Here is a 55,345-nt window from a genome sequence, read left to right as displayed (position 1 = left end):
ATGGCGCACGACGAAACCGCGCACCCCCATCGCCTCCAGGTTCTTCAGCGTGTCGCGCGCCGTCTCGCCCTTGCGGGTGGACGAGGTCGACGCGTCGAAGTTGAGCACGTCCGCGCCCAGCCGCTGCGCCGCCAGCTGGAACGAGCTGCGGGTGCGCGTCGAAGGCTCGAAGAACAGCGTGCACACCGCCGTGCCCGCCAGCACCGCGCGCTTGCCGACGCGGCCGACCGCCGCGTCGCGGATCTGCCCGGCGCGGTCGAGCAGCTGCAGCATGGTGGCGGGCGGCATGCCCTCGAGGGTCAGCAGGTGTCGCAGGCGGCCGTTCGGATCGATCTGGGGCGTCATGGCGTCGGTGGCGGGTGCTGGGAATGGAATGGGATGTCGGCTCACACGGGCGTGGCATCGCCGGGCGACTCCAGCCAGCGCTCGATGATCACCGCCGCGGCGGCGGCGTCGAGCGCGGCGGCGTCGCGGCGGCGGCGGTTGCCGGCGGCCCGGTCGCGGGCGAAGCGGTGCGCCGCCTCGACCGAGCTGGAACGTTCGTCGACCATCACCACCGGCAGCCGGTAGCGGGTCTTGAGCTGGCTGGCGAAGGCGCGGGCGCGGCGGCGCGCCGGCTGGTCGGCGCCATCCAGGGTCATCGGATCGCCGACGACGAGGCCGCGCGGGCGCCATTCGGCATGCAGACGGTCGACCGCGGCCCAGTCGGGGCCTTGCTCGCGCACGTCGACCACCGCCACCGCGCGGGCCCCGCCCAGCGCGCTGCCGACGGCCACGCCGATGCGGCGCGAACCGACGTCGAAGCCGAGCACGATCGCGTCGGCCGCGAGCAGGGTCCCGTTTGCGGGCGCCTCAGGCATGCCCGCTGTAGTCGGCCAGGCGGAACAGGTCGACGCCGATGCGCCCGGCCGCGGTCTGCCACCGGCGCTCCAGCGGCAGGTCGAACAGCAGGTCGGCGTCCATCGGCGCGGTCAGCCAGGTGTTCTCGCCCAGCTCGTATTCCAGCTGGCCGGCGCCCCAGCCGGCGCAGCCGAGCGCCACCAGCGCGCGCGGCGGGCCCTCGCCGGCGGCCATCGCCTCGAGGATGTCGCGCGAGGTGGTCAGGTACAGGCCGTCGGCCACCTGCAAGGTGGAATCCCAGCCGCGGTCGCCGTCGTGCAGGACGAAGCCGCGTTCCTGGTGCACCGGCCCGCCGTGCAGCACCGGCCGCGCGCAGAGTGCCTCGTCGTCGCTGCCGATGCCCATCTGCGACAGCACCTCGCCGAGCGTGTACTCGGAGGCGCGGTTGACCACCACGCCCATCGCGCCCTGCTCGTCGTGCTGGCAGATCAGCGCCACGCTGCGCGCGAAGTTCGGGTCGGCCAGCGCCGGCAGCGCGATCAGCAGCTGGTTGGCCAGGTTGTCGTTCGCTGCGGACATGCGCGCATTCTAGCGCCCATGCGGAGGGTGCGGCCGGCTCCCGCATAATCGGGCGGCCCTCCACCACGCCCTCGCCCCATGTCCGGCTACTGCGACGTCGCCCCCGGCCACCCGCTGCACGGGCCCTACCACGACCACGAATACGGCTTCCCGCAGCGCGACGAGCGCGTCCTGTTCGAGCGCCTGCTGCTGGAGATCAACCAGGCCGGGCTGAGCTGGGAAACCATGCTGAAGAAGCGCGAAGGCTTCCGCCGCGCCTACGAGGGTTTCGACGTGGACCGGGTCGCCGCCTATGCCGAGGCCGACCGCCAGCGCCTGCTGGCCGATCCGGGGATCATCCGCAACCGCCTGAAGATCGAGGCGGCGATCCACAACGCCCAGGTCATCCAACGCCTGCGCGACAGCCACGGCGGCTTCGCCGCCTGGCTGGACGCCCACCACCCGCTCGACAAGGCCGGCTGGGTGAAGCTGTTCCGCCACACCTTCCGCTTCACCGGCGGCGAGATCACCGGCGAGTTCCTGATGAGCCTGGGCTACCTGCCCGGCGCGCACCGCCCCGACTGCCCGGTGCAGGCGCGGATCGCGCCGCTGTCGCCGCCATGGATGGCCGCGGCCGGCTGAGGCGCCGGCCCCAAGGGCTCACACGCCCATGTAGCGGTGCGGGCGGTGGTTGAACATCAGCACCAGGCTCAGCAGCACCGCGCCCAGCGCCGAATACATCACCTTCGACGGCGGCAGCACGAAGAAGGCCGCGGCCATCAGCAGGGTGTCGAAGGCCAGCTGCACCTTGCCGGCGCTGATCCCGTGGTCGCGCTGCAGGTACACCGCGAGGATGCCGACGCCGCCGAGGCTGGCGCGGTGGCGGATGAAGAACAGCACGCCCAGCCCGCACAGCAGCCCGCCGACCACCGCCGAGTACAGGGTCGACATGTAGGCATAGCCGGCCCAGCGCGGCAGCAGATCGGTGAGCAGGCCGCAGGCGCCCACGGCGACGAAGGTCTTGAGGGTGAACTCCCAGCCCATCCGCCGTACCGCGATCCAGTAGAACGGCAGGTTCACCAGCACGAACACCAGGCCGAAGTTCCAGCCCAGCGCGTAGTGCAGCAGGAACGAGACCCCGGCCATGCCGCCGATCATCAGCCCGCCCTGGGCGAACACGGCCAGGCCCAGCGAGGCCACCAGGGTCGCCAGCAGCATGCCCTGCACGTCCTCGGCCACCGAATGGTGGAAGGCGCGATCGTCCGCCTGGGTCCCGGCCGAGTCGGGCGGCGGGGTCAGGGGACCGGAAGTGACGACGGTGCCGTCCGCGGGCAGGGGTTCCTGCCCGGGCCGGAAGTCCGGATCGGTGGCGTTCACGTGGGGGTGCCGCGAGTGGGGGGCGCGATTCTAGCCTGAGCCGCCGCCAGGCACCGTCGTCCGGAAACGACGAGGCCGCCCGGAGGCGGCCTCGCTGCAGCGGGAAGGACCCGCCGGCCGCGTCTCAGCGCGCCTCGGCGATCTCCACCCCGTCCAGGCCCTGGGCCAGGGTGCGGGCGTCGCCGCCCTGGGACAGCTTGATGCGCAGGCGCACCTCGTTCTGCGAGTCGGCGTAGCGCAGCGCGTCCTCGTAGGAGATCTCACCGGCCTGGTACAGCTCGAACAGGCTCTGGTCGAAGGTCTTCATGCCCAGGTTGGTCGATTCCTTCATGACCTCCTTGAGCTTGTGGATCTCGCCCTCGCGGATGTAGTCCTGCACCAGCGGGGTGCCCAGCAGGATTTCCATCGCCACGCGGCGGCCCTTGCCGTCCGGGGTCGGCACCAGCTGCTGGGCGACCACGCCCTTGAGGTTCAGCGACAGGTCCATCAGCAGCTGGCCGCGCCGGTCCTCGGGGAAGAAGTTGATGATGCGGTCCATCGCCTGGTTGGCGTTGTTCGCGTGCAGGGTGCACAGCACCAGGTGGCCGGTCTCGGCGAAGGCGATGGCGTGGTCCATGCCCTCGCGGGTACGCACCTCGCCGATCATGATCACGTCCGGGGCCTGGCGCAGGGTGTTCTTCAGCGCCGCGTCCCAGCTCTCGGTGTCGATGCCGACCTCGCGCTGGGTGACGATGCAGCCCTCGTGCTTGTGCACGAACTCGATCGGGTCCTCGATGGTGATGATGTGGCCGGTCGAGTTCTGGTTGCGGTAGCCGATCATCGCCGCCAGCGAGGTCGACTTGCCGGTGCCGGTGGCGCCGACGAAGATGATGATGCCGCGCTTGGTCATCGCCAGCGTCTTGATGATCGGCGGCAGGTTCAGCTCCTCCACCGTCGGGATCTTGGTCTCGATCCGGCGCAGCACCATGCCCACCTGGTTGCGCTGGTAGAAGCACGACACGCGGAAGCGGCCCACGCCGGCCACGCCGATGGCGAAGTTGCACTCGTGGGTCTTCTCGAATTCCTCGCGCTGCTGGGGCGTCATCACGTTGAGCACCAGGTCGCGGCTCTGCTGCGGGGTGAGCGGCGTCTGCGTGATCGGCGTGATCTTGCCGTGGACCTTCATCGCCGGCGGCATGCCCGCGGTGATGAACAGGTCCGACGCCTTCTGGTGCGCCATCAGCTTGAGGAACGAGGTGAAGTCGATGGTGCTCATGGTGGGCTCCTGCGGAGCCGGTGATTCGGGATTGGGGATTGGGGATTCGCAGATGCGCCGCACGGCGCCGTGTCCTCAAACCTTCCTCGCGATCTCCGGCCTAGGCAAATCCAAATCCCGAATCCCGAATATCGAATCCCGGCTCTTACTCGAAAAGGCGCTTGTCCTTGGCGTATTCCTTCGCCTGCTGGCGGGTGACCAGGCCGCGCTTGACCAGGTCCTGCAGGTGCTGGTCGAGGGTCATCATGCCGTACTGCTGGCCGGTCTGGATCGCGGAGTACATCTGCGCGACCTTGTCCTCGCGGATCAGGTTGCGGATGGCCGGGGTGCCGACCATGATTTCCCAGGCCGCGGTTCGGCCGCCGCCGACCTTCTTCAGCAGCGCCTGCGAGATCACCGCGCGCAGCGATTCGGACAGCATCGAGCGGACCATCGGCTTCTCGCCGGCGGGGAACACGTCGATGATTCGGTCGATGGTCTTGGCCGCCGAGCTGGTGTGCAGGGTGCCGAACACCAGGTGGCCGGTTTCCGCGGCGGTCAGCGCCAGGCGGATGGTTTCCAGGTCGCGCATTTCGCCGACCAGGATGTAGTCCGGGTCCTCGCGCAGCGCCGAGCGCAGGGCCTCGTTGAAGCCGTGGGTGTCGCGGTGCACCTCGCGCTGGTTGATCAGGCACTTCTGCGAGGTGTGCACGAACTCGATCGGGTCCTCGACGGTGAGGATGTGCCCGTACTCGTTCTTGTTGATGTGGTCGATCATCGCCGCCAGCGTGGTCGACTTGCCCGAGCCGGTCGGGCCGGTGACCAGGATCAGGCCCTGCGGCTGGTTGATCAGCTCGCGGAAGATCGGCGGGCAGCCCAGGTCTTCCAGGGTCAGCACGTCCGAGGGAATGGTACGGAACACCGCGCCGGCGCCGCGGTTCTGGTTGAACGCATTGACGCGGAAACGGGCCAGCGACGGGATCTCGAACGAGAAGTCGACCTCGAGGAACTCCTCGTAGTCGCGCCGCTGCTTGTCCGACATGATGTCGTAGACCAGCGCATGGACCTGCTTGTGGTCCAGCGCGGGGATGTTGATGCGGCGCACGTCGCCATCCACGCGGATCATCGGCGGCAGGCCGGCGGACAGGTGCAAGTCGGAAGCCTTGTTCTTGACCGAGAAGGCCAGCAGTTCGGCGATATCCATCCAAGATCCCCCAGGTGGCCCGCGTTCTTTGCGCAGGCTGGAACGTTACATCCCCTGCGGGGCAGTATAGCGCTCCCGCCGCTGCCGCCAATGCCCGGAAAACCGATGTCCGCCGACCGTCTCAGAATCGTGCTGCAGCGCATCCAGAACGCGGCCGATGCCTGTGGCCGGCCAGTGCCGGCGCTGCTGGCGGTGTCCAAGACCCAGCCGGCGGAAGCCGTGGCCGCCCTGGCCGCGGCCGGCCAGCGCGCCTTCGGCGAGAACTACGTGCAGGAGGCCGCGGCCAAGCGTGCCGCCCTGGCCGACCGGTATCCGGACCTGGCCTGGCACCTGATCGGGCACCTGCAGTCGAACAAGGCCGCCCAGGCGGCGCAGACGTTCGACTGGGTGCACAGCGTCGACCGGCCCAGCGTGATCGCCGCCCTCGCCCGCCATCGCGACCCGGCGCGCGGCCCGCTGAACGTGTTGCTGCAGGTGAACGTCGAGGCCGAACCGGGCAAGTCCGGCTGCGCCCCGGAAGACCTGCCGCCGTTGGCCGCCCTCGTGGTGGCCGAGCCGACCCTGGCCCTGCGCGGGCTGATGTCGATCCCGGTACCGCACGAGGACCCGGAACTGCGCCGCCCCGCGTTCCACCGCATGCGCGCCCTGTTCGAGCAGCTGGCCGCGGAGCATCCGGGCGTAGATACCCTGTCGATGGGGATGAGCGACGACTTCGCCATCGCCATCGAGGAAGGCGCCACCCTGGTCCGGATCGGCACTGCCCTGTTCGGCCCGCGGCCGCCGAAGCCGTAGCGCACTCCCTGGAGGACATCATGGATTCACACGACCCCGCGGCCGACGCCATCGCCTTCATCGGCGGCGGCAACATGGCCCGCAGCCTGATCGGCGGGCTGCTCTGCCGCGGCGCCGACCCGCGCCGGATCCGCGTCGCCGAACCGGTCGCCGCGCTGCGCGAGGCTCTGGCCGCCGACTTCGGCGTGCAGGTGTTCGAGCACGGCGCGGACGCGGTGCAGGGCGCCGGCCTGTGGCTGCTGGCGGTCAAGCCGCAGATGATGCGCGTGGCCTGCGAACCGCTCGCCGCCGCGGCGCAGTCGCTGAGGCCGCTGGTGGTCTCGATCGCCGCCGGCATCCCGGTGGCGCGGCTGCAGGAATGGCTGGGCGGCGGCCTGCCGGTGGTGCGCTGCATGCCCAACACGCCGGCCCTGCTCGGTGCCGGCGTCACCGGCCTGTTCGCCGGCGAAGGCGTCGACGAGGCGCAACGCGCCCGCGCCGGGGAACTCCTTTCCAGCGCCGGCGCCACGGTGTGGGTCGACGCCGAACCGCTGGTCGACGCGGTCACCGCGGTCTCCGGCAGCGGGCCGGCCTATGTGTTCCTGCTGGCCGAGGCGATGGAAGCGGCGGCGGTGGCCGAGGGCCTGCCGGCCGAGGACGCGCGCACCCTGGTCGTGCACACCCTGCTTGGCGCCGGCCGCATGCTGGCCGAAGCCGGCGACCCGCCGGCCGAGCTGCGCCGCAAGGTCACCTCGCCCGGCGGCACCACCCAGGCGGCGATCGAAGCCTTCCAGGCCGGCGGCTTCGAGGCGCTGGTCGCCCGCGCGGTGCACGCCGCGCGCGAACGCGGTGCCGCCCTGGCCGCGGCGACCGGCCCATGAGCGCGCGACGCCTGGCCGCGAAGGCCTGCCTGCTCGCCGGCCTCGTGCTCGCCGGCGCCGGCTGCGGCGGCGCGGCACCGCAGGCGGCGCAGTTCGTGCCGCCGGCGCCGAGCACGACCGACCTGTCCGGCTCGCTGCGCGCCCGCTACAACCTGCTGCCCACCCTCGCCCTTGGCGAAGCGGTGGCGCGCGAGTACCGCGTCGAACGCGACGAAGGCACCGCCCTGCTGGTGGTGGCGCTGCGCCGGGTCGGCGCCGATGGCGAGGAAACCAGCGTCGATGCCGAGGTGTCCGCCGAGGCCGTCGACCTGGGTGGACGCCGCCAGCAGGTGGCGCTGCGCAAGGTTGCCACCGGGGACTACGTCGACCACGTCGGCACCGTGCGGGTGGGCCGCCACGACACCATCCGCGTGCAGGTCGGCGTGGTCGCGGACGGCCGCCGCCAGCAGTTCGATTTCCAGCGCAACTTCTGAGCGGGGTTGCGTCCGGCGCCCATGCTGGCTAAGTTCGGCCGCGGGAGTGGCCGCCATCCGCACGCGGGAAGCGGCCAGAAAACAAAGGGGGGAGACCGCGCGGGCGCCATGCGCCCCGGCGCCCGTCCGCCCGCGCGTTTCCTTGCAACGGTCAGGCCCGCCGTCCGGGCCCGAAGGGGACGCGTCATGAACAGACTGCAATGCCTGGCAATCCTTGCCTTGAGCGTGGCCTTCCCGGCCTCGGCCCAGCAGGGCGCATGCCCGCCCCTGCCTGCCGGGACCAACCTGCAGTGGCAGGAAAAGGTGCACGACGGCTTCGTGCTGTGCCGCGCGCTCGATGGCGAACGGCCGGTGCTGAGCCTGATGCTCACGGCCAAGCCGACGGTCAACCTGCTGCGCCGCAACCGCCTCGAGGAAGGCAGCATCGGCTCGCACGAAGTGCGCTGGTACCAGCCGGAAATGGCGGTACAGACCGGCGCGCAGCAGCGGATCACCATCGTCGAGCTCGGCAACGACCGTTACGCCCAGGTCTGGGTCGAGGCCGCCAGCGACACCGAGCTGCGCCAGCTGCTCACGCTGGCGCAGTCGATCCCGCTGTACTGAGCCGGCACGCGGAAAGCGCGGCCGGGGCAGCCCGGCCGCGCCGCCTTCAGAAGCGGCCTTCCTGGAAGTCGACGAAGGCCTGCATCAGCTCCTGCTTCGTGTTCATCACGAACGGGCCGTAGCGCACGACCGGCTCGCGCAGCGGCGTGCCGGCGACCAGGATCAGGCGCGCACCGGCCTCCCCGGCGCGCAGCGACAGCGCGCCGCCACCGCCGAGCACGCCCATTTCCGCGGTTTCCAGCGCCCGGGCGTCATCGCCCTCGCCCACCGTGGCCGCGCCTTCGAACACGTAGGCGAAGGCGTTGTGCCCGTCGGGCAGCGCGTATTCCCAGGCCGCGCCCGGCTGCAGGGCGATGTCCAGGTACACCGGATCGGTGGCCGGCTGCACGATCGGGCCGACGGTGTCGCCAACACGGCCGGCGATCACCTTCACCTCGACGCCGGCGGCCGGCGCGACCACCGGGATGTGGTCGGGCGCGAACTCCTGGTAGCGCGGCTCGGTCATCTTCTCGCGCGCCGGCAGGTTCACCCACAGCTGGAAGCCGCGCATGCGCCCGGATTCCTGCTCCGGCATCTCCGAATGGACCAGGCCGCGGCCGGCGGTCATCCACTGCACGCTGCCGGAGGTCAGCAGGCCTTCGTTGCCGTGGTTGTCGCGGTGGCGCATGCGCCCGTCGAGCATGTAGGTCACCGTCTCGAAGCCGCGGTGCGGATGCTCCGGGAAGCCGGCGATGTAGTCCTCGGCCTTGTCGGTCCCGAATTCGTCCAGCAGCAGGAACGGATCCAGGTCGGGCAGCGCGGGGCCACCGATCACCCGGGTCAGCTTCACGCCGGCGCCGTCGGAGGTCGGGGTGCCGCGCACCTTGCGGACCAGGCGGGCGGGTTGGGTACCGAGGGAGGTGTTCATTGGGGCTCCGTTTCGTGGATTGCGCCCCAGCATGGTGGCGGGCGGGCGCGGGAGGAACGGGTGGCGGCGTAACCATCCGTTCCACCGCCGGTGCCAGTGTGGCGTGCCCTGCCCCGCGTTACGCCACCCAGACGGTCTTGATGTTGGTGAACTCGTGGATGCCGTGCGCCGCCAGCTCGCGGCCGAAGCCCGAGCGCTTCGTGCCGCCGAATGGCAGCCGCTGGTCGCTGCGGACGATGGCGTTGACGAAGGCCGCGCCGCACTGCAGCTGGCCGGCGATGCGCTCGCCCCGGGCCGCATCGCCGGTCCACACGCTGCCGCCCAGGCCGAAGCTGGTGTCGTTGGCCACGCGTACCGCCTCGGCCTCGTCGGCCACCCGCAGCACGCTGGCGACCGGGCCGAACAGCTCCTCCGAGTAGGCCGGCATGCCGGGCTTCACCGCGTCGAGGATCGAGGCCGGATAGCCGGCGTAGGAGGCGTCGGGCTCGCAGCCCAGCAGCGGCTTCGCGCCCCTGGCGATGCTGTCGGTCACCTGCTTGTGGAGGGTGTCGCGCAGGTCCTGCCGCGCCATTGGCGCCAGGGTGGTCGCCTCGTCCTGCGGATCGCCCAGGCGCAGCTTCGAGGCGGCCTCGACAAAGCGGCGGACGAACTCGTCGGCGATCGCCTCGACCACGATGAAGCGCTTGGCCGCGATGCAGGTCTGCCCGGCGTTGCCGAAGCGCGAGGACACCGCGCCGGCCACCGCCGCGTCCAGGTCGGCATCCTCCAGCACCACGAAGGCGTCACTGCCGCCCAGCTCCATCACGCACTTCTTCAGGTGCTTGCCGGCGGTGGCCGCCACCGAGCTGCCGGCCCGCTCGCTGCCGGTCAGGGTCACGCCGGCGATGCGCGGGTCGGCGATCACCTTCGCCGCCTGGTCGTTGTCGATGTGGAGCACGCCGAACGCGCCTTCCGGCAGGCCGGCCTCGCGCAGTACCTCGAGGATGGCGTCGGCGCAGCGCGGCACGTTGCTGGCGTGCTTGAGCACGGCGACGTTGCCGGCCATCAGCCCCGGGGCGAGGAAACGGAACACCTGCCAGAACGGGAAGTTCCACGGCATCACCGCGAACACGCAGCCCAGCGGCTCGTAGCGCACGTAGCTGCGCTGCGCCTCCGTGGCGATCGGCTGCGGGGCCAGGTAGCCGGCGGCGTGGTCGGCGTAGTAGTCGCAGACCGCGGCGCACTTGTCGATCTCGGCCAGGCCTTCCTTGCGCAGCTTGCCCATCTCCGCGCTCATGACCTGCTGCAGCTCCTCGCGGCGCTTGCGCAGCACGCCGGCGACGGCATGCAGCACCTCGCCGCGGGATTCGATGCTGCGCGTGGACCAGGCGGGGAACGCCGCGTGCGCGGCCGCCAGCACCGCATCCACCTGTTCCGGCGACAGCAGCGCCTGCCGGTGCTCGACCTGCCCGGTCGCGGGGTTGATCGTCTCGACACTCATCGTGGGTCTCACCTCATGCAGGCCGCGAGCATGGCCCCGCCGGGGTTAGCGCCATGTCGGCGCCCCCGGCGCGGCGCGGCGGCCTCAGCCGTTCTCCTGCAGCGCCAGCTGCATGTCGCGCTGGCGCCGGCGGTCCTCGCGGTACATCAGCCACCAGCCGGCCACCGCGGCCAGCGACACGGCCATGATCATCAGCGTGGCCAGCGCGTTGATCTTCGGACTCACGCCCAGGCGCACCGAGGAGAACACCTTGATCGGCAGCGTGGTCGAGTCCGGACCGGCGACGAAGCTGGCGATCACCACGTCGTCCAGCGACAGGGTGAAGGCCAGCAGCCAGCCGGACAGCAGGGCCGGGGCGATGATCGGCAAGGTGATCAGGAAGAACACCTTGAGCCGGTTGGCGCCCAGGTCCATCGCCGCCTCTTCCAGCGACTTGTCCAGGTCCTGCAGGCGCGAGGACACCACCACGGTCACGAAGGACACGGTCAGGGTCACGTGCGCGATCCAGATCGCGACCATGCCCTTGGACGGGATGCCCAGCGCCGCACCCACCGAGACCAGCATCAGCAGGATCGACAGGCCGATGATCACCTCCGGCATCACCAGCGGTGCGGTGATCAGCGCGCCGAACACGGTCTTGCCGGGGAAGCGGCGGAAGCGGGTCATCACCATCGCGCCGAGCGTGCCGATCACGGTGGAAGCGGTAGCGGTCCAGAACGCGATGCGCAGGCTGACCCAGGCCGCGTCGAGGATCTGCCGGTCGCGCAGCAGCTCGCCGTACCACTTGGTGGAGAACCCCGCCCAGACCGTGGCCAGGCGCGACGAATTGAACGAGTACACCACCAGCAGCACGATCGGCAGGTACAGGAAGGCGAAGCCGAGCACCAGCACCGCCCAGCGCAGCAGCTTCAGGCCGAGGGTCTGGTTCATGTCAGCCGGCCCTCCATTTCCTTGTGCTGGTAGCGGTTGAAGATGAGGATCGGCACCAGCAGCAGCAACAGCATCACGATCGCCACCGCCGAGGCGGCCGGCCAGTCGCGGTTGTTGAAGAACTCGCCCCAGAGCACCCGGCCGATCATCAGCGTGTCCGGGCCGCCGAGCATCTCCGGGATCACGAACTCGCCCACCGCCGGGATCATCACCAGCATGCAGCCGGCGATGATTCCCGAGCGCGACAGCGGCAGGGTGATGCGCAGGAACGCCTGCCATGGCTTGGCGCCCAGGTCGTAGGCGGCCTCCAGCAGGCGCAGGTCCAGCTTCACCAGGTTGGCGTACAGCGGCAGGACCATGAACGGCAGGTAGCAGTAGACGATGCCGATATAGGCCGCCAGCGGGGTGTAGAGGATGCGCAGCGGCGCATCGACCAGCCCGGCCCACAGCAGGAAGCGGTTGAGCAGGCCGTTGGCGTCGAGGATCCCGACCCAGGCGTAGACGCGCAGCAGGAACGAGATCCACGACGGCAGCACCACCGCCATCAGCGCGATGTTGCGGGTGGACGGCTTCATCCGCGCGATGAAGTAGGCCATCGGGTAGCCGATCGCCAGGCACAGCAGGGTCGAGACCGCGGCGATCTTGATCGAGCTGAGGTAGGCCAGGATGTACTGCGAGTCGGTGAACAGGGCCGCGTAGTTGCCCAGGTTCAGGCGCAGGGTCAGCGCCCTGTCGACCACCTCCACGATCGGCGTGTACGGCGGCATGGCGATGGCCAGCCGCGAGAATGAGATCTTCAGGACGATCAGGAACGGGGTCGCGAAGAACAGCAGCAGCCACAGGAACGGCACCGCGATCACCGCCCAGCGGCCGGACGGCACGAACCGCTTCAGCGCGCGCGCGTTCATGAGGTCAGCACCACGCCGTCGTTGTCGGCCCACCACAGCCAGACCTCGTCGCCCCAGGTCAGCGCGTCGCTGGCCCAGCGTTGCTGGTTGGTGAAGTTCGCCATCAGCTTGAAGCCGCTGGGCAGGCGCACGTGGTAGACCGAGTGGCTGCCGAAGTAGGCGATGTCCTCGATGGTGCCGCGGGCCTTGTTGTGCGGCTGCTCCGGCTCGTCCTTGCCGATGCCCAGCTTCTCCGGGCGCAGGGCGAAGGACACCGCCTGCCCCTCGAAGCCGGTGATGCCGTGGCCGACGTAGATCGGCGCGTCGAATGCGGGGGTGCGCAGGGTGACGTACTCGGGCTGGTCGTCGTCGATCACCGCATCGACCAGGTTGACCGAACCGATGAACTCGGCGGCGAAGCGGTTGGCCGGCTGCTCGTAGATCTCGTCGGGCTTGCCGACCTGCTGGATCCAGCCCTGGTCCATCAGCGCGATGCGGGTGGCCATGGTCATGGCCTCCTCCTGGTCGTGGGTGACCATCACGCAGGTCACCCCCGAGGTTTCGATGATGTTGACCAGCTCCAGCTGCATGCGCGAGCGCAGCTTCTTGTCCAGCGCGCCCATCGGCTCGTCCAGCAGGAGCAGCTTCGGCCCCTTGGCCAGCGAGCGGGCCAGGGCCACGCGCTGCTGCTGGCCGCCGGACAGCTGGTGCGGCTTGCGCTTGGCCAGCTTGCCCAGCTGCACCAGCTCCAGCATCTCGCCGACGCGCTTTTTGATGGCGTCCTTGGACAGCCCGTCCTGCTTGAGGCCGAAGGCGATGTTCTGCTCCACGGTCATGTGCGGGAACAGCGCGTAGGACTGGAACATCATGTTGATCGGCCGCTCGTACGGCGGCAGCTCGTTCATGACCTCCCCGTCCAGCACGATCCGGCCCTTGGTCGGCCGCTCGAAGCCGGCCAGGCAGCGCAGCAGGGTCGACTTGCCGCTGCCGGAACCGCCGAGCAGGGCGAAGATCTCGCCCTTGCGGATGTCGAGGCTGACGTCGTCCACGGCGACGAAGCCGTCGAATTCCTTGCGCACCCCTTCGATGCGCAGGTAGCGCGCCGCGTCGCCCCCGGGGGCTGCCGGGGTCGCGTTCGCAGGTTCAGTGATGGCCGCCATGGGCACTCCAGGTTGGGGTCGGGCGNCCCGCCGTCCGGGACGGCGGGCCGCGCCTGGTTGCCGTGCAGACTACCGGCCGGTCTTCAGTTCGGTCCAGAGCCGCGTATACAGCCGGTCCACCTCGGGCGGGACGATCGCCAGGGTGAACAGCCGGGCCTTGACCTCGTCCGGCGGGTAGATGGTGGGGTCGTTGCGGATCTCCTCCTCCACCATCGGCAGCGAGCCGGGCACCGGGTTCGGGAAGGCCACGGCATTGGTGTTGGCCGCCGCGACCTCCGGCTTCATCAGGTAGTCGATGAAGGCGTAGGCGCCATCGAGGTTCTTCGCATCCTTGGGGATGGCCAGCATGTCGACGAACAGGGCCGTGCCCTCGCGCGGGATCGAGTAGGCCACGTTGACCCCGTTGCCGGCCTCGGCGGCGCGGTCGCGGGCCTGCAGGATGTCGCCGGACCAGCCCAGCACCAGGCAGGCGTTGCCATTGGCCAGGGCGTCGATGTACTGGCTGGAGTGGAAGGTCTGCACGTAGGGGCGGATGCTCTGCAACAGCCTGGCGCCCTTCTCGATCACCGCCGGATCGGTGCTGTTGGGGTCCTCGCCCAGGTAGTTGAGGGCGATCGGGACCACTTCGGAGGGGGTGTCGAGCAGCATCACCCCGCAGTCCTTCATCTTGCGGATGTTCTCGGGCTTGAACAGCAGGTCCCAGCTGTTGGCGATCTCGGTGCTGCCGAAGGCGGCGGTGAGCTTGTCGACGTTGTAGCCGATGCCGGTGGTGCCCCACAGGTACGGCACGCCGTACTGGTTGCCCGGGTCCTGCACCGCGATCCGCTTCATCAGCTCCGGGTCGAGGCCGGCGTGGTTCTTGAGCCTCGAGGTATCCAGCGGCTGGAACACGCCGGCCTGGATCTGCCGGCCGAGGAACTGCAGCGAGGGCACCACCACGTCGAAGCCGGAATTGCCGGCCAGCAGCTTGGCTTCCAGCACCTCGTTGCTGTCGAAGACCCCGTAGTTGACCCGGACCCCGTGCTCGCGCTCGAAGCCGGGCACCGTCCCGTCGGCAATGTAGTCGGACCAGTTGTAGACGTTGACCGTCCCGCCCCCGCCGGGCCTGGCCTCGCCCCCTTCAGCCCCCTGCTTCCCACACGCGGCCAGCGCGAGCGCCGCCGCCAGTGCACACACCATACAGCCAGGTTTCCACGTCATTCGTCGCTTCCCCTTGCCCGTTCGGGCCTGTCGGTAGTCCACGACGCCGCCTCACGGTGGCGTCCCCGGGTTCCCCTCCCCTCGACCTCCCACCCTTGCGATCGCTGATGCGTGTTGCTTGACCTGATGTCGCCGCTGCCCGCGCCGGCCTGGACCGGCGCGGGGGCGTGGCCGCGGGTCAGCGGCCGGTCTTGATCTCCGTCCAGAGCCGCGTGTACAGCTTGTCGGTCTCCGGCGAGTTGATCGCGTAGGTGAACAGCTTGGCCTTCACTTCCTCCGGCGGATAGATCGTCGGATCGGTGCGGATCTCCTCGTCCACCAGCTCGGTGGCCGCGCTCACCGGGTTGGCGTACTGGATGTAGTTGGTGTTGGCGGCGGCCACCTGCGGCTCGAGCAGGTAGTTGATGAAGGCGTAGGCGTTCTCCGGGTGCCTGGCGTCGGCCGGGATCGCCAGCATGTCGAACCATTGCGGCGCGCCTTCCTTCGGGATCGAGTAGCCGATGTTGATGCCGTTGCCTGCTTCCTCGGCGCGGTCGCGGGCCTGGATGATGTCGCCGGACCAGCCGACCACCAGGCAGGTGGTGCCGTTGGCCAGCGAGCTGACGTACTGGCTGGAGTGGAAGTTCTGCACGTACGGGCGGATCGACTTGAGCAGGTCGGCCGCCTTCTGCAGCACCGCCGGGTCGGCGCTGTGCGGGTCCTCGCCCAGGTAGTGCAGCGCGATCGGGATCATGTCCGACGGGGTGTCGAGCAGGGTCACGCCGCAGTCCTTGAGCTTGCTGATCCTGGCCGGGTCGAACACCAGGCTCCAGCTCTCGGTCACCTCGGTGCTGCCGAAGATCTCCTCGATCTTGTCGATGTTGAAACCGATGCCGGTGGTGCCGGACATGTACGGCACGCCGTACTTGTTGCCCGGGTCCTGCGAGGCGATGCGTTCCATCACCGCCGGGTCCAGGTTGGCCAGGTTCGGGATCTTGCTCTTGTCCAGTTCCTTGAACACGCCGGCCTGGATCTGGCGGCCGAAGAAGTTCAGGGTCGGCACCACCACGTCGTAGCCGCTGGAGCCGGCCAGCAGCTTGGTCTCCAGGACCTCGTCGCTGTCGTACACGTCATAGGTGACGCGGATGCCGGTCTGCTTCTCGAAGTTCGGGATGGTCTCCTCGGCGATGTAGTCCGAGTAGTTGTAGACGTTGAGGACCTTCTCCTCGCCACCGGCGGCGTCGCCCGGGGCGTCCTTGCCACCGCAGGCGGCAAGCAGGGTTGCGGCAATGCCCAGGCTGAGCAGGCGGAGTTTCATGGCGGGGTTCCTCGTGGGTGGATGAAAGCCGCAGGTTAGCGCCGGGGGGCTCATTTGCCCAGTTCGGCGGCGGTCTGGTCGAGCGACCTCCAGGCCTTCCCGAACAGCTCGTCGACCTGTTCGCGGGTGATCACCAGCGGCGGCGACAGCAGCATCGAATCCCAGGTCGCGCGCAGGATCAGGCCGTTGCGCAGGGCGATGTCCCGGCACAGGGCGCCGACCTTGCCGCGCTCCTCGAAGAAGGCGCGGCGGCCCTTGTCCGGGACCAGCTCCAGCGCGCCCATCAGGCCGGCGATGCGGGCCTCGCCGACCAGGCGGTGCTCGCCCAGCTCGGCCCAGCGCTGGGCCAGGTACGGCGCGATCTCCTCGCGGGCATGCTCGACGATGCGCTCCTCCTGCATGATCCGCAGGTTTTCCAGCGCCACCGCCGCGCACACCGGGTGCCCGGAATAGGTCGCGCCGTGGGCCAGCTCGCCGCCGGCGTCGCGCAGCACGCTGGCGACGCGGTCGTTGAACATGGCCGCACCCAGCGGGATGTAGCCGGAGGTGATGCCCTTGGCGATGGTCATCACGTCCGGGCGGAAGCCGAAGTGCTGCGAGCCGAACCACTGCCCGGTGCGGCCGAAGCCGCAGATCACCTCGTCGGCCACCAGCAGCACGTCGTACTGGCGGCAGATCCGCTCGATCTCCTTCCAGTAGCTCATCGGCGGGATGTAGACGCCGATCGCGCCCATGATCGGCTCGCCGATGAAGGCGGCCACGCGGTCCGGTCCCAGTTCGAGGATCTTCTGCTCCAGCCGGCGCGCCGCGACCAGGCCGTATTCCTCCTCCGACAGGTCGCCGCCGTCGGCGAACCAGAACGGCGGGTCGATGTGGTGGATGTCCGGGATCGGCAGCCCGCCCTGCCGGTGCATGCCCTTCATGCCGCCGAGGCTGGCGCCGGCCATGGTGGTGCCGTGGTAGCCGTCGTGGCGGCCGATGAAGATGTTCTTCTGCGGCTGATCCTGCACCGCCCAGAAATGCCGCACCAGGCGCAGGATGGTGTCGTTGGCCTCGGAGCCGGAATTGACGAAGAAGGCGTGGTCGAGGTCGTACGGGGTCAGCTCGGCCAGCTTCGCCGCCAGGCGGATGGTCGGCTCGGTGGTGCACTGGAAGAAGCTGTTGTAGTACGCCAGCTCGGTCATCTGCCGCGCCGCCGCCGCGCCCAGCTCCGGGCGGCCGTAGCCGATGTTCACGCACCACAGGCCGGCGAAGGCGTCCAGCAGCTTGTTGCCCTCGGCGTCCCAGACGTAGCAGCCCTCGCCGCGGGTCAGCACGCGGGTGCCGCGCTTGGCCAGGGCGGCGTTGTCGTTGAACGGATGCAGGTGGTGGGCGGCGTCGAGGCGCTGGAGTTCGCGGAGGCTGTTGGGATCCATAAGTTTCCGTCTCGGGGCGTCACACGTTCAGCAGCAGGAACTCGCGTTCCCAGGAACTGATGACGCGGAAGAAAGTCTCGTATTCCTTGCGCTTGACCGACACGTAGGCGCGCACGAAACGCGGGCCGAGCATGTCCGCCAGCGGGCCGCAGGTCTCCAGCCCGTCCAGCGCCTCGCCCAGCGAGCGCGGCAGGTCGTAGCCCAGTTCCTTGGCGCTCTGTTCGGTCGGCGCGGTCGGCTTGAGCTTCTCGCGGATGCCCAGCAGGCCGCAGGCCAGGGTCGCGGCCATGGCCAGGTAGGGGTTGGCGTCGGAACCGGCGAAGCGGCTTTCCACGCGCTGGTTCTCCGGCGTGTCCATCGGCACGCGCAGGCCGCAGGTGCGGTTGTCGAAACCCCAGCGCACGTTGCTCGGCGAAACCTCGCCGAACATCAGCCGGCGGTAGGAATTGACGTTCGGCGCGAAGAACGCCATCGCCATCGGCACGTACTTCTGCAGGCCGGCCAGGTAATGGCCGAACACCGGGCTGAACTGGCCGGGCTTCCTGCCGGTGAACACGTTGCGCCCCCTGGTGTCCACCAGGCTCTGGTGGATGTGCATGGCGCTGCCCGGCTCGGTCTCCATCGGCTTGGCCAGGAAGGTGGCGTAGACGCCGTGGCGCATCGCCGCCTCGCGCATGGTGCGCTTGAACAGGAACACCTGGTCGGCCAGCGACATCGCCCCGGCATGGGTGAAGTTCACTTCCAGCTGCGCCGCACCGGACTCGTGGATCAGCGTGTCCACGTCCAGTTCCATCGCGTCGCAGTAGTCGTACATCAGGTCGAGGATCGGGTCGAACTCGTTGACCGCGTCGATCGAGTACGACTGCCGCGCCGTCTCCGGGCGCCCGGAGCGGCCGGCCGGCGGCAGCAGCGGGAAGTCCGGGTCGGTGTTCTTCTGCACCAGGAAGAACTCCAGCTCCGGCGCGACCACCGGCTGCAGCCCTTCCTTCGCGTACTCGGCCAGCACCCGGCGCAGCACGTTGCGCGGCGCCAGTTCGTGCGGGTGGCCGTCCTTGGTGAAGCAGTCGTGGATGATCTGCGCGGTCGGGTCGGTGGCCCACGGCACCATGCGCACGGTGTCCGGGTCCGGCCGCAGCAGCATGTCCGAATCCGAGGGCGAGGTCAGCTCGTAGTAGTCGTCCGGGTAGTCGCCGGTGACGGTGGTGGCGAAGATGCCTTCGGGCAGGCGGGTGCCGTAGTCGTGGCTGAACTTGTCGGCGGGGATGATCTTGCCCCTGGCGTTGCCGGTGATGTCCGGCACCAGGCACTCGACCTCGGTGATGCGCCGTTCCTTCAGCCAGCGGCGCAGCGAGCTCTCCTGCTGGGCGGGGGTGGCGACGACCTTGCGCTTGCTCTGGCGGGTACTCATGGAGGGTCCGGGTTCACGGGGAGGCGGCGGCCCCGGGCCGCCGGTCGCGCGCATCGGCCCAGACGCGGCAGGCCTGGCCGAAGGCGCGGAAGATGCCAAGGTAGAACGGGTTGCGGGTGACCTGCCATTCCGGATGCCACTGCACGGCCAGCAGGAAGCCCGGGCCGGTGCCGCGGTAGGCCTCGACCAGGCCGTCCGGGGCGGTGGCTTCCACGACCAGGCCGGGCGCCAGCCTGGCCACACCCTGGCCGTGCAGCGAATTGACCTGCACTGACGTGGTGCCGGCGATGCCGGCCAGCAGGCCGCCGGGCGCCAGCTCGACCGGATGCGACGGGCCGTACTGGCGGTCCAGTGGATCGTCGAGGTTCTCGCGGTGGTCGGCCAGCCCGGGCACTTCGTGCACCTTCTGGTGCAGGGTGCCGCCCAGGGCCACGTTCACTTCCTGGAAGCCGCGGCAGATCGCCAGCACCGGCAGGCCCATGGCCAGCGCGCGCGGGATCATGCCGAGGGTGTTGGCGTCGCGTGCCGGGTCGTGCAGGTTGCCCTCCCAGCTCGGCTCGTCGCTGTAGTGGTGCGGTTCGATGTTGCTGGTCGCGCCGGTCAGCAGCAGGCCGTCGAGGCGGTCGAGCCACTGTTCCGGCGGTACGGGCGGCTGCAGGGCCGGCAGCAGCACCGGGCTGGCCCCGGCGCCATCGACCACCGCGCGCACGTATTTCTCGCCGACCGCGAGGAACGGATGCGGGCCGAACTGTTTGCGGTCGGTAGGCAGGCCGACCAGGGGCGGCGGGGCCATGCGCGGAGGATTCCGGTGGCGTTCCGGCAACTTACCCCGGCCGTTTTATTTTTACAACACGCCACCCTGCCCCTGCCCGCCACTGGGCCAGATGCCGGACTGTCGCGATCCGGCGCGTTGAGTATTCTTGACGAGAGCCCGCCTGCTACTCTCGGCGGGCACCCGTCGAGGCCGTCGATGAACCGCCAGCCCACTCCTTCCGCGCTGCCCCCCGAAGACCTGCAGGCCCTCCACGGGATGGACGGCCACGCGGCCGCGCATGTCGACCTGCTCCTGCCCGACTGCAACGGCGTGCTGCGCGGCAAGCGCGTCGCCTTCGAGGCCCTGGAAAAGGTCTACGCCGCCGGCGTCTGCCTGCCGATGTCGCTGATCGCCGCCGACATCCGCGGCAATACCGTGGAAGAGACCGGCCTGGGCTACGACATCGGCGACGAGGACCGGATCTGCCGGCCGATCCCCGGCAGCCTGCGCCCGGTGCCGTGGTCGCCGCGGCCGGCGCTGCAGCTGATGCTGCAGATGGAGGACGGCGCAGGCGGCTGGTTCGAGGCGCACCCGCGCCGCGTGCTGCAGCGCGTGCTCGACCGCTATGCCGCGCTGGGCCTGACCCCGGTGGTGGCGGTCGAACTGGAGTTCTACCTGTTCGACCGCCTGCCCGGCGCCGACGGCCGCCCGCAGCCCACGCTCAACGCCAGCGACGGCCGCCGAAACGACAGCACCCAGGTCTATTCGATCGACGACCTGGACGAGAACGCCGCCTTCATCGACGGCGTCGCCCGGGCCTGCCGCGCCCAGCGCATCCCCGCCGATACCGCCGTGGCCGAATACGCGCCGGGCCAGTTCGAGATCAACCTCAAGCACCGCGCCGACGCGCTTGCCGCCTGCGACGACGCGGTCCTGCTCAAGCGCGTGATCAAGGCGGTGGCGCAGCAGCAGGGCATGCTCGCCAGCTTCATGGCCAAGCCGCTGGCCGGCCAGGCCGGCAGCGGCCTGCACCTGCACGTGAGCCTGCTCGACCGCGACGGCCGCAACCTGTTCGCCGGCGAGCCCGGCGCCGGGGCGCCGGCGCCGCTGCGCCACGCCATCGGCGGCCTGCAGGCCAGCGCGCGCGACAACCTGCTGCTGTTCGCGCCGCACGCCAACAGCTACCGGCGCTTCGTCGCCAACGCCTTCGTCCCGCTCAACGACAGCTGGGGCTACAACAACCGCACCGTCGCCATGCGCATCCCGCACAGCGACCCGGCCAATACCCGCATCGAGCACCGCATCTCCGGTGCCGACGCCAATCCCTACCTGGTCGCCGCGGCGGTACTGGCCGGCATGCTCGACGGCATCGAGCAGCAGCTCGATCCGGGCCCACCGGTCAGCGGCAACGCGTACGAGCAGTTCCCGATGCAGACGCCGCACTGGCGCGGGGCGATCGACGACTTCCTCGGCAGCGCCTTCGCCGGGCGCTGGTACGGCGAGTCCTTCCGCCACGTCTACGGCCAGCAGAAGCGCCGCGAGATGCTCGACTTCCACGCCGAGGTCAGCGACCTCGACTACGCCTGGTACCTGCGCACGGTGTAGCGACCGATGAGCCAGGACCGCCCCTACCCCGCCAGCTGGTACGCCGCCAGCGCCACCCCGCTGCCGGAGCAGCCGGCGCTGCAGGGGACGCTGGAAGACGTCGACGTGTGCATCCTCGGCGCCGGCTACACCGGCCTGAGCGCGGCGCTGGACCTGGCCGAGGCCGGCTACCGGGTGGTGGTGCTGGAAGCGCAGCGCATCGGCTGGGGTGCGTCGGGCCGCAACGGCGGCCAGGCCATCGTCGGCTACGGCTGCGAGCAGTCGACGCTGGAGAACCTGCTCGGCCACGAGGACGCGCGCAAGCTGTTCGACCTGTCGCGCGAAGGCATGGACCTGCTGCGCCAGCGCATCGCCCGCCACGGCATCGCCTGCGACTGGCGCGACGGCCACGCCCATGTCCCGCTGAAGCCGCGCCAGGAACGCGCCCTGCGCGCCGGCATCGTCGAGATGGCCGAGCGCTACGACTACCCGCTGGAATGGTGGGACCGCGAACGCCTGCGCCAGGAACTGGCCAGCGACCGCTACCTCGGCGCGGTCTACGACCACGCCAGCGGCCACCTGCATCCGCTGGAATACTGCTTCGGCCTGGCCCGCGCAGCGATGGCCGCCGGCGTACGCATCTTCGAGCATTCGCGCGTGGTGGAACTGGTCCGCGGCACGCGCCCGCAGCTGCGCACCGGAGGCGGCCGGGTCAGCGCCGACTTCGTGGTGCTGGCCGGCAACGCCTGGCTGCGCGGCGTGGTGCCGGAACTGGAATCGCGGGTGATGCCGGTGGGCACGTACATCGCCGCCACCGCGCCACTGGGCGAGGAACGTGCCCGCGCCCTGATCCGCAACGACATGGCCGTGGCCGACGTGAACTGGGCCCTGGACTACTTCCGCCTGAGCCGCGACCACCGCCTGCTGTTCGGCGGCCGCGCCAGCTATTCCAGCCTGCCGCCGCCCAACCTCGGCGGGGTGATGCGCCGGCGCATCCGCCACGTGTTTCCGCAGCTGGCCGGCGTGCCGGTCGAATACCTGTGGGGCGGCTACGTCGACATCTCGCTCAACCGCGCCCCGCACTGGGGCCGGCTCGGTAGCAACGTGTATTTCGCCCAGGGCTTCTCCGGCCACGGCGTGGCCGCCACCGGCCTGGCCGGCCGGCTGATCGCCGAAGCCATCCGCGGCCAGTCCTCGCGCCTGGACCTGTTCGCGAAGATCCCGCACGCGCCCTTCCCCGGCGGCCGCGCCCTGCGCACCCCGCTGCTGGTGCTGGCGATGGCCTGGTACCGGCTGCGCGACGCGCTCTGGTAGGCATCGGGGAATCCCCCGGTAGCCGCGCGGCTAAAGCTGCGGAAAACGTGGGGTTTTTCACACTGGACGCTTGATCAGGATCAAAGCCTGACCCCCTGCCGTCGATCTAGCCTCGCCCATTCCATGACAGGCGAGACGGTTGTATGGACCAGGTTCTTTGGCAGGACGACCTTTGTACCGGCATCGCAGTCATCGATGACCAGCACAAGCGGATCGTCGACATCCTCAACCAGGTGCTCAGGGCGCAGGCCGACGGCGAGCGCGGGAAAGTGGGCGAAGTGCTGACCGACCTGGTCGACTACACCCTCTCGCATTTCGCCTTCGAGGAAGAGCTGATGCAGGAGGCGGGCTACCCCTTCAGCTCCGCGCACAAGCGGGTGCACGAGGTGTTCACCAGGCGGGTGGAGAAGTACCAGCAGCGCTTCCAGGCGGGGGAGGACGTGGTCGACGAGCTGAAGAGCATGCTCATCACCTGGCTGTTCAACCACATCCGCAACGACGACAAGGCCTATTCCGAACAGGTGCTCAAGCACCTGGACCGGTTCTCGCGCGAACACGAAGGCGGGACCTGGCTGGCGCGCACGGTCAAGCGCCTGTTCGGCTGACGGGGGTGGAGGAGACCCGGGGGTGTTGCCGGCCGGGGGGCGCGGCGGCACCCCCAGGGGGCTCGTTCAGTGCGCCGGCTGCTTCGGCACCAGCAGCAGCGCCAGCAGGGTGAGCGCGGCCATCGCGCCCAGGTACCAGCCCACCGCGGCGATGCCGTGGCTGGCGGCCACGCGGGTGGCGATGTACGGCGCCGGCGAGGCGCCGAGGATGCCGGCCAGGTTGAACGCCAGCGACGCGCCGGTGTAGCGCACCGGGGTCGGGAACATCTCCGCGAGGATCGTGCCGCAGGGGCCGTAGGTCAGGCCCATCAGGCCCAGCCCCAGGCACAGGAACAGCAGCACCTGCCAGGCGCTGCCGGCGGCGAACAGCGGCTCGAACAGCAGGCCGAACAGGATGATGCCGACGGTGGCCAGGATCATCGCCCGGCGCCGGCCATGGCGGTCGGCGTACACCGCCGACAGCGGGATCGCCGCGGCGAAGCACAGCACGCCGAGCATCTGCAGCAGCAGGAACTGCTCGCGCCCGTAGCCCAGCTGCGAGGTGCCCCAGCTCAGCGCGAACACCGTCATCAGGTAGAACAGCACGAAGGTCGCCATCAGCGACAGCGTGCCGATCACCAGCGTGCCCAGGTGCCGGCCCAGCACCGTGGCCATCGGCAGGCGCTCGCGCTCCTCGCGCTCGAGGGTCTTCTGGAAGGCCGGGGTCTCGGTGATGCGCAGGCGCACCCACAGGCCCACCAGCACCAGCGCCGCGCTGGCCAGGAACGGGATGCGCCAGCCCCAGGCCATGAACTGGGCCTCGTCGAGGAAGTGGGCCAGCGCCAGGAACACGCTGGTCGAGCACAGGAAGCCCAGCGGCGCGCCCAGCTGCGGGAACATGCCGTACCAGGCGCGCTTGCCCGGCGGCGCGTTCTCGGTGGCCAGCAGCACCGCCCCGCCCCACTCGCCGCCCAGGCCCAGTCCCTGGCCGAACCGGCACAGCGCCAGCAGGGCCGGTGCCAGCACGCCCACCTGGGCGTAAGTCGGCAGCACGCCGATCACCACCGTGGAGATGCCCATGGTCAGCAGCGCCGCCACCAGGGTGGCCTTGCGCCCGATCCGGTCGCCGTAGTGGCCGAACAGCGCCGAGCCCAGCGGCCGGGCGAAGAACGCCAGGGCGAAGGTCGCCAGCGACTGCAGCGTGGCCGCGGTCGGCTCCGAGGCCGGGAAGAACAGCTTGGGGAACACCAGCACCGCCGCGGTGGCGTAGATGTAGAAATCGAAGAACTCGATCGTCGTACCGATGAGGCTGGCGAAGAGGATGCGGCGTGGCGAGGCGGGTTCACTCATCGGCAGGCACGGGACCGGAGGCGGGACGCGGCCGATTATGGCGTACCCGCACGGCCGCGCAGCCCCCGCCGGACGGCCGTTGCAACGCCAACCGCCTGCCCGCAGAATCGCCCGGTCCCACGCGTGGCCGCCCCGCGGCCACCCTGTACCGGCGCAGCGCACGGCTTCGCGCCGTCTCCACAGGCCTGCCCGGCCGCCCCGCCCCACGGCGGTGCCGCCATCCCCCCGAACGACCTGACGGAATGGAAACCACATGAGTGCCACGATTCGTAGCGGCCGCCCGCCGTCCACCGCCCGCCGCATGACCTGGATGCTGATCCTGTTCGTGGTCGTGTTCGGCGGCGTGTTCCTGCTGTGGCTGGCATCGCAGTACATGCTCAACAGCTTCTTCGACAACATGCCGCAGCCGGCGGTCGAGGTGAGCACCTACGAGGCCAGGGCCGAACGTTGGAGCAGCACCGCCGAGGCGGTGGGCACCCTGGTCGCCGACAACGGCACCGAGGTGACCACCGAAGCCGGCGGCGTGGTCCAGCGCATCGCCTTCGAATCCGGCCAGCGCGTGCGCAAGGGCGACCTGCTGGTGCAGCTGAACACCGCCAACGAGCTGGCCCAGCTGCAGGCGCTGGACGCGGCGGCGAAGCTGGCCGCGACCCAGCGCGACCGCTGGCAGGAACTGGGTGCGCAGAAGCTGGTCTCGCGCGCCGAGGTCGACGAGCGCATCTCCGACGCCGCCCAGACCCGCGCCCAGGCCGAAGCGCAGCGCGCACTGATCGCGCAGAAGACCATCCGCGCGCCGTTCGATGGCGTGCTGGGCATCCGCCGCATCAACCTCGGCCAGTACCTCAACCCTGGCGACCCGATCGTCGGACTGCAGGCGCTGGACCCGATCCACGTCGACTTCACCCTGCCCGAGCAGCGCATGAACCAGGTGGCCATCGGCGCCAGGGTGCGGGTCGAGGTCGACGCGGTGCCGGACCAGGTGTTCGAGGCCGCGATCACCGCGGTGGAACCCTCGGTGGACACCAGCACCCGCAACTTCCAGGTGCGCGCCACCCTGACCAACCCGGACGGCGTGCTGCGCCCCGGCACCTTCGCCCGCGTCGGTTTCGACCTGGGCCAGGAGCAGGAGGTGGTCGTGGTGCCGCAGACCGCGGTCAGCTTCAACCCGTACGGCAACTCGGTGTACGTGCTGGCCGACGCCCCGCCGGAAGTGAAGAACGCCGAGGTGCAGGAAGGGCAGAAGGCGCCGCAGCACGTGGTCAAGCAGCGCTTCGTGACCACCGGCCCCACCCGCGGCGACCTGGTCGGCATCACCGACGGCCTCGAGGCCGGCGAGGTGGTGGTCAGCAGCGGCCTGCTGCGCCTGCGCAACGACGCGGCGGTGATCATCAACAACAAGGTCACGCCCGAAGCAGACGCCGCCCCGCGTCCCGAGAACCGCTGACCGGCGGCCAAGGCCGCCTATCCCGGCCGCCGCCCCGCGCGGCGCCCCCCCCGACCCCGGCCGCGACGCGGCCGGTGGAGGACCCGATGAAATTCACCGACATCTTCATCAACAAGCCGGTGCTGGCGATGGTCGTCAGCCTGTTCATCCTGCTGCTGGGCCTGCGCTCGTTCTCCGAGCTCAACGTGCGCCAGTACCCGGAGCTGCAGAACGCGGTGGTCACCGTCAGCACCACCTACTACGGCGCCGACGCGGACCTGATCCAGGGCTTCATCACCACCCCGCTGGAACGCGAGGTGGCCTCGGCCGAGGGCATCGACTACCTGACCTCGACCAGCTCCGCCGGCGTGTCGACCATCCAGGCCTACATCCGCCTGGACCACGACGCCAACGAGGCGCTCACCCAGATCGCGGCCAAGGTCAACAAGCTGCGCAGCCAGCTGCCGGCCGAGTCCGAGGACCCGGTGATCGACCTGCAGCAGGGCCAGCAGATCGCGGCGATGTACGTGTCCTTCGCCAGCGACCGGCTGGACAACAACCAGATCACCGACTACCTGATGCGCGCGGTCGAGCCGCGCATCGCCACCATCCCCGGCGTGCAGCGCGCCGAGATCCTCGGCGCCGGCACCTTCGCCATGCGCGTGTGGCTCAAGCCCGACCGCATGACCGCGCTGGGCGTCACCGCCAGCGACGTGCACCAGGCGCTGCAGTCCAACAACGTGCTGTCGGCGCTGGGCTCGACCAAGGGCCAGATGGTCGCGGTGGACCTGACCGCGCGCACCGACCTGCGCAGCGCCGAGGAGTTCCGCCAGCTGATCGTGCGCGAGGAGAACGGCGCGATCGTGCGCCTCGGCGACATCGCCGACGTCGAGCTGGGCTCGGAGAACTACGGCACCTCGGTGCGGATCAACGGCGACGCGGCCACTTTCATGGGCATCTTCGTCTCGCCCGACGCCAATTCGCTGGACGTGATCGAGGAAGTGCGCCGGGTGTGGGACGAGGAGATCGTGCCGCAGCTGCCGGAAGACATCGAGGCGACCATCCCCTACGACAGCACCGAGGCCATCGAGGACGCCATCAAGGAGGTCGTGCAGACCATCGTCGAGGCGGTGATCATCGTGATCGTGGTGATCTTCCTGTTCCTCGGATCGCTGCGCAGCGTGCTGGTCCCGGCCGTCACCGTGCCGCTGTCGCTGGTCGGCGCGCTGTTCCTGATGCTGCTGATGGGCTTCACCATCAACCTGCTGACCCTGCTGGCGATGGTGCTGGCGATCGGTATCGTCGTCGACGACGCGATCATCGTGCTGGAGAACATCCATCGCCACATCGAGGAGGGCATGAGCCCGCACGATGCGGCGATCAAGGGCGCGCGCGAGCTGGCCTGGCCGGTGGTGGCGATGACCACCACGCTGGTAGCGGTGTACCTGCCGATCGGCTTCCAGGGCGGCCTGACCGGCGTGCTGTTCACCGAGTTCGCCTTCACCCTGGCCGGCTCGGTGCTGCTGTCGGGCATCATCGCCCTCACCCTGTCGCCGATGATGTGCGCGCGCCTGCTCAAGCCGCACGGCGCCGGCCATGGCATGGGCCGGATGGAGGCCTGGCTGGACACCCGCTTCAACCGGCTGCGCACCGCCTACGAGCGGCGCCTGCACAGCGCGCTGGAGACCCGCGGCGTGATCGCGGTGTTCGGCCTGCTGGTGCTGGTCTCGTGCGGCGTCTTCTACTGGACCGCGCCCAAGGAGCCGGCGCCGCTGGAGGACGAGGGCTTCATCTTCGCCATCGGCAGCGCCGACGCCTACACCACCCTGGACTACGTGGAGCGCTATACCGAAGAGATCAACGCGATGGCCCGGGACATCCCGGAGATCAACGATTTCTTCCTGTTCAACGGCGGCTTCGGCGGGGGCGGCGGCGCCAGCAACAGCGCCATGGCCGGCTTCGTGCTCAAGCCGTGGAGCGAACGCGAGCGCTCCACCAACCAGGTCCTGCAGCAGGAGCTGCAGCCGAAGCTGGCCCAGGTCACCGGGCTGAACACCTTCGCCCTGGTCCCGCCGTCCCTGCCCTCGGCCGGCGGCGACGGCGGCGGCGAGTTCCTGGTGCTGGGCATCGGCTCGCTGCAGCAGCTCAACGAACTGTCCGATGCGATCGTGCAGAAGGCCATGGAGAGCCGCCGCTTCATCTTCCTGGACAAGGACCTGAAGATCGACAAGCCGCGCATCGAGGTGCAGATCGACCGCGACAAGGCGGCCTCGCTGGGCATCGACATGCGCACCCTGGCGGCGGACATGGCGGCGATGCTCTCGGGCGGCTACACCAACCGCTTCGCCATGGAGAACCGCTCCTACCGGGTGATCCCGCAGGTGCAGCGCAGCGACCGGCTCAACGCCGCGCAGCTGGAGAACTACTACACCCGCACCCGCGACGGGAAGCTGGTGCCGCTGTCGACCCTGGTCACCCTGAAGGAAACCGCGCAGCCGCAGACGCTCAAGCGCTTCCAGCAGCTCAACGCGGTCGGCATCACCTTCGCCCCGCGGCCGGGCGTGTCCAAAGGCGAGGCGCTGCGGGTGCTCGAGGAAGCCGCGGCCGAGGTGCTGCCGCAGGGCTACAGCGTCGACTACGCCGGCGAATCGCGCCAGTACAAGCAGGAGGGCGCGACCATGCTGGTCACCCTCGGCTTCGCCCTGGTGGCGATCTTCCTGGTGCTGTCGGCGCAGTTCGAGAGCTTCCGCGACGCGCTGATCATGCTGATCACCGTGCCGATGGCGATCTCCGGCGCGCTGCTGGTGCTCAACTTCCTGGCGCTGGTGGCCGGCATGCTGCAGATGGCCGGGATCGAGGCCTTCCCCGGGATGAGCATCAACATCTACACCCAGGTCGGCCTGGTCACCCTGGTGGGCGTGATCTCCAAGCACGGCATCCTGATCGTGGAGTTCGCCAACAAGCTGCAGGCCCAAGGCCTGTCCAGGCGCGAGGCGATCGAACAGGCCACCGGGATCCGCCTGCGCCCGGTGCTGATGACCACCGCCGCGCTGGTGTTCGCGATGGTGCCGCTGCTGATCGCCCGCGGGCCGGGCGCGGCGGCGCGCTTCTCGATGGGCATGACGATTGCCGCCGGCATGACCATTGGTACCGCGTTCACCCTGTTCGTGCTGCCGGCGTTCTACCTGTACCTGGCCCGCGACCACCGCGCGCACGCCGGCGAAGCGGCCGGCGACGCGGATGCGCGGCTGGATCCGGCACCGGAACCGGGCCGGGGCTGATCCCCGGCCGACCCGCGGGGGCGGCGATCAGGTGTCGCCGCTCTCGCGGATGCCGAACGGCGCGTCGCTGCGCACGTCGTCGGCGAAGGAGCGGCCATTGGCGTCGCGGTCGCCCGGCTCCTCGTCCAGTTCGGGATCGAGCAGGTCGGCCTGGTCGTCCACGCCGATGTTGTCGATCGCCGCCTGCGAGCGCGGATCCTTCAGGCGCGGCCCGGTGCTGGGGCCGATCGGGGCCTCGTCGTGGCCCAGGCTGGTTTCGTCTTCCGGTGCGCCGGGGACGGTGGGATTGGACCTGGCCATCGCGTTCTCCTCGTGGGGGTATGGGAACGATGCTGGCCATCGCGGCGTAATCGAGCGTCAAGGAATGGCCGCGCCCTGCGCTGCCGAATGAACATGCATTCGTACCGTTCCGCTTCACGTCACGCCGATCCTTGCGGCGCGAAAGTGCCGGCAAGACCGCAGTGGAGCGCAACGTGTTCCCAGCCCTTCCTCCCCATGTCGCCACATCGCGGCGCCACCGTCCCGACGCTGCACGCATCGCGCTTCGCGCCAGCTGGCCCCTGCTGGCCCCGCTCGCCGCCTGCACCGGCAGCGACCGCGTCGAACCGGCGATCACGCCGCCGGGCGCCGACGAAACCGCGCGTACCAACGTGCTGGAAGCCGGCGCCGCCCTGCTCCAGGACAACGGGCCGTTGGCAAAGATGGACGTCTACGTGGTCGGATTCCACCCGATGAAGGACCACCGGCCCACCACTTCTGCCGCCAGGTGAACGAGGACTTCGCCCAGTGCGCGCTGTTCGACGGCAACGGCGTCGAAGCCAACCTCACCGGCATCGAATACATCATTTCCGGGTCGCTGTTCGAGACGCTGCCGGCGGAAGAACGCGCCTACTGGCACCCGCACAACGGCGAGATCCTCTCCGGCCAGCTGGTCGCCCCCGGCATTCCCGAGGCCGCGGAACTGGAGCTGATGCGCTCGAAGATGAACAGCTACGGCAAGACCTGGCACACCTGGCATACCCGCGACGGCGTCGAACCCGGCGACCCGATGCCCGTCGGCCCGGCCATGCCGGCCTGGTCGTTCAGCCGCGATGGCGAGGTCCGCCCGGAACTGGTCACCGCCCGCGACCAGCGCATGGACATTTCCACCGCCGAACGTCGCGAAGCCCGCAGCGAACTGCGCGAGCTGGCCAGGCCCCAGGAGGGCGTCGACGCCCTCCGCGAGCACTTCCCCGACGCCACCCCCATCCCTGGCGTAGACCAACGGCAGCAAGAGAAGCCCCCCCTCTCCCCCCGGGAGAGGGGCCGGGGGAGAGGGNCGGAACCCCAAGCCACGCCCGCATAACCTCCCCTTTTCCCCGGCCCCGCTCCGCACCCCGGCCCACCCATTGCACGCGATCGTTCGCCGGCACGCGCGCCATTCGCGCAAACATGCCGCCTCATCCCGATGGGAAAGGCACTCCCCGAGGCGAACGGCTCCGGATGCGGCTTTCGGCCTTATCCGGGCTACACGTTGCTACACGTTGCGGATGCCCAGCATCCCCTGCAGCTTCGCCGCATCCGCCACCGCAAACCCGTGCGCGGTGTTGTCGAAGATCACCCAAGGCGAGGCGCGAGTGCGCGCGCCAGCCACGCTTGCCGCCAGTCCGCGCAACGCCTCCTCCCCATACTCGCTGTAGTAGATCCGCGGCGAACCATGCAGGCGCCAGTACGGCCACGGCGCTCCTTCACCGGGATGCTCCGCCCCCGGCGCCCGCGGTGGATCCGCGCCGATCCGGCTGGCCTGGTGACGCCGCAACAGCGCCGAGACCTGCGGCGTGAACCAGCTCGCATGCCGCGGCTCGACCGCCAGCGGCGCATCGGTGCGCCGGCGGAACATGGCCAGGAAGGTCGAGGCCACCCGCGGCTCGAACGCCAGCCCCGGCGGCAGCTGCAGCAGGAAGCCTCCCAGCTTCCTCCCCAGCCCGGCCGCCTCGTCGAGGAACTGGTCCAGCGCCGGGCCGGCGCCCCGCAGGGCCAGCTCGTGCGAGATCGTCCGCGGCAGCTTCACCGAGAACCGGAACCCGCGCGGCACGTTTGCCGCCCAGCGCGCATAGGTCTTCGCCTGGTGCGGCCGGTAGAACGAGGAGTTGATCTCCGCCACGTCGAAGCGCGTGGCGTAGCGCGCCAGCATGCTGTCGCCCTCGCCGAACAGATGCGCGTGCTGGCGCGGAATCGACCAGCCCGCGCATCCGATCCTGGCCCGGGCTTTCGCCATTTCGTGGGTCTCAAGCCTGGCGACGGCTGCGGGCCGCCTCGCGGACGTCAGGCCGGCCCGCCGCTTTGCGGCGTATGGATGAGCTCGCCGAGGTCGTAACCCTGCACGCGCGCGGTCGACAGGAAGCTGTCGCGGCGCACTTCCGGCAGGATCGGCAGCCGCGACAGCAGCCACAGGTACTTGCGGTCCGGCGAACCGACCTGCGCGGTGCGGTAGTCCTCGTCCACGCGCAGGATCCAGTAGTCGCCCTTGGTGAAGGGAACCCACTTCAGCCCGTCGGGCATGAAGCTCACTTCCAGCTTGGCATTGCCACTGCCCTCGACCACCGTCGCCTCGCCGATGGATTCATGCAGCTGGCCCCTCCCGTCCACCGCGCGAGTGGCCACGCGCACCGTGCCTTCGGGGTTGAGCGAATAGTGCGCGGTGATGTCGCGGTAATCCTCGGGCTCGTGCCGCATCGGCAGGCGCGCGATCTCGTACCAGGTACCCAGGTAGCGATCCAGTTCGATGAATGGCTCGGTGGCCGGTTCGGAGGCGGTGTTCATGGCAGGTCCTCGATCGGCAGAGGACACCGTTCTATGCCACGCCGCGTGAAACCGCCGTCTCCCTGCCGCTCACAGATTCCGCAGCCAGCGCGGGGTCAGCGCCACCGCCAGTACCGCCACGGCCACGCACAGCAGCGCGAACACCAGGGTGGTGCCATGGGCTATGAATCCGATCAGCGCAGGACCGGCCAGCACGCCGGCGTAACCCAGGGTCGAGATCGCGGCGACGGCCAGGCCTTCCGGCATCGCCCGCTGGCGCCCGGCCAGCGAGAACATCACCGGCACGATGTTCGAACAGCCCACGCCGACCAGGGCGAATCCCGCCAGCGCGATCCACGGCGAAGGCACCAGCGCCAGCACCGCGAATCCCACGAACGCGACCAGCGCGCCACCGGCGACCGTGCGCATCCGCCCCAGCGCCTCGACCACGCGGTCGCCCAGCAGCCGGCAGACGGTCATCGCCAGCGAGAACGCCACGTAGCCGGCGCCGGCACGTGCGGGATCCACGCCGCGCCACTCCGCCAGGAACACCGCGCCCCAGTCCAGCATCGCGCCTTCGGCGAGGAACACCACGAAGCACACCGCGCCGACCAGCAGCACGATCCCGTGTGGCACGGCGAAGGCCGGGCCACCACGGCCCTCATGCCCGCCCCGCCAGCCACGCACCGACGCGGCCAGCAGCAGCCCCAGCAACGCGACCGCCGCCACGCAGGCCAGCCACGGCGGCGTGCCCATCGCCAGCAGCACGGTGAACGCCAGCGCGCCGGCGAAACCGCCGATGCTGTAGAAGGCGTGGAAGCCGGACATCAGCGTGCGCCCGCTCTCGCGCTCGACCGCCACGGCCTGGATGTTCATCGCGCAGTCCATCGCGCCGACCGCCGCGCCGAACAGCGCCAGCACCACCGCCAGCGCGACCGCCCCGGGGACCAGTGCCAGCAGCGGCAGCGCCAGGCACATCAACACGCTGGCCGCGACCATCACCCGCCGGCAGCCGTGGTGCGCGACCAGCGCACCGGCCAGCGGCATCGCCACCAGCGAGCCGCCGCCCAGGCACAGCAGCACCAGCCCCAGGGTCGCCTCGTCCAGCCCGGCACGCGCCTTGGCGAACGGCACCAGCGGCGCCCACGCCGCCATCGCGAAGCCAGGCATGAAGAACGCCGCGCGCGTGGCGCGCTGCTGCTGCAGGTTCGAAGCCGACATCAGTCGCCCAGCAGCCCCGTCTCGCGCAGCGCCGCTTCCACCTTCGCCTGGTTGGCCGGCTCCAGCTCGGTCAGCGGCAGGCGCAGGGTGCCGCCGATGCGGCCGAGCCGCGCCAGCGCCCACTTCACCGGGATCGGGTTGGCTTCGACGAACAGCTGGCGGTGCAGCGGCAGCAGGCGCATCTGGATCTGCATCGCCTTGGCCACGTCGCCGGCCAGTGCCGCCATGCACAGCTCGTGCATCAGCCGCGGCGCGACGTTGGCGGTCACGCTGACATTGCCATGCCCGCCGCACAGCATCAGCGCCACCGCGGTGGCGTCGTCGCCGGAGAAGATCGCGAAGTCCTCGGGCGCCTCGCGGACCAGCCACTGCGCGCGCTCGAGGTTGCCGGTGGCCTCCTTGATGCCGACGATGCCGGGCACCTGTGCCAGGCGCAGCACGGTGTCGTGCTGCAGGTCGGCGGCGCTGCGGCCGGGCACGTTGTACAGCACGATCGGCAGGTTGCCGGTAGCCTCGGCGATGGCGCGGAAGTGGCGGTACTGCCCTTCCTGGCCGGGCTTGTTGTAGTACGGCACCACCTGCAGCTGGCTGTCGGCGCCGACTTCCAGCGCGTACTTCGCCAGCGCGATCGCCTCGGCGGTGGAATTGCCGCCGCAGCCGGCCATCACCGGCACGCGGCCGGCGGCCTGCTCCACGGCCACGCGGATGACCTCGCAGTGCTCCTCGACGTTGACCGTCGGCGACTCGCCGGTAGTGCCGACCACGCCGATGCAGTCGGTGCCCTCGGCCACGTGCCAGTCCACCAGCTCGCGCAGTTTGCCGAAGTCGACGCTCCCGTCCTCGTGCATGGGCGTGACGAGCGCGACGATGCTGCCGCGGAGGAAGACACCGGAAGAGGCCATTGGACTACCGCACGTGTTGGGGGAACGCGCCCGATTCTAATCAACCCGGCACCGCCGCGCGGGGCCCACACCCACGCGCCCGCAATGGTTTTCCCCGCAACTTTCGTGGACGCCCGCGCATGCGGGCTTACGATCCGGCGCCTGCCTCGCTGTTCCCGGCACTGCCGACCGGTGGAACCGCCGCGATCCACTCGCCGAGGGTGTCCAGGAAACCCGGCACGATTCAGCGCGCGCTGTAGCGGGAACTCCAGAGGATCGGCGACATGTGGACTTCGCGCAACCTTCGCGATATCCGGCGCGGCGGCATCGGCTCGTCGCCTGCGTCACATCGATGAGGCATTGCCTCATCGGTTCCCGGCACACTTCCGACACGACCCTCTCCCATGGATCTTTCCATCGCCTCGTTCGCGGCGGCCGCCGTCGTGTTCGCCGCGACGAACATCGACGACATCGTCATTCTCGCCACCTTCTTCGGCACCCCGGGACTTCGCCGCCACGCCATTGTGATCGGCCAGTTCCTGGGAATCGGCGCGATCACGCTGGTCAGCGTGGGCGCCGCCCATCTCGCGTTGCGCGTCCCGGAGGGATGGACGGCCCTGCTGGGCATCGTTCCGCTCGTGCTGGGTGTCCACAAGCTCATCGGCCTTCGCAAGGACACCGGAGCCGGCGGCGAGCGATCCGGGGATCCGCTCGCGGCGGAGCAACGGGTGGAATCGCGCCTGTTGTCGCAGGTGGCTACCGTGACGGCGGTGACCGCCGCCAATGGCGGGGACAATCTGGGCGTCTACATTCCGCTGTTCGCCAGGGACGTCTCCATCGTGCCCAGCTACCTGATCGCGTTCGCCGTACTGACCGGCTCGTGGTGCGTACTCGGCTATGCGCTGGTCAAGAATCCTGCCGGCACCGCGGTGATGCGCCGCTGGGGCCATGTCCTTCTACCGGTCGACCTGATCGTCATCGGCGGGCACGTGCTCTGGGGCGCCAGGGTGCTCCTGACGTGAGTTCCCGTCGCACACTCCGCATGCTGTTCGAAACCGTTCGACCCTGTAGCATCGACTCGATGCCAGCCTGTTTCCGTTCGGTGCGCGGTCGAAGCGCAGGCCGCCCCCCGGGCCGGGAACATGGCATCGCCTGACGGTGCGATCGGGCGCCTGCGACCCGCGCTTACGACGTATCGGAGGCTGGCTTGCGTCGCAACACGCCCTCCACCAACTCCCAGGTTGCATCAGCGAAACCAGACGGCGTCTGCGCATGCGTGACCAGCAGCAGACCGCGACCGCGCAGGATGCGCGGCAGGTCGCGGAACAACGCCTGTTCGGCCGCCTCGTCCAGGCCTTCGGTGGGCTCGTCCAGCGCGATCAGCGCCGCATCGGTCAGGAGCACCCGCGCCAGGCACAGGCGCCGCGCCTGTCCTGCCGACAGTGTGCGTCCGCCCTCGCCCAGCCACTGGTCGAGCCCGCCGGGAAGCGCACGGATTTCAGCTTCCAGTCCGGCCTCGCGCAGCACGTCCCAAAGCCGGGCGTCGTCGGCGGCCGGATCGCCGATCCGCAGGTTGTCGCGTACGCTCCCGAGGAAGACCGGCGCATCCTGGGGCAGCAGCGCGACGCGCCGATGCAGATCCGCCAGTGCCGCGTCACGCAGATCCACGCCCTCCCAGAAGATTCCGCCGGCCTGCGGATCGCGCAGGCGCAGCGCCAAGGTCAGCAGGGTGGACTTGCCGCTGCCGCTGACGCCGGTCACCACGACGCGCTCGCCGGGCGCGATCCGCAGATCCACGCCTTCGAGCAGCGGAAGGGCCGGATGATGGCGGAAGCGCAGCTGCCGGAACTCCAGGGTGCCGAGCGGACACAGCCTTGCCGGCTGCGGAGGATCGACGATCTCCGGTTCGGTGCGCTCGAGCTCGCGCACGCGCCTCGACGCCGCCGCGGCAGCGCCCAGCCGCGCCGCGCCGCGCAGCACTGGCGCGGCCACCTCGAACAAGGCCGCCACCGCCAGCACGCAACCGACCAGCAGTGCACCGCCGACCCGTTCGTCGTGCAGGGCGATCGCGCCCGCCGCTGCCACGGCCAGCATCGCCAGCCCCCCGCAGGCGAGCGCCAGCGCCTGTCCGGACGCGAGGACGCGCGACTCGTCCAACGCCGCGCCGCGCAGTTGATCGCTGCTGCCGGCGAAGGCGGCTTCCGCGCCATCGGCCGCGTCCAGCGCCAGCAGATCGGCGTGGCCGTCCACGGCCTGCAGCACCTGCTGACGCAGGGCCGCCGCCTGTTCCTGCCGCGCGCTGCCGCTGCGGCGCACCCGACGGGCCAGCCAGGCCGGCGCCAGCAACAGCACGATCAGCCAGAGCGCGCCCACCACGGGTGCGGCCAGCGGCACGTAGGCCGCGAGCGTCGCCACCACCACGGCACCGGCGAGCGCGCCCACCAGCAGCGGCAGCAGCGAGAGCAGGAACACCGAGTCCAGGGCGTCGATGTCGCCGGTCAGCCGCGCGACCAGATCGCCGTCCCGCCAGCGCGCCAGCTGTCCGGCATCGAGCCGCAGCAGGCGGCCGAACACACGGGTACGCAGGTCGGCCAGCAGCTGCAGGGTCGCCGCATGGCCGGTCACCCGCTCGCCGTAGCGCGAGAGGATGCGAGTGAAGGCGAGACCGCGCACCATCGCAGAGGAAACGAACAGGTTGAACGTCGCCAGCGCGCCGGAGACCAGCGCCGTGGCCGTCAGGAACCAGCCGGCCACGCCGAGCAGGCCCACCGCCGCCGCGGCGGTCACCAGCGCCAGGACGCAGGCCGGCAGCAGTGCACGCCAGCGGCGGCGAAGCATCGGCCACATCCACGCCACCATGGCCCTCACGCACGCACCTCGCCGCGGACGGCGTCGATCCGCCACTGCCGGTCCGCCACGGCGGCCACCACCGGGTCGTGCGTAGCCACGACCAGGGTCTTCCCGCGTGCGAACGCGGCGATCTCCGCGAGCAGACGGTCGCGGCTGGCGTCGTCCAGATGCGCGGTCGGCTCGTCGAGCAGCAACACAGCCGCCCGCGACAGGAACATCCGCGCCAGGGCGAGCCGCTGCGCCTGACCGCCGGACAGGCCGTGCCCGCGGGCGCCGAGCGGCGTGTCCAGTCCCCGCGGCAGCTGCGAGACCAGCGTATCCAGCCCGGCGCGCGCCAGCGCCCGCGCCAGATCCGCATCGCCGGCATCGGCACGGGCCAGCCGCAGGTTGTCGGCGATGCTGCCCGGCATCAGCCAGGGCCGCTGCGGGATCAGAAGCAGCTGGCGGCGCAACGACTGCGCCGGCCAGTCGCGCAGAGACCGCCCACCAAAGGCCAGTCCACCCTCGTAGGCGCGCAGCCCGGCCAGCGTTTCCAGCAAGGTGGACTTGCCGCTGCCGCTCGGTCCGGTCAGCGCGATCCGCTCGCCCGGAGCGATCCGCACCGAATCGGCCATGGCAATCGCGCCGCGTCCGGGGACCGGCATGCGCAGCCCGACGATGGCGAACGTGCCCGGAACCGGCGCTGCCGCGGGCGTGTCCGCCTCGGCCGGCATCGACGCCGCGTCCGGCAACCCGTCGAACAGCGCCGCGATCTCCGCCACCGCCGCCCGTGCGTTGGCGCGGTCGTGATAGTGAGCCGCCAGCTGGCGCATCGGCAGGTAGACCTCCGGCGCCATCAGCAGGCAGAACAGCGCCGCCTCGAGCGTCAGCACGCCGGCGCGCAGCTCCAGCATGCCGAGGAAGGTCAGGCCGAAGTACACCGCCAGCCCGGCGACGCCCAGCGCGGCGAAGAATTCCAGTACCGCCGAGGACAGGAACGCGATCTTCAGCACCGACATCGTGCGCACGCGCACTTCGTCGCTGGCCTGCGCCACGCGCGCGGCCTCGGCCTCCGCGCGACCGTGCAGCTTCAGCGTGGTCAGGCCGCGTACCCGGTCGGCGAACAGTCCCGACAGGCGCGCCAGCGCGTTCGCGTGCCGGCGTCCCGCCGCCTCCGCGCCCCACCCGACCAGCGCCATGAACAGCGGGATCGCCGGTACCGTCAGCGCCAGCACCAGCGCCGCGATCCAGTCGAATCCCAGCAGCACGACGCAGAACACCAGCGGCAGCAGCGCCGCCGACGCCATCGCCGGGATGTAGCGCGCGAAGTAGCCGTCCAGCGCCTCGACCCGCGCCGTCATCGCGTCGGCGAGCTCACCCGACGAGCGCGCCCGGCTCCACAGGACGCCGGCCGACAGCAGGCGCCGGAACAGGTCGCGGCGCACCGACCGCTTCACCGACTCGGCCGCCTGCTGACCGGCGTACTCGCCTCCCCAGACCAGCCCCGCCCGGCACAGCAACAGCGCCCCGGCGAGCCCGATCCACGGCAGCGTCGCCGACAGCGGCCGCCCTTCCATCACGATCCACTGCAGCGCCCGCGCCAGCGCCCAGGCCTGCGGCAGCAGCAGCAGGCCCGACAGCAGCGGCAGCGCCACGGCCAACGCGAGCGGGCGCCCGGCCTGCCGGGCCAGTGCTCGCATCCATGCTGCTTGCTCCGGAGGCAGCCGGTCGTCGGCGGCCGCCTCCGCGCTGGCCGCCTGGGTCATGCCTTCCTGTCGCGGTCGTGCTCGCGCAGCTCGAACCACATCGCGTTTAGGATGGCGAAGGCGCAGGCCAGACCCAAGCCCAGGATCCACGAGAAGTACCACATGGCTGTCAACTCCCGATCAGTGGCCGATGGCGTTCGTCAGTAGGCATTGGGGTTTTCCGACACCGACTCCGGCGTGACCGTGCCGCGCATCACCCGGTAGACGTAGCCGGTGTAGGACAGCACGATCGGCAGGAACAGGGCCGTCGCCAGCAGCATCACCCACAGCGTGAAATGGCTGGACGACGCATCCCACACCGTCAGCCCCATCGCCGGCTGCAGCGAGGACGGCATCAGGAACGGGAACAGCGCGAAGCCCACGGTCAGGATGATGCCGGCAATCGCGGAAGAAGTGGCGAGGAAGGCCGACACCTTCGCTCCCCGCCACAACAGCAGCGCGGCCAGCAGCGAGGCGCCCACGCCCACCGCGGGCGCCGCCCACATCAGCGGCCAGCGCGAGAAGTTGTGCAACCAGGCACCGCCGGCGAGCTCGACCGCCTTCAGCGCCGGATTGCTCGCCGCCGCCGGATCGACCGTGCTGGTGATCGCGTGGCCGTCCATCGCGCCCACCCACACGCCGCCAAGCGCGAACAGCACGCCGGTCGCGAGCGCCAGCAACGCGCCCGCCCTGCGCGCGCGCACCGCGACCTCGCCCCCCGTGCGCCACGCCAGCAGCGCCGCGCCGTGCGCAAGCAGCATGGTCACGCTGACCACGCCGGCCAGCAATGCGAACGGCATGAACAGCTGGAACAGGTTGCCCTCATACACCGGGCGCAGGGTGGCCGGCTCGACGCCGAACGGCAGGCCCAGCAGCAGGTTGCCCATCGCCACCCCGAACACCAGGCTGGCGACCACGCCGGAGAAGCACAGGATGCCGTCCCAAGTGTAGCGCCAGCGCAGCTCCGGCAGCTTGCTGCGGTACTTGAAGCCCACCGGGCGCAGGATCAGCGCCACGAGCAGCAACAGCATCGCCAGGTACAGGCCGGAGAACGACGCCGCATACAGCAGCGGCCATGCCGCGAAGATCGCGCCGCCGCCGGTGATCAGCCAGACCTGGTTGCCTTCCCACACCGGTCCGACCAGGTTCAGCGCCACCCGGCGCTCCTCGTCGCTCTTCGCCACCACCGGCAGCAGCGCAGCGACGCCCAGGTCGAAGCCGTCCATGATCGCGAAGCCGATCAGCAGCACACCCAGCAGCAGCCACCAGATCACCCGCAGGGTGGCGTAGTCCAGGGGAATCATCGACACATCCATGACCGTCTCCCGTTCAGTGCGCCGCAAGCGCGGGATGAGGGGTGGGCTCCGGCGCGTTCGGCGTCGCCGCATTGTGCTCCGGTTCCGCCGGCCCCTTGCGGATCGCCTTGAACAGCAATCGGAAGCCCACGATCGCCAGCGCCGTGTAGAGCACGAAGAAGACCAGCAGGCTGATCACCAGGTCGAGCACCGACAGGCCGGAGACCGCGTAGAACGTCGGCAGCACGCCCTCGATCACCCAGGGCTGGCGCCCGAACTCCGCCACGAACCAGCCGCACTGGATCGCGACCCAAGGCAGCACGGCGCTCCACAGCGCGACCTTGAGGAAGCGGCGGCTGTACTCGATGCGCCCGGTCGAGACCAGCCAGAACGCGACCGCGAAGAAGCCGATGAAGTAGAAGCCCAGCGCCACCATCGCCCGGAAGGTCCAGAACAGCGGCATCACCTGCGGCACGGTATCGAACGCCGCCGCCTGGATCTGCTCCGCCGTGGCGTTCTGCACGTCGTCGCGGTAGCGCTTGAGCAGCAGGCCGTACCCGAGGTCGGGCCAGGTCTGCGCGAACAGCTCGCGCGCCTCGCGGTCCTCCGCGTCCGCGCGCACCCGCTCAAGCGCGGCATAGGCGCGCATGCCGTTCTCGATCCTGCGTTCGGCCGAGTCGACCAGAGCGTTGATGCCCGGCATTTCGGTCGAGAGCGAGCGCGTCCCGATCAGACCCATCGCCCAGGGCACGTGCACGGCGAAGTCGTTGCCCCGCTCCGCCTGGTTGGGCCAGGCCACGATGTTGAAGCTGGCCGGTGCCGGCTCGGTCTCCCACATCGACTCCATCGCCGCCAGCTTCATCTTCTGGTGCTCGGTGCTCAGGTAGCCGCTCTCGTCGCCCAGCACCACCACCGACAGCGACGCGGCCAGGCCGAAGCTGGCCGCCACCGCCATCGAGCGCTTGGCCAGGTCGAGGTGCCGGCCGCGCAGCAGGTACCACGCGCTGATCGCCGCGACGAACATCGACGCGCTGACGTAGCCGGCCGCGACCGTATGCACGAACTTCGCCTGCGCCACGGGGTTGAAGATCACCGTCACGAAGTCGGTCATCTCCATTCGCATGGTGTCGGGGTTGAACACGGCGCCCACCGGGTTCTGCATCCAACCGTTGGCGATCAGGATCCACACCGCGGACAGGTTGGTGCCCAGCGCCACCAGCCAGGTCACCATCAGGTGCTTGACCTTGCTCATCCGGTTCCAGCCGAAGAAGAACAGGCCGATGAAGGTCGCCTCGAGGAAGAACGCCATCAGGCCCTCGATGGCCAGCGGCGCGCCGAAGATGTCGCCGACGTAGTGGCTGTAGTAGGACCAATTCATGCCGAACTGGAACTCCATGACGATGCCGGTGCCCACGCCCAAGGCGAAGTTGATGCCGAACAGCACACCCCAGAACATCGTCATCCGCCGCCAGATCTCGCGGCCGGTCATGACGTAGACGCTCTCCATGATGGCCAGCAGGAACGACAGGCCCAGGGTCAGCGGCACGAAGATGAAGTGGTACATCGCGGTCAGCGCGAACTGCAGCCGCGACAGGATCACAAGGTCCAACTCAGGGAACATGACACGCTCCAATCACGGCGTGGAACAGCTATGGATCACATCGAGCAGTGGCGCCGCCCCACCCCGGCGACGAGGTCTCTTCGAAACATGCCGGCATGGCCGGAGGGGCGAATCGGGCGGCCGGATCTATCCTCTCGGTTGACCATCATTCTCCAGAGCCCATGGAAACATAAGAGGACAAAACGACACACCCGCGACAGCTCACCCCGCCTGCGCGGAGAACTCCTCGAAGGCTGCCAGCGCATTGGCCGCGTACATCAGCGATGGGCCGCCGCCCATGTAGACGGCCACGCCGAGCATCTCCCGGAATTCCTCCGGCGTCGCGCCCAGTCGCACGAGCGCCTTGGCGTGGAAGCCGAGACAGGCATCGCAGCGCGCAGCCACGCCGATCGCCATCGCGATCAGTTCCTTCGTCTTTTCGTCCAGCACGCCCGGTGCCAGCGCCGCCTTGCTGAGCGCGCCGAAGCCCTGCATCACCTCGGCGTTGTGGGTTCGCAGCGGGGCGAGGTTCTTCGAGACGCTGCGCGTGAGGTCGGTATAGGAATCGACGGCGGTCATGGGGGACTCCTTCTAACGTAGTGTGGATATGCGGCGAACGAAAAGCCTTGATCAGGATCAACGTTTTCTGGCCACGAGATCGATCAGTGCGGACATGCCGTTGTGGCCGTGGCCCTCGGCGATGACGCTGTCGTGTTCGCGCAGGTGACCTGCCCCCCATTTTCCGGCCCAGGCTGATTTAAGTAGAGTCCGTCTGACCTGCCCCCCATTTTCCGGCCCAGGCTGATTTAAGTAGAGTCCGTCCCCAAGAGGAAGACGGACATGAAGAAGCGATACACGGACGAGCAGATCATTGGCTTCCTGAAGCAGGCGGCCGCCGGCACCCCGGTGAAGGACTTGTGCCGCAAGCACGGCTTCAGCGACGCGTCGTTTTACATCTGGCGCCAGAAGTTCGGCGGCATGGACGTGCCCGACGCCAGGCGCCTGCGGGCGCTGGAGGCGGAGAACGCCAAGCTCAAGAAGCTCCTGGCCGAAGCGATCTTGGACAAGGAAGCCCTGAAGGTCGTTGTGCGGGGAAAATCGTAAGCCCGCAGGCCAAGCGCGCCGCCGTGGCCGTCATGCGGGCCAAGACCTCGATCTCCGAACGCCGGGCCTGCCAACTGCTGGGTCTGGCGCGCAGCGTGCTGCACTACGAGAGCCAGAAGCAGGACGACGGGCTCAAGGCCCGGTTGGTGGAACTGGCTGGCGAACGGCGCCGGTTTGGCTACCGCCGGCTGCACATCCTGATTGAGCGCGAAGGCATCGAAGTGAACCACAAGCGGATCCACCGGCTGTATCGGGAGGCGGGCCTGGCCGTGCGCCGCCGGCGCAAGCGCGAACGCGTGGCGGTCGAACGACGGCCGCTGGAGCTGCCGACCGGGCCGAACCACACGTGGTCCATGGACTTCGTCTTCGACGCGCTCGCTGACGGCAAGCCGCTCAAGTGCCTGACGGTGGTCGACGATTGCACCAAGGAGGCGGTCGAGGTCGCGGTGGCGCGCCGGATCAATGGCCAGGGCGTGGCCGATCTGCTCGAGGCAGTGTGTCGCTTCCGCGGCTACCCGGCGGCCATCCGCACCGACCAAGGGCCGGAGTTCACCGGTCGGGCGCTGGATCAGTGGGCGCAGGCCAACGGCGTGAAGCTGATGCTGATCCAGCCCGGCAAGCCGACGCAGAACGCCTACATCGAAAGCTTCAACGGCAAGTTCCGCGACGAGTGCCTCAACGAGAACTGGTTCACCTCGCTCGAGCACGCCAAGGCAGTGATCTCGGCCTGGCGCCGGGACTACAACCAGGTCAGGCCGCACAGCGCATTGGGCAACCTCACGCCGGCAGCCTTCGCGGCCACGGTTCGAGAGCAAGGATTCGCAAAACCCACCCCGAGCGATAAGCTCGCCAACTAGGACTCTACGAAGTCGTCGCTGGCCCTAAGATTGGGGGCAGGTCACGGTTGGCGCGGAAGTCAAGCCCGTCGAAGATCGCCACCAGCTTCGAGAGCCGGTCCTGCATCTCCTTGCCCGAGCCGAGCTTGCTCTCGTCGTTGAAGTCCGCCTGGTCGATGACGCCCTTGAGGTCGTTGGCCTCGGCGAGTCGGGCGATGATCTTGTTGATCTTGTCGCCGATCTCCTTGTCGCCCTTCAGCGCGACCATGTCGGCGAAGCTCGCACCCTTCGGGACATCGATCAGCGAGCCCTTGGCGCTCGCCGCCTTGTCCGACACGTACTTCATGAACAGCAGCGTCAGGACGTAGTCCTTGTACTGCGAGGCGTCCATGCCGCCGCGGAGCTCGTCGCAGGACTGCCAGAGGGAGCTGTAAAGTTGGGATTTCTTAAGGGCCATCGATCAGGGGCACTTCCAGGGTGGCGTCATTTGGTGAGTCCTTCTGCATAACACCTGAGTTAAGCCGCGCCGCGAAGCGGCGTCGGCTTGAATGAATTGTTAGGCATGGGCGATGCGGCCCAAAGCCTTGAACGCATTGATACTGACACCGACGAGGTCATAGGCGAGTTCCTCACACGTGGCCGCAAAACTCTGCGCCTCTGGTAGTGAAATGAGATGACCCTCTTTGTGAATGGCCGTAATGGCAGAGCCAAAGATGCGATTGCCTTGACCATCTTCATGTATCTGTAGCACCAGTGGATTGTGAGCGATCAAATTGCGAGTGCGCGCAAGCTCTTTGACTTGTCGCAGTTTGTCAGCGAGCGTCAAGCACTCTTGGTGCTGGTATGGCTCCAATAGCTCTAGCAGTAAGTCAACGCGAGGCACGAGCTTGAGGCTCTTTGAAGAGCGCCATATCGAATCTCTTGGGATCTCACGAAGGCAAACAATCGTAGTGTGCTCGATGCTGCCGAAGGCGACGAATGCAGCGCCGATCGCTGCAGCCCACTCGCCTTTTGGGTCTACGATGCTCGCCACTGATGTCTTTCCCATGCCTAACCCCTGAATTAAGCCGACGCACGAAGTGCGTTCGGCTTGAATGAACTGTTAGGCCTCAGCCTGCCCGCTTCCCTGCTCCGAGCGCTGAGTGCCAGCTAGACGCTTCTTTTTCTTGGATGAATAACCGAAAAGGCCCAGCCTCCGAGCGCACCTCCCAGTGCAGCACCCACAGAAGGATGGCCCAACTTGGCGCCAAGATGGCTTCCGAGACCGCCAAGAAACGCAGCAGCAAGAAGTCCTGTCCAAAATGTCGGTACGCGAGACGAGGTCAATCCAATTCTCCTTAGATTAGGCCTAACTACCAGTAGACCCCCACCGGGGGCGTAGTGCCGAGTGTGTGATGGCCCCTGGCGGCCGTCAATCAAGGAATTCCTACCCGGGTCACGGTCTTACACCGATTCCGTCCTGGCGTTTGGCCGTGCAGCATCCGGGAAAGGCGGCAAGGAGGCCCCGGTATGTCTTATGGCGGCGAGCAGGACCCGGTATCCGGGGAGGTGGCAGGCGCGGGCGGGCCGCGGCTGCTGGAGCAGGTGCGCGGGCGGCTGCGGCTCAAGCATTACAGCCTGCGGACAGAGCAGGCCTACCTGTACTGGATTCGCCGGTATATCCGGGCCCACCTGCCCAGGCATCCGCGCGAACTTGACGGGGCGGCGGTCGAGGCTTTCCTTACCCGTCTGGCGACCCGCGACCACGTCGCCGCCAGCACCCAGAACCAGGCGCTGTCGGCGCTGCTGTTCCTGTACCGCGAGGTCCTGGGCGTGGACCTGCCGTGGATGGAGAACGTGGTCCGGGCACGGCGGCCGCAACGGCTGCCGGTGGTGCTGTCGCGGGCCCAGGTGGCCCAGCTGCTCGGTCTGCTGGCCGGGCGCGAGGCGCTGATGGCCGGGCTGCTGTACGGCAGCGGCCTGCGCCTGATGGAATGCGTGCGGTTGCGGGTGAAGGACGTGGACCTGGCGCGCAACGAACTGACCGTGCGCGATGGCAAGGGCGGCAAGGACCGGATGACCGTGCTGCCGGCCGCGCTGCGCGAGCCCCTCGCCCGCCAGCTGGCAGGGGTGCGCCAGCTGCACGCGCGCGACCTGGCCGCCGGGCTCGGCCGGGTGCACCTGCCGCACGCGTTGGCGCGCAAGTATCCGAACGCGGCGGCCGAGCCGGGCTGGCAGTACGTATTCCCCGCCACCCGCATCTCGGTGGACCCGCGCGACGGCGTGCGCCGGCGCCACCACATCGACGAGAAGGTGCTGCAGGCCGCCGTGCGCCGGGCGGCGCTGGAGGCGGGCTTCGAGCGGCCAGTGACCCCGCATACCCTGCGCCACTGCTTCGCCACCCACCTGCTGGAAGCCGGCGCGGACATCCGCACCGTGCAGGAACTGCTCGGCCACAAGGACGTGGCCACGACGCAGATCTACACCCACGTGCTCAATCGCGGCGCCCATGGCGTGCTCAGTCCGCTGGACCGCTGAGGAATGGCCGATGTATCTGCCCTGGCCAGCCGATGGACGGCGGCACTGCGCTCAGCTGCGGTCCACGAGCCTGGAAATCCGGCCGTTGGCGAACGAGAACTCCGAGGCCCCCTGCAGCTCCAGGACCGGGCCGGCCGGCGGACCTTCGGGGATATCGACGGCCAGTCGGCCACGCCAGGCGATGGTGGCCACGGCGGAGTCCTGGCCGAAGCTGATGTCGAGGATGCGCTGCTCGCGTTCAAGGAACAGCTGCCGGGATTGCCCTGCCAGCTCCCGGAACTCGTCCATGCCGGTCGCCGCTGCGGTGAGCTGGCCGCCGGAATGGTTCTCGAAGCGGACATCCGGCGACAGCAGCGCGAGCATGCCGTCGATGTCGAAGGCGCTGTAGGCAGCCAGGTAGCGGTCGACGAGGTCTTTCATGCGGTCGGTGTCCATGCGTCCTCCTCGCTGGTCGACGGCCGGAGCGTGCCGGCGAATGACGCCTGGATGGCGAAGCGTACCCGGAGCACCGTCAGGGGTCCCGTCGCGCGAAGCTTCCGCGATTGCGCGGTTGCCCACCCCGGATGCGGCCTTCGGCCTTGTCCGGGCTGCACCGGTGGGATTCAGAACACGGTGAACAGCGCGGCCGAAAGCGCCGCGTAGATCGCCACCACGCTCCAGAAATAGCCCGGTGAGTCTTCGCGCTGCACTTCGCGCATGCGGATGCCGGCCTTCGCGTGGATGCGTCCGGTGGCGACCGCGTAGCAGAGGTAGAGCAGGAGGAACGCGCCGATCAGCTTGAACATGACCGTGCCCGTATGGTCTTCACGCCTGGGATCGGTTTGTCACGCGCTCTTGCGGACGAACAGGAGCCGTCCGGGCAATCCGCCGACCAGCGCCCCCACGGATGCCGATCCGAACCCCGGCACCAGGACCAGCGCGATCTCGAACGGCCACAGGGCGTGGGTGCCCGGGTCGAGGATCACGTCGTAGGCGACGCGGGCGAAGATGGCGGCCGGGACCGAGGCGCCGACCACCAGCCACGACAGCCAGAACCCCGTGCCGCTGACGACGGCTGGCACCGCGGCCATCAGCCCGACGACGACCAGGCGGGCATCCAGGATCGAGTCCGGCAGCGACAGCTGCTTGAGCGGCGTCAGCCAGTAAGGCAGGCCCACGGCGAGGAAGGCGACGAGGAAACACAGGATGAGGACATCGCGGCTTTTCGCAGCCATGGCGGCGGTTCCCCCAGGTCCGTGAGAGGCCGGGCGCCCGTCCCCTTGGGCGTGAGTGCCGGCCGGGCTTGAAGTTAACCGAACACGCGACATCAGCGTAGCCCGGGTAAGCGGAGTGCACCCGGGGGTAGTGCGGGGTGGCGGGATTGTGGGTGACCGGCTGGGCGGGTTGGTTTCCCGGATGCGGCCTGCGGCCTTCGCGGGCTTCGGGTCGGTTGCTGGGCGCCCGACCCTCTCCCCCGGCCCCTCTCCCGAGGGGAGAGGGGGGCTCTTGGCTAGTCCGCCAGGTTGATCCAGGTGGCCTTGATCTCGGTGTACTTGTCGAAGGCGTGCAGGGACTTGTCGCGGCCGTTGCCGGACTGCTTGTAGCCGCCGAAGGGGGCGGTCATGTCGCCGCCGTCCCAGTAGTTCACCCACACGCTGCCGGCGCGCAGGCCTCGGGCGACGCGGTGGGCGCGGGCCAGGTTGGCGGTCCACACGCCGGCGGCCAGGCCGTACTCGGTGTCGTTGGCGATCTTCAGCGCCTGCGCTTCGTCGTCGAACGGGATCACCGACAGCACCGGGCCGAAGATCTCCTCGCGGGAGATCGCATGCTCCGGGCGCACGTCGTCGAACACGGTCGGCTCGACGTAGCAGCCGCCGTCGACCGGCGAGATGCGCTTGCCGCCCAGCGCCAGCTTCGCGCCTTCGGCCTGGCCCTTCGCGATGTAGTCGAGCACGCGCTTCGTCTGGGTTTCGTCGACCAGCGCGCCCATCGGTGCGCCCGGCTCCAGCGGATGGCGCGGCTGCATCTTCCTGCCGGCCTCGACCACGCGGGCGACGAACTCGTCCTTGATCGAGCGCTCCACCAGCAGGCGCGAGGCCGCGGTGCAGACCTCGCCCTGGTTGTAGAAGATGCCCATCGCCGCGGCCTCGGCCGCCTTGCCCAGGTCGGGCGCGTCGGCGAAGACGATGTTCGGGCTCTTGCCGCCGCACTCCATGTACGCGCGCTTCATGTTGGACAGGCCGGCGCACTGCAGCAGGCGCTTGCCCACCGCGGTCGAGCCGGTGAACACCAGCCCGTCCACGTCCATATGCAGCGCCAGCGGCTCGCCCGCTTCCTGGCCGAAGCCCGGCACCACGTTGAACACGCCTTCGGGGATGCCCGCCTCGGCCACCAGCTCGGCCAGGCGCAGCACGCTCAGCGGCGACTTCTCCGAGGGCTTGAGCACCACCGAGTTGCCGGTGGCCAGCGCCGGGGCCAGCTTCCACGCCGCCATCAGCAGCGGGAAATTCCACGGCACGATCGCGCCGACCACGCCCAGCGGTTCGCGGGTGACCAGGCCCAGCTCGTCCTCGCCGGTGGGCGCGATCTCGCCGTAGACCTTGTCCAGCGCCTCGGCCGTCCACGAGAAGCAGCGGATCGTCGCGGCCAGGTCGACGTTGCGCGCATCGTCGATCGGCTTGCCCATGTCCAGGGTTTCCAGCAGGGCCAGCTCGTCGGCGTGCTGCTCGATCAGCGCCACCAGCTTCTGCAGGGTCTTCTTGCGTTTGACCGGCCGGGCCCTGGACCAGTGGCCGGCCTCGAAGCTGCGCCGCGCCGCGCGCACCGCGCGGTCGATGTCCGCCTGCCCGCCGCGCGCCACCTGCCCCAGCACCCGGCCGTCGATCGGGCTGGTGCAGTCGAAGGTGCGGCCGTCGGCGGCATCGACGTACTTGCCATCGATGAAGGCCTGGGTGCGCAGCGACAGCCCAGCGGCCATCGCTTCCCAGTCCGCGAGCGTGCGTGCAGTGCTCATTTCGGACTCCCTCGACTGTTCCTGCGTCCCCGGGGGACGGGAACCGTGATCCTGGAGCGGCCGGCGGCCGCATGAACTGGCGATGCGAACCGCGCCGGCATCAGAACGTCGCCGGCGTGTTCGCGCTGACGATCACCGCCTCGGTGTCGCCGACGTTGCGGAAGCGGTGCGGCACCTTGCTCTCGAAGTAGTAGGCCTCGCCCGGCCCCAGCACCCGCACCTGGTGGCCGACGGTCACCTCCACCTGGCCGGAGACGACCACGCCGCCCTCCTCGCCTTCGTGGACGATCATCGCCTCGCCGGTATCGCTGCCCGGCGGCATCACCTCGCGCAGGATGCACATCTGCCGCTGCGGACGGTGCTGGCCGACCAGGAAGTAGTGGATGTCGCCGTTGCCCACGTCCGGCAGTTCGTCGGCCGCGTAGAACGGCTGCTCCGGCGGGCCCGGGTCCAGGTCCAGGGTGAAGAAGTCGGCCAGCGAGATCGGGATCCCGTCCAGCACCTTCTTCAGCGAGCTGACCGAGGGGCTGACCTTGTTCTGCTCGATCAGCGAGATCGTGCTGTTGGTGACGCCCACGCGGCGGGCCAGCTCGCGCTGGCTCAGGCCGCGGGCCGTGCGTACCCGCTGCAGGCGTGCGCCGATGTCCATCGCCTCGTTCCGCTCCCGTCCGGGTGCCGGCCCGGCGTGTTGCTGGATACTTTACATGGCATCCCGCCGGGGTCAATTTTTGCCGTAGACTCGCCCCCAGCGTTGAATTTTTCGAACGGCGCCCGCTCCCACGGACGCCCCGCCGATCCAGACCGGAGCCTTCCGCAATGAGCACCGACGCCGACGCTTCCCGGGCCGCCCTGGCCGACCATTACGCCTCGCAGAACCTGAGCGCACCCAGGGCGATGGACGCGTTCTGGATGCCGTTCACCGCCAACCGCCAGTTCCGGCAGAGCCCGCGCCTGCTCGCCTCGGCCGAGGGCATGTACTACCGCGACGTCGACGGCCGCCAGGTCCTGGACGGCACCGCCGGCCTGTGGTGCTGCAACGCCGGCCATGCGCGCCCGCGCATCGTCGAGGCGATCGCGCGCCAGGCCGCGACCCTCGATTTCGCCCCGCACTTCCAGATGGGTTCGCCGCTGCCCTTCGTGCTGGCCGAGCGCCTGAAGGAGATCACGCCGCGGCCGCTGGACCATGTGTTCTTCACCAACTCCGGCTCCGAATCGGTCGATACCGCGCTGAAGATCGCCCTGGCCTGGCACCGCGCCCGCGGCGAGGGCCAGCGCACCAGGCTGATCGGCCGCGAGAAGGCCTACCACGGCGTCGGCTTCGGCGGCATCTCGGTGGGCGGCCTGCCCAACAACCGCAAGTGGTTCGGCCCGGGACTGCCGGGCGTGGACCACCTGCGCCACACCCTGGACATCGGCCGCAACGCGTTCTCCCGCGGCCTGCCGGCGCATGGCGTGGAGCTGGCCGAGGACCTGGAGCGGCTGGTGCAGCTGCACGATCCCAGCACGATCGCCGCGGTGATCGTCGAGCCGATCTCCGGTTCGGCCGGCGTGATCCTGCCGCCGCCCGGCTACCTGCAGCGGCTGCGCGAGATCTGCGACAGGTACGGCATCCTGCTGATCTTCGACGAGGTGATCACCGGCTTCGGCCGCGTCGGCGCGCCGTTCGCGGCGCAGCGCTTCGAGGTCGTCCCGGACATGATGACCGTGGCCAAGGGCCTGACCTCCGGCTGCGTGCCGATGGGCGCGGTGTTCGTGTCCGAGCGCATCCACGAGACCTTCATGCAGGGCCCGGAAGGCGCGATCGACCTGTTCCATGGCTACACCTACAGCGGCCATCCGCTGGCCTGTGCCGCCGCGCTGGCCACCCTCGACACCTATGCCGAGGAAGGCCTGCTGACCCGGGCGCTGGAGCTGGAGGACTACTGGGCCGACGGCCTGCACGCCCTGCGCGGCAGCAACCCCAACATCATCGACATCCGCAACTACGGCCTGATCGGTGCGATCGAACTGGCACCGCAGGAAGGCGCGCCCGGCGCGCGCGGCTACCAGGTGCTGGAGCGGGCGTTCCGCAAGGGCCTGCTGGTGCGTACCACCGGCGACATCGTCGCCCTGTCGCCGCCGCTGATCGTCGAACGACGGCACATCGACGAGATCTTCTCGATGCTGGGCGAGGTTCTTTCGAGCCTCTGACCGGCGCTCCCCCACGCCGCAGTCATCACTCCACGGAGATTCCCATGCTGATCGGCGTACCCAAGGAAATAAAGAACCACGAGTATCGCGTCGGCCTCACCCCGGCCGGCGCGCGCGAACTGTCCGCACGCGGCCACCAGGTCCTCGTGCAGCGCGGCGCCGGCGAAGGCGCGGGCCTGGCCGACCAGGCGTTCGAGGCGGCGGGCGCGCAGATCGTCGACACGGCCGAGGAGGTCTACGGCCGCGCCGAGATGGTGATCAAGGTGAAGGAGCCGCAGCCTACGGAGTGCGCGATGCTGCGCCCCGGCCAGCTGCTGTACGCCTACCTGCACCTGGCGCCGGACCCGGAGCAGACGCAGGCGCTGCTGGCCTCCGGCTGCACCGCCATCGCCTACGAGACCGTCACCGACGACCGCGGCGGCCTGCCGCTGCTGGCGCCGATGAGCGAAGTGGCCGGGCGCATGTCGATCCAGGCCGGCGCGCACGCGCTGGAAAAGGCGCAGGGTGGTTCGGGGATCCTGCTCGGCGGCGTGCCCGGGGTGAAGCCGGCGGAGGTGATGGTGATCGGCGCCGGCACGGTTGGGCTCAACGCCGCGCGCATGGCCATGGGCCTGGGCGCGCACGTCACCCTGCTGGACCGTTCGCTGGAACGGCTCAAGTACGTCGACGAGCTCTACGGCGACCGCCTGACCACGATCTTCTCCAGCCAGGACGCGATCCAGGAACGGCTGCCGTACACCGACCTGGTGATCGGCGCGGTGCTGATCCCCGGCGCGGCCGCGCCCAAGCTGGTCAGCCGTTCGCAGCTGAAGCTGATGCGGCCCGGATCGGTGCTGGTGGACGTGGCCATCGACCAGGGCGGCTGCTTCGAGACCAGCAGGCCGACCACGCACCAGGCGCCGACCTACGAGGTCGACGGGATCATCCACTACTGCGTGGCGAACATGCCCGGCGGCGTGGCCCGTACCTCGACTTTCGCCCTGACCAACGCCACCCTGCCGCACGCGCTGGCCCTGGCCGGCAAGGGCGCGGTGCAGGCGCTGCAGGACGATCCCAACCTGCGCAACGGCCTCAACGTGCACGCCGGCAAGCTGACCTACCGCGCGGTGGCCGATGCGCTGCACCTGCCGTACACGCCGGCGGCCGAGGCGCTCTCGACCTGACGCCACCGGCACGCCCCTCCCTCCCCTTCACCGGCGCCCGCCGCGCCGCCGTACCGCACAACGCCATGGATACGCACCAGATCCGCCAGCTCACCCACCACATCCGCGGCCCGGTGGCGGCCGCGCCAGATGCGCGCCTGTCGCCGGTGTTCGATCCGTCCAGCGGCGCGGTCACCGCGCAGGTGCCGCTGGCCGATGCCGGCCAGGTCCGCGCCGCGGTGGATGCGGCGCAGGCCGCGTTCCCGGCCTGGGCGGCCACGCCGCCGCTGCAGCGCGCGCGGGTGATGTTCCGCCTGCGTGCGCTGATCGAGCGCGATGCCGACGAACTGGCGCGCACGATTACTTCCGAACACGGCAAGACCCTGTCCGACGCACGCGGCGAGGTGACCCGCGGCATGGAGGTGGTGGAGTTCGCCGCCGGCATCCCGCACCTGCTCAAGGGCGAGCATTCGCCGGAGGTGGGCCGCGGCGTGGACAGCTGGAGCGAGCGCGCGCCGCTGGGCGTGGTCGCCGGCGTCACCCCGTTCAACTTCCCGGTGATGGTGCCGCTGTGGATGGCGCCGGTGGCGCTGGCCTGTGGCAACAGCTTCGTGCTCAAGCCTTCGGAGAAGGTGCCGTCGGCGGCGCTGCACCTGGCGCGGCTGCTGCAGGAAGCCGGGTTGCCGGAGGGCGTGTTCAACGTGGTCCACGGCGGCCGCGAGGCGGTGGATGCGTTGCTGGACGATGCGCGGGTGCAGGCGCTGTCCTTCGTCGGCTCCACCCCGGTGGCGCGTTACCTGTACGAGCGCGGCAGCGCCGTCGGCAAGCGCGTGCAGGCGCTGGGCGGGGCCAAGAACCACGCGGTGGTGCTGCCGGACGCGGACATCGCCCAGGCCGCCGACGCGCTGCTGGGCGCCGGTTACGGTTCGGCGGGCGAGCGCTGCATGGCGATCTCGGTGGCGGTGTGCGTGGGCGATGCCACGGCCGACGCGCTGGTCGCGGCGCTGGCGGCGAAGGTGGCGGCGCTGCGCATCGCGCCGGGGCTGGAGGATCCGGACATGGGCCCGCTGGTCGACGCGGCGCACCGCGAGCGGGTGCGCGCCTACATCGACCTGGGCGTGCAGGAAGGCGCGAAGCTGGTGGTCGACGGCCGCGCGCATCCGTGCACCTCGCGCGACGGCTTCTTCCTCGGCGGCAGCCTGTTCGACCACGTGACCCCGCAGATGCGGATCTACCGCGAGGAGATCTTCGGCCCGGTGCTGTGCGTGGTGCGGGTGCCGGACTTCGAATCGGCGCTGGCGCTGGTGGACGGCCACGAGTACGGCAACGGCACGGCGGTGTTCACCCGCAGCGGCGGCGCGGCCCGCGAGTACGCACGTCGCGTGCAGGCCGGCATGGTCGGCATCAACGTGCCGATCCCAGTGCCGATGGCATTCCACTGCTTCGGCGGCTGGAAGGCTTCGCTGTTCGGCCCGCTGCATATGCACGGCCCCGATGGCGTGCGCTTCTACACCCGCCTCAAGACCGTCACCGCCCGCTGGCCCGAAGGCGCCGCCGGCGCCGAGTTCGTAATGCCCACGATGCGGTGAGCGATGCCCCCCTCTCCCCCCGGGAGAGGGGCCGGGGGAGAGGGTCGGGACCCCAGCGGCGTCGGCATAACGACCCTCTCCCAACCCTCTCGCGGAGGGCTGCGTACTCAGCAGGCCCGGACAAGGCCACAGGCCGCACCCGGGAATGACGCGCCCACCACCCGTTCCCGGATGCGCTTCGCTTATCCGGGCGACACGCCGGCCACACCCCCACCGCTAAACTCCCGCGAGTCCGGCGCCACCTGATACCGGCGCCGCCCTCCTCCACAGGACGCAGATGAGCGAGCAGGACCCGCGCGCGGCGCAGTTGCGCCGCATGAAGACCATCGCCCTGGCGATGCTGCTGGCGATGGTCGCCGGCTTCGTGACCAGCCACGCCATGGGCAACCAGGGCGTGTGGGCGTGGGTGTCGGCGTTCTGCGAGGCGGCTACCGTCGGCGCCCTGGCCGACTGGTTCGCGGTGGTCGCCCTGTTCCGCCATCCGCTCGGCCTGCCCTTCCCGCATACCGCGATCATCCCGCACAGCAAGGCGCGCATCGCCGACAGCCTGGCCGCGTTCGTGCGCGACCACTTCCTCGAGCCGGAGACGCTGCTCAAGCGGCTGGAGGTGTTCGACCCGGCGACGAAGCTGGGCGAGTGGCTGTCCCGCCCCGAGCAGTCGCAGCGGCTGGCACAGATGGCGCGCGGCTGGGCGCTGCAGGCGCTGGACCTGCTGGATGAACGCGCGGTGCGCGAGAGCATCCAGCGCTTCGTCATCGCCCGCCTGCAGTCCTGGGACGCCTCGGCCACGGCCGGCGAGGTGATGGGCCTGCTCACCGCCGACGGCCGCCACCAGCAGCTGCTGGACGAGGCGCTCAAGCGCCTGTCGCGCTACCTCGACGGCGAGGCGGTGAAGCAGCGCGCCTCGGCGCTGCTGGTCAAGCATGCGCGCCGCGAATGGCCGCGGCTGGTCGGCACGGTCAACTGGATCCGCCCGGTGGAAGGCATCGCCGACGACCTGGCCGAACGCATCGCCCGCGCGGTGCTGGAGGAGCTCAACGGCATCCTCGCCGAACCGCGCCACCCGATCCGCCGCGACTACGAGCGCTGGCTGCGCGCCTACATCCAGCGCCTGCGCACCGATCCGGAACTGGCCGGACGCGTGGCGAAGATCAAGCAGGACCTGATCGACCACCCCAGCGTGCAGGACTACGTGCGCGGCCTGTGGGACCAGATCCACACCGCCCTGCGCGAGGACCTGGAACGCGAGGACGGCGTGCTGGCGCGCCACCTGGAACGCTCGCTGCTCGGCATCGGCGAAGCGCTGGGCCGCGACGAAAGCCTGCGCGAGGCGGTCAACCAGCACGTGATGGGCGGCGCCGAGAAGCTCGCCCTGCGCCTGCGCGGCGGCGTCACCGACTACATCGCCCAGACCGTGAAAAGCTGGGACGAACGCCACCTGGTGCGGCAGCTGGAACTGAGCGTCGGTCGCGACCTGCAGTACATCCGCTTCAACGGCACCCTCGTCGGCGGCCTGATCGGCGTGCTGCTGCATGCGGTGATCGTGCTGCTCGAACGCGCGTAGCCCGGGCAAGGCCGAAGCCCGTACCCGGGGCGGCCGCATCACAGTCCCGGATGCGCTGCGCTTATCCGGGCTACGAGGCGTAAAGCCCCTCCCCCTCCGGCGGAGGGGTTGGGGAGAGGGTCGGTATGCCAGCGTGGCGAGAGG

Annotated in this window: 52 protein-coding genes and 1 pseudogene (1 of these 53 cut by a window edge); 18 read left to right on the top strand and 35 right to left on the bottom strand. The window is 69.7% G+C overall.

The features are described from left to right. The 3 genes in view from M503_RS0109380 to M503_RS0109370 are tightly spaced (at most 41 nt apart) and all read right to left on the bottom strand, a layout consistent with a single transcriptional unit that may run on beyond the window. A protein-coding gene (locus tag M503_RS0109380; RefSeq protein WP_028928229.1) for an aspartate carbamoyltransferase catalytic subunit crosses the window boundary here: on the bottom strand, positions 1-345 show its 5' portion. Its footprint begins 600 nt before the window's first position; the window shows 345 of its 945 coding nt (coding positions 1-345); its start codon is at positions 343-345; its stop codon lies off the left edge, out of view. A gap of 41 nt (positions 346-386) precedes the next feature. Beyond that, positions 387-860 carry a Holliday junction resolvase RuvX gene (ruvX, locus tag M503_RS0109375; RefSeq protein WP_028928228.1) on the bottom strand — a complete coding sequence of 158 codons (474 nt, stop codon included), beginning with the start codon at positions 858-860 and terminating at the stop codon, positions 387-389. Continuing rightward, on the bottom strand, positions 853-1,419 hold the full coding sequence (locus M503_RS0109370; RefSeq protein WP_028928227.1) for a YqgE/AlgH family protein: 567 nt from the start codon (positions 1,417-1,419) through the stop codon (positions 853-855). Before M503_RS0109370 ends, ruvX begins: the two co-directional genes overlap by 8 nt. Before the next feature lie 78 nt (positions 1,420-1,497). On the opposite strand from M503_RS0109370, the gene M503_RS0109365 reads away from it, so the two are divergent. Beyond that, complete coding sequence (locus tag M503_RS0109365) at positions 1,498-2,040, top strand: DNA-3-methyladenine glycosylase I (RefSeq protein ID WP_028928226.1); 543 nt, start codon at positions 1,498-1,500, stop codon at positions 2,038-2,040. Between the two features lie 18 nt (positions 2,041-2,058). Here the strand turns inward: M503_RS0109365 and M503_RS0109360 are convergent, their stop codons facing one another. From M503_RS0109360 to M503_RS0109350, 3 genes are all read right to left on the bottom strand, one after another. Further along, positions 2,059-2,733, bottom strand: coding sequence for a YitT family protein (locus M503_RS0109360; protein ID WP_024869365.1), 675 nt, complete (start codon positions 2,731-2,733; stop codon positions 2,059-2,061). Between the two features lie 166 nt (positions 2,734-2,899). After that, positions 2,900-4,030, bottom strand: a complete 1,131-nt coding sequence (locus tag M503_RS0109355) for a PilT/PilU family type 4a pilus ATPase (RefSeq protein ID WP_024869364.1) — start codon at positions 4,028-4,030, stop codon at positions 2,900-2,902. A gap of 145 nt (positions 4,031-4,175) precedes the next feature. After that, a complete protein-coding gene (locus M503_RS0109350; RefSeq protein WP_024869363.1) occupies positions 4,176-5,213 on the bottom strand; it encodes a type IV pilus twitching motility protein PilT in 1,038 nt (345 codons plus the stop codon). A 105-nt stretch (positions 5,214-5,318) separates the two neighbouring features. Between M503_RS0109350 and M503_RS0109345 the strand changes: the two genes are divergently transcribed. The 4 genes from M503_RS0109345 to M503_RS0109330 all read left to right on the top strand — a co-directional run bounded on the left by M503_RS0109345 (position 5,319) and on the right by M503_RS0109330 (position 7,941). Beyond that, the gene (locus tag M503_RS0109345) at positions 5,319-6,005 is read left to right on the top strand and encodes a YggS family pyridoxal phosphate-dependent enzyme (protein WP_028928225.1); all 687 of its coding nucleotides are present in this window, start codon (positions 5,319-5,321) and stop codon (positions 6,003-6,005) included. Between the two features lie 20 nt (positions 6,006-6,025). Continuing rightward, positions 6,026-6,865 carry a pyrroline-5-carboxylate reductase gene (gene proC / locus M503_RS0109340; protein ID WP_028928224.1) on the top strand — a complete coding sequence of 280 codons (840 nt, stop codon included), beginning with the start codon at positions 6,026-6,028 and terminating at the stop codon, positions 6,863-6,865. Continuing rightward, positions 6,862-7,338 (top strand): DUF4426 domain-containing protein, encoded by a 477-nt coding sequence (locus tag M503_RS16110; protein WP_051414482.1) that lies wholly within the window; start codon positions 6,862-6,864, stop codon positions 7,336-7,338. Before proC ends, M503_RS16110 begins: the two co-directional genes overlap by 4 nt. Before the next feature lie 186 nt (positions 7,339-7,524). Beyond that, positions 7,525-7,941 (top strand): hypothetical protein, encoded by a 417-nt coding sequence (locus M503_RS0109330; RefSeq protein ID WP_028919680.1) that lies wholly within the window; start codon positions 7,525-7,527, stop codon positions 7,939-7,941. 46 nt (positions 7,942-7,987) lie between these two features. Here the strand turns inward: M503_RS0109330 and M503_RS0109325 are convergent, their stop codons facing one another. From M503_RS0109325 to M503_RS0109280, 10 genes are all read right to left on the bottom strand, one after another. Continuing rightward, positions 7,988-8,848 carry a pirin family protein gene (locus M503_RS0109325; RefSeq protein ID WP_028919681.1) on the bottom strand — a complete coding sequence of 287 codons (861 nt, stop codon included), beginning with the start codon at positions 8,846-8,848 and terminating at the stop codon, positions 7,988-7,990. A gap of 118 nt (positions 8,849-8,966) precedes the next feature. After that, positions 8,967-10,328 (bottom strand): NAD-dependent succinate-semialdehyde dehydrogenase, encoded by a 1,362-nt coding sequence (locus M503_RS0109320; RefSeq protein WP_028919682.1) that lies wholly within the window; start codon positions 10,326-10,328, stop codon positions 8,967-8,969. A gap of 84 nt (positions 10,329-10,412) precedes the next feature. Next, positions 10,413-11,258 carry an ABC transporter permease subunit gene (locus tag M503_RS0109315; RefSeq protein ID WP_028919683.1) on the bottom strand — a complete coding sequence of 282 codons (846 nt, stop codon included), beginning with the start codon at positions 11,256-11,258 and terminating at the stop codon, positions 10,413-10,415. After that, a complete protein-coding gene (locus tag M503_RS0109310; protein ID WP_028919684.1) occupies positions 11,255-12,166 on the bottom strand; it encodes an ABC transporter permease subunit in 912 nt (303 codons plus the stop codon). The genes M503_RS0109315 and M503_RS0109310 overlap by 4 nt, the downstream gene beginning before the upstream one ends. Next, positions 12,163-13,305 carry an ABC transporter ATP-binding protein gene (locus M503_RS0109305; protein ID WP_037061000.1) on the bottom strand — a complete coding sequence of 381 codons (1,143 nt, stop codon included), beginning with the start codon at positions 13,303-13,305 and terminating at the stop codon, positions 12,163-12,165. The genes M503_RS0109310 and M503_RS0109305 overlap by 4 nt, the downstream gene beginning before the upstream one ends. Before the next feature lie 69 nt (positions 13,306-13,374). Next, positions 13,375-14,484, bottom strand: coding sequence for a polyamine ABC transporter substrate-binding protein (locus M503_RS0109300; RefSeq protein WP_028919686.1), 1,110 nt, complete (start codon positions 14,482-14,484; stop codon positions 13,375-13,377). A gap of 199 nt (positions 14,485-14,683) precedes the next feature. Continuing rightward, positions 14,684-15,802: a polyamine ABC transporter substrate-binding protein gene (locus tag M503_RS0109295; protein ID WP_028919687.1), complete on the bottom strand. Its 1,119-nt coding sequence runs from the start codon at positions 15,800-15,802 to the stop codon at positions 14,684-14,686. Positions 15,803-15,852: 50 nt separating this feature from the next. Continuing rightward, positions 15,853-17,217 carry an aspartate aminotransferase family protein gene (locus tag M503_RS0109290; protein ID WP_028928223.1) on the bottom strand — a complete coding sequence of 455 codons (1,365 nt, stop codon included), beginning with the start codon at positions 17,215-17,217 and terminating at the stop codon, positions 15,853-15,855. A 19-nt stretch (positions 17,218-17,236) separates the two neighbouring features. Continuing rightward, positions 17,237-18,625 carry a glutamine synthetase family protein gene (locus M503_RS0109285; RefSeq protein ID WP_024869350.1) on the bottom strand — a complete coding sequence of 463 codons (1,389 nt, stop codon included), beginning with the start codon at positions 18,623-18,625 and terminating at the stop codon, positions 17,237-17,239. A gap of 13 nt (positions 18,626-18,638) precedes the next feature. Next, positions 18,639-19,418 carry a gamma-glutamyl-gamma-aminobutyrate hydrolase family protein gene (locus M503_RS0109280; protein WP_028919689.1) on the bottom strand — a complete coding sequence of 260 codons (780 nt, stop codon included), beginning with the start codon at positions 19,416-19,418 and terminating at the stop codon, positions 18,639-18,641. Positions 19,419-19,595: 177 nt separating this feature from the next. Between M503_RS0109280 and M503_RS0109275 the strand changes: the two genes are divergently transcribed. From M503_RS0109275 to M503_RS0109265, 3 genes are all read left to right on the top strand, one after another. Further along, positions 19,596-20,984, top strand: coding sequence for a glutamine synthetase family protein (locus tag M503_RS0109275; RefSeq protein WP_028928222.1), 1,389 nt, complete (start codon positions 19,596-19,598; stop codon positions 20,982-20,984). Positions 20,985-20,990: 6 nt separating this feature from the next. Further along, positions 20,991-22,277 (top strand): NAD(P)/FAD-dependent oxidoreductase, encoded by a 1,287-nt coding sequence (locus tag M503_RS0109270; RefSeq protein ID WP_028928221.1) that lies wholly within the window; start codon positions 20,991-20,993, stop codon positions 22,275-22,277. A gap of 143 nt (positions 22,278-22,420) precedes the next feature. Further along, entirely contained in the window at positions 22,421-22,882 is a 462-nt protein-coding gene (locus M503_RS0109265; RefSeq protein WP_028919692.1) for a bacteriohemerythrin, read from the top strand. Between the two features lie 66 nt (positions 22,883-22,948). Here the strand turns inward: M503_RS0109265 and M503_RS0109260 are convergent, their stop codons facing one another. Beyond that, complete coding sequence (locus M503_RS0109260; RefSeq protein ID WP_028919693.1) at positions 22,949-24,211, bottom strand: MFS transporter; 1,263 nt, start codon at positions 24,209-24,211, stop codon at positions 22,949-22,951. 253 nt (positions 24,212-24,464) lie between these two features. Here M503_RS0109260 and M503_RS0109255 point away from each other — a divergent pair, with 253 nt between their 5' ends. Continuing rightward, positions 24,465-25,655, top strand: a complete 1,191-nt coding sequence (locus M503_RS0109255; RefSeq protein WP_081720993.1) for an efflux RND transporter periplasmic adaptor subunit — start codon at positions 24,465-24,467, stop codon at positions 25,653-25,655. An 86-nt stretch (positions 25,656-25,741) separates the two neighbouring features. Further along, complete coding sequence (locus tag M503_RS16105; RefSeq protein WP_051414477.1) at positions 25,742-28,915, top strand: efflux RND transporter permease subunit; 3,174 nt, start codon at positions 25,742-25,744, stop codon at positions 28,913-28,915. Between the two features lie 27 nt (positions 28,916-28,942). Here the strand turns inward: M503_RS16105 and M503_RS0109245 are convergent, their stop codons facing one another. Beyond that, a complete protein-coding gene (locus M503_RS0109245) occupies positions 28,943-29,215 on the bottom strand; it encodes a hypothetical protein (protein ID WP_028928219.1) in 273 nt (90 codons plus the stop codon). Positions 29,216-29,475: 260 nt separating this feature from the next. Between M503_RS0109245 and M503_RS16100 the strand changes: the two are divergent. Beyond that, positions 29,476-30,260: pseudogene (locus tag M503_RS16100) on the top strand (OBAP family protein). 171 nt (positions 30,261-30,431) lie between these two features. Here the strand turns inward: M503_RS16100 and M503_RS0109235 are convergent. The 4 genes from M503_RS0109235 to dapA form a co-directional block, all read right to left on the bottom strand. Further along, positions 30,432-31,172, bottom strand: coding sequence for a DUF72 domain-containing protein (locus M503_RS0109235; RefSeq protein ID WP_028928218.1), 741 nt, complete (start codon positions 31,170-31,172; stop codon positions 30,432-30,434). A 47-nt stretch (positions 31,173-31,219) separates the two neighbouring features. Further along, entirely contained in the window at positions 31,220-31,717 is a 498-nt protein-coding gene (locus M503_RS0109230) for a lipocalin family protein (protein WP_028928217.1), read from the bottom strand. 69 nt (positions 31,718-31,786) lie between these two features. After that, complete coding sequence (locus M503_RS0109225) at positions 31,787-32,920, bottom strand: MFS transporter (RefSeq protein WP_430536857.1); 1,134 nt, start codon at positions 32,918-32,920, stop codon at positions 31,787-31,789. Next, positions 32,917-33,819 (bottom strand): 4-hydroxy-tetrahydrodipicolinate synthase, encoded by a 903-nt coding sequence (gene dapA / locus M503_RS0109220; protein ID WP_028928215.1) that lies wholly within the window; start codon positions 33,817-33,819, stop codon positions 32,917-32,919. The genes M503_RS0109225 and dapA overlap by 4 nt, the downstream gene beginning before the upstream one ends. 383 nt (positions 33,820-34,202) lie before the next feature. Between dapA and M503_RS0109215 the strand changes: the two genes are divergently transcribed. Then, the gene (locus M503_RS0109215; protein WP_037060997.1) at positions 34,203-34,820 is read left to right on the top strand and encodes a cadmium resistance transporter; all 618 of its coding nucleotides are present in this window, start codon (positions 34,203-34,205) and stop codon (positions 34,818-34,820) included. Positions 34,821-34,983: 163 nt separating this feature from the next. Here M503_RS0109215 and cydC read toward each other — a convergent pair whose 3' ends face one another. The 6 genes from cydC to M503_RS0109185 all read right to left on the bottom strand — a co-directional run bounded on the left by cydC (position 34,984) and on the right by M503_RS0109185 (position 41,846). Next, positions 34,984-36,645 (bottom strand): thiol reductant ABC exporter subunit CydC, encoded by a 1,662-nt coding sequence (gene cydC / locus M503_RS0109210; RefSeq protein ID WP_269319850.1) that lies wholly within the window; start codon positions 36,643-36,645, stop codon positions 34,984-34,986. 17 nt (positions 36,646-36,662) lie between these two features. Continuing rightward, entirely contained in the window at positions 36,663-38,393 is a 1,731-nt protein-coding gene (gene cydD / locus M503_RS0109205; protein WP_028928212.1) for a thiol reductant ABC exporter subunit CydD, read from the bottom strand. Continuing rightward, positions 38,390-38,497: a cytochrome bd-I oxidase subunit CydX gene (cydX, locus tag M503_RS17100; protein WP_081720992.1), complete on the bottom strand. Its 108-nt coding sequence runs from the start codon at positions 38,495-38,497 to the stop codon at positions 38,390-38,392. Before cydX ends, cydD begins: the two co-directional genes overlap by 4 nt. Positions 38,498-38,533: 36 nt before the next feature. Beyond that, positions 38,534-39,682 carry a cytochrome d ubiquinol oxidase subunit II gene (gene cydB / locus M503_RS0109195; protein WP_197017206.1) on the bottom strand — a complete coding sequence of 383 codons (1,149 nt, stop codon included), beginning with the start codon at positions 39,680-39,682 and terminating at the stop codon, positions 38,534-38,536. 19 nt (positions 39,683-39,701) lie between these two features. Further along, positions 39,702-41,288, bottom strand: a complete 1,587-nt coding sequence (locus M503_RS16095) for a cytochrome ubiquinol oxidase subunit I (RefSeq protein WP_051414476.1) — start codon at positions 41,286-41,288, stop codon at positions 39,702-39,704. 201 nt (positions 41,289-41,489) lie between these two features. Further along, entirely contained in the window at positions 41,490-41,846 is a 357-nt protein-coding gene (locus M503_RS0109185) for a carboxymuconolactone decarboxylase family protein (RefSeq protein WP_028928210.1), read from the bottom strand. A gap of 261 nt (positions 41,847-42,107) precedes the next feature. On the opposite strand from M503_RS0109185, the gene M503_RS16090 reads away from it, so the two are divergent. Then, positions 42,108-43,228 (top strand): IS3 family transposase gene (locus tag M503_RS16090; RefSeq protein ID WP_430536856.1). Its coding sequence is split into 2 segments (ribosomal slippage): positions 42,108-42,366 and positions 42,366-43,228, totalling 1,122 coding nucleotides; the frame shifts between segments, so codons are not numbered across the junction. Between the two features lie 4 nt (positions 43,229-43,232). Here M503_RS16090 and M503_RS0109170 read toward each other — a convergent pair. Together M503_RS0109170 and M503_RS17405 are read right to left on the bottom strand one after the other, a co-directional pair. After that, on the bottom strand, positions 43,233-43,664 hold the full coding sequence (locus tag M503_RS0109170) for a type I restriction-modification system subunit M N-terminal domain-containing protein (protein WP_197017204.1): 432 nt from the start codon (positions 43,662-43,664) through the stop codon (positions 43,233-43,235). 99 nt (positions 43,665-43,763) lie between these two features. After that, a complete protein-coding gene (locus M503_RS17405; protein ID WP_155952012.1) occupies positions 43,764-44,240 on the bottom strand; it encodes a hypothetical protein in 477 nt (158 codons plus the stop codon). Positions 44,241-44,716: 476 nt separating this feature from the next. On the opposite strand from M503_RS17405, the gene M503_RS0109165 reads away from it, so the two are divergent. Continuing rightward, positions 44,717-45,724: an integron integrase gene (locus M503_RS0109165; RefSeq protein ID WP_051414472.1), complete on the top strand. Its 1,008-nt coding sequence runs from the start codon at positions 44,717-44,719 to the stop codon at positions 45,722-45,724. A 51-nt stretch (positions 45,725-45,775) separates the two neighbouring features. On the opposite strand, the gene M503_RS0109160 is transcribed toward M503_RS0109165, so the two are convergent. From M503_RS0109160 to M503_RS0109140, 5 genes are all read right to left on the bottom strand, one after another. Next, on the bottom strand, positions 45,776-46,159 hold the full coding sequence (locus tag M503_RS0109160) for a nuclear transport factor 2 family protein (RefSeq protein WP_028928206.1): 384 nt from the start codon (positions 46,157-46,159) through the stop codon (positions 45,776-45,778). Positions 46,160-46,326: 167 nt separating this feature from the next. Further along, positions 46,327-46,509, bottom strand: a complete 183-nt coding sequence (locus M503_RS0109155; protein WP_028928205.1) for a hypothetical protein — start codon at positions 46,507-46,509, stop codon at positions 46,327-46,329. A gap of 39 nt (positions 46,510-46,548) precedes the next feature. After that, complete coding sequence (locus M503_RS16085) at positions 46,549-46,938, bottom strand: hypothetical protein (RefSeq protein ID WP_051414468.1); 390 nt, start codon at positions 46,936-46,938, stop codon at positions 46,549-46,551. 275 nt (positions 46,939-47,213) lie between these two features. Then, positions 47,214-48,716 carry an aldehyde dehydrogenase gene (locus M503_RS0109145; protein WP_028928204.1) on the bottom strand — a complete coding sequence of 501 codons (1,503 nt, stop codon included), beginning with the start codon at positions 48,714-48,716 and terminating at the stop codon, positions 47,214-47,216. A gap of 100 nt (positions 48,717-48,816) precedes the next feature. After that, positions 48,817-49,365 (bottom strand): cupin domain-containing protein, encoded by a 549-nt coding sequence (locus M503_RS0109140; protein WP_028928203.1) that lies wholly within the window; start codon positions 49,363-49,365, stop codon positions 48,817-48,819. 167 nt (positions 49,366-49,532) lie between these two features. Here M503_RS0109140 and M503_RS0109135 point away from each other — a divergent pair, with 167 nt between their 5' ends. From M503_RS0109135 to M503_RS0109120, 4 genes are all read left to right on the top strand, one after another. Continuing rightward, positions 49,533-50,906 (top strand): aspartate aminotransferase family protein, encoded by a 1,374-nt coding sequence (locus M503_RS0109135; RefSeq protein ID WP_051414466.1) that lies wholly within the window; start codon positions 49,533-49,535, stop codon positions 50,904-50,906. A 44-nt stretch (positions 50,907-50,950) separates the two neighbouring features. Beyond that, a complete protein-coding gene (gene ald, locus M503_RS0109130; RefSeq protein ID WP_028928201.1) occupies positions 50,951-52,069 on the top strand; it encodes an alanine dehydrogenase in 1,119 nt (372 codons plus the stop codon). A gap of 65 nt (positions 52,070-52,134) precedes the next feature. Continuing rightward, positions 52,135-53,637, top strand: coding sequence for a CoA-acylating methylmalonate-semialdehyde dehydrogenase (locus M503_RS0109125; protein ID WP_037060994.1), 1,503 nt, complete (start codon positions 52,135-52,137; stop codon positions 53,635-53,637). Between the two features lie 277 nt (positions 53,638-53,914). After that, positions 53,915-55,201 (top strand): DUF445 family protein, encoded by a 1,287-nt coding sequence (locus M503_RS0109120; protein ID WP_028920666.1) that lies wholly within the window; start codon positions 53,915-53,917, stop codon positions 55,199-55,201. Positions 55,202-55,345: the final 144 nt, after the last annotated feature.

The sequence above is a fragment of the Pseudoxanthomonas suwonensis J47 genome (genome assembly GCF_000513955.1).
Classification (GTDB): Bacteria; Pseudomonadota; Gammaproteobacteria; order Xanthomonadales; family Xanthomonadaceae; genus Pseudoxanthomonas; species Pseudoxanthomonas suwonensis_C.
This window is presented reverse-complemented; position numbering and strand designations above follow the sequence as displayed.

Excerpts from the sequence above, each read along its gene's own strand:
- M503_RS0109255 (WP_081720993.1), top strand. The coding sequence starts at position 24,465 with ATGAGTGCCACGATTCGTAGCGGCCGCCCGCCGTCCACCGCCCGCCGC.
- M503_RS0109310 (WP_028919684.1), bottom strand. The coding sequence starts at position 12,166 with ATGAACGCGCGCGCGCTGAAGCGGTTCGTGCCGTCCGGCCGCTGGGCG.
- M503_RS0109295 (WP_028919687.1), bottom strand. The coding sequence starts at position 15,802 with ATGAAACTCCGCCTGCTCAGCCTGGGCATTGCCGCAACCCTGCTTGCC.
- M503_RS0109235 (WP_028928218.1), bottom strand. The coding sequence starts at position 31,172 with ATGGCGAAAGCCCGGGCCAGGATCGGATGCGCGGGCTGGTCGATTCCG.
- M503_RS0109215 (WP_037060997.1), top strand. The coding sequence starts at position 34,203 with ATGGATCTTTCCATCGCCTCGTTCGCGGCGGCCGCCGTCGTGTTCGCC.
- M503_RS0109330 (WP_028919680.1), top strand. The coding sequence starts at position 7,525 with ATGAACAGACTGCAATGCCTGGCAATCCTTGCCTTGAGCGTGGCCTTC.
- M503_RS0109145 (WP_028928204.1), bottom strand. The coding sequence starts at position 48,716 with ATGAGCACTGCACGCACGCTCGCGGACTGGGAAGCGATGGCCGCTGGG.
- cydD (WP_028928212.1), bottom strand. The coding sequence starts at position 38,393 with ATGACCCAGGCGGCCAGCGCGGAGGCGGCCGCCGACGACCGGCTGCCT.
- M503_RS0109370 (WP_028928227.1), bottom strand. The coding sequence starts at position 1,419 with ATGTCCGCAGCGAACGACAACCTGGCCAACCAGCTGCTGATCGCGCTG.
- M503_RS0109345 (WP_028928225.1), top strand. The coding sequence starts at position 5,319 with ATGTCCGCCGACCGTCTCAGAATCGTGCTGCAGCGCATCCAGAACGCG.
- M503_RS0109325 (WP_028919681.1), bottom strand. The coding sequence starts at position 8,848 with ATGAACACCTCCCTCGGTACCCAACCCGCCCGCCTGGTCCGCAAGGTG.
- M503_RS0109365 (WP_028928226.1), top strand. The coding sequence starts at position 1,498 with ATGTCCGGCTACTGCGACGTCGCCCCCGGCCACCCGCTGCACGGGCCC.
- dapA (WP_028928215.1), bottom strand. The coding sequence starts at position 33,819 with ATGGCCTCTTCCGGTGTCTTCCTCCGCGGCAGCATCGTCGCGCTCGTC.
- M503_RS0109270 (WP_028928221.1), top strand. The coding sequence starts at position 20,991 with ATGAGCCAGGACCGCCCCTACCCCGCCAGCTGGTACGCCGCCAGCGCC.
- M503_RS0109285 (WP_024869350.1), bottom strand. The coding sequence starts at position 18,625 with ATGAGTACCCGCCAGAGCAAGCGCAAGGTCGTCGCCACCCCCGCCCAG.
- ruvX (WP_028928228.1), bottom strand. The coding sequence starts at position 860 with ATGCCTGAGGCGCCCGCAAACGGGACCCTGCTCGCGGCCGACGCGATC.
- M503_RS0109280 (WP_028919689.1), bottom strand. The coding sequence starts at position 19,418 with ATGGCCCCGCCGCCCCTGGTCGGCCTGCCTACCGACCGCAAACAGTTC.
- M503_RS0109265 (WP_028919692.1), top strand. The coding sequence starts at position 22,421 with ATGGACCAGGTTCTTTGGCAGGACGACCTTTGTACCGGCATCGCAGTC.
- M503_RS0109170 (WP_197017204.1), bottom strand. The coding sequence starts at position 43,664 with ATGGCCCTTAAGAAATCCCAACTTTACAGCTCCCTCTGGCAGTCCTGC.
- M503_RS16085 (WP_051414468.1), bottom strand. The coding sequence starts at position 46,938 with ATGGCTGCGAAAAGCCGCGATGTCCTCATCCTGTGTTTCCTCGTCGCC.
- M503_RS0109230 (WP_028928217.1), bottom strand. The coding sequence starts at position 31,717 with ATGAACACCGCCTCCGAACCGGCCACCGAGCCATTCATCGAACTGGAT.
- M503_RS16105 (WP_051414477.1), top strand. The coding sequence starts at position 25,742 with ATGAAATTCACCGACATCTTCATCAACAAGCCGGTGCTGGCGATGGTC.
- M503_RS0109135 (WP_051414466.1), top strand. The coding sequence starts at position 49,533 with ATGAGCACCGACGCCGACGCTTCCCGGGCCGCCCTGGCCGACCATTAC.
- M503_RS0109315 (WP_028919683.1), bottom strand. The coding sequence starts at position 11,258 with ATGAACCAGACCCTCGGCCTGAAGCTGCTGCGCTGGGCGGTGCTGGTG.
- proC (WP_028928224.1), top strand. The coding sequence starts at position 6,026 with ATGGATTCACACGACCCCGCGGCCGACGCCATCGCCTTCATCGGCGGC.
- M503_RS16095 (WP_051414476.1), bottom strand. The coding sequence starts at position 41,288 with ATGTTCCCTGAGTTGGACCTTGTGATCCTGTCGCGGCTGCAGTTCGCG.
- cydC (WP_269319850.1), bottom strand. The coding sequence starts at position 36,645 with ATGTGGCCGATGCTTCGCCGCCGCTGGCGTGCACTGCTGCCGGCCTGC.
- M503_RS0109260 (WP_028919693.1), bottom strand. The coding sequence starts at position 24,211 with ATGAGTGAACCCGCCTCGCCACGCCGCATCCTCTTCGCCAGCCTCATC.
- M503_RS0109125 (WP_037060994.1), top strand. The coding sequence starts at position 52,135 with ATGGATACGCACCAGATCCGCCAGCTCACCCACCACATCCGCGGCCCG.
- M503_RS0109160 (WP_028928206.1), bottom strand. The coding sequence starts at position 46,159 with ATGGACACCGACCGCATGAAAGACCTCGTCGACCGCTACCTGGCTGCC.
- M503_RS0109320 (WP_028919682.1), bottom strand. The coding sequence starts at position 10,328 with ATGAGTGTCGAGACGATCAACCCCGCGACCGGGCAGGTCGAGCACCGG.
- M503_RS0109275 (WP_028928222.1), top strand. The coding sequence starts at position 19,596 with ATGAACCGCCAGCCCACTCCTTCCGCGCTGCCCCCCGAAGACCTGCAG.
- M503_RS0109245 (WP_028928219.1), bottom strand. The coding sequence starts at position 29,215 with ATGGCCAGGTCCAATCCCACCGTCCCCGGCGCACCGGAAGACGAAACC.
- M503_RS16110 (WP_051414482.1), top strand. The coding sequence starts at position 6,862 with ATGAGCGCGCGACGCCTGGCCGCGAAGGCCTGCCTGCTCGCCGGCCTC.
- ald (WP_028928201.1), top strand. The coding sequence starts at position 50,951 with ATGCTGATCGGCGTACCCAAGGAAATAAAGAACCACGAGTATCGCGTC.
- M503_RS0109140 (WP_028928203.1), bottom strand. The coding sequence starts at position 49,365 with ATGGACATCGGCGCACGCCTGCAGCGGGTACGCACGGCCCGCGGCCTG.
- M503_RS0109300 (WP_028919686.1), bottom strand. The coding sequence starts at position 14,484 with ATGGTGTGTGCACTGGCGGCGGCGCTCGCGCTGGCCGCGTGTGGGAAG.
- M503_RS0109305 (WP_037061000.1), bottom strand. The coding sequence starts at position 13,305 with ATGGCGGCCATCACTGAACCTGCGAACGCGACCCCGGCAGCCCCCGGG.
- M503_RS0109355 (WP_024869364.1), bottom strand. The coding sequence starts at position 4,030 with ATGAGCACCATCGACTTCACCTCGTTCCTCAAGCTGATGGCGCACCAG.
- M503_RS0109290 (WP_028928223.1), bottom strand. The coding sequence starts at position 17,217 with ATGGATCCCAACAGCCTCCGCGAACTCCAGCGCCTCGACGCCGCCCAC.
- cydX (WP_081720992.1), bottom strand. The coding sequence starts at position 38,497 with ATGTGGTACTTCTCGTGGATCCTGGGCTTGGGTCTGGCCTGCGCCTTC.
- M503_RS0109120 (WP_028920666.1), top strand. The coding sequence starts at position 53,915 with ATGAGCGAGCAGGACCCGCGCGCGGCGCAGTTGCGCCGCATGAAGACC.
- M503_RS0109185 (WP_028928210.1), bottom strand. The coding sequence starts at position 41,846 with ATGACCGCCGTCGATTCCTATACCGACCTCACGCGCAGCGTCTCGAAG.
- M503_RS0109165 (WP_051414472.1), top strand. The coding sequence starts at position 44,717 with ATGTCTTATGGCGGCGAGCAGGACCCGGTATCCGGGGAGGTGGCAGGC.
- M503_RS0109155 (WP_028928205.1), bottom strand. The coding sequence starts at position 46,509 with ATGTTCAAGCTGATCGGCGCGTTCCTCCTGCTCTACCTCTGCTACGCG.
- M503_RS0109350 (WP_024869363.1), bottom strand. The coding sequence starts at position 5,213 with ATGGATATCGCCGAACTGCTGGCCTTCTCGGTCAAGAACAAGGCTTCC.